Genomic DNA, 57,671 nt, shown 5'->3' with positions numbered 1-57,671 from the left:
GCGCGGTGCCGATCAGACCGATGACGTTGTCACCCAGGCCACCCATGGCCTCGGGGGATTCGGTGGCATTGACGGTGATGCCGTTGTGCTCGAAGTTCAAAACCTCAGCCATGGTTATTCAGCCTTCTTGGCAGCAGCTTTTTTCGCTGCGGTGGATGTAGAGGCCGAATCGGCAGCCTCGGCTTTTTTCAGCTCCAGACGACCAGCGCTGCGTAGCGCACTGGCCTCCACATCGAGCAGTTGCAGTTCCTGGCCGATGCTCGACCAGTGGCCACCCCCGGTAGGGAATGGAAGGAGCACGGTGTACGTTTGGCGTTCTGCCATTTCTGTTTCTCCATAAACGAAAAAGCCCCTTGGGTAAGGGGCTGTCGGGTGTTGTGTGTGTGTGTGTGTGTTTGTGTTTGTGTTTGTGTTTGTGTTGCGGATAAGAAAACGCCCCGGCGGTGCGGGGCGTTATTGAGGAGTGATGAAGGATTCCAGAGGTGGATCATCAAAGCCCTGAGACACAAGCCAGGCAGCGGCCAAGGCGTCGTTGGGGCTGCTCGGCCATTCGCTGTCCTGTGGTGCCTGCCCAACGACATCGACACGATTCAGCTCGACACCGTAGATTTTCCAGAACTTGAGATCCGCAATCTCGCGTTCGTTGGCAATCTCCAGATCCAACGCGTTCTGCAATGTGGAAATCATGTTCGCGCTGAATTGCGTCAACAGCGTTTTCTTCCTGGCGGCCTTATTCTTCAGGGCCCGTGTCGTCGCGACCTCATCGACGATCCAGTGATCATCCTGCCATTTATCGAAACGGGTCGCCGGGGCTTCCAGCGTAAAACCTTCAGGCAAGTCGCCCAGAAGTTCCCAGACTTGAGACTCTCCGGTCTCGGTGCTGAAGACCGTTAACCCGCGGTGGTCCGCAACCAGCTTCCAGCCCCCGCCTGTCACCTTGACAGCCACGTGACCAGCCTGCGGCGCGGGTGGCTCACACTGATAAGCATGCGCGGGAATCAACCAGGTGAAAGGTTCCAATGGGCTGGGATCCGCGACCCCGATGCCGATGAACTCTTCAGTAATGGGGTGCACATTGCAGATGGTCGGTGGCGTGACCTCATCAGCGAGCCACCAGGACACCTCGCCTTTCGAGGCAATGCGTTCGTCTGACATTCTCAAAAACTCCAATAGGGATCTGATCAATATTTGATACAGGCGAGAAACGCCGTGTTGAGTGGTCGTGCTTCAGTGCCACCGGAACTGGCAATGGTGATCGCGTGAGTGTGATCTCCGTTTGAGCTGGTGGTGGTTCCTGCAGACCCGTACCAAGGCTCATCACCCCACACAGCATTGCCTTCGGTACCTGGCCCCCGATCCAGATTGATCCAGATACCGTGTGTGTGGGCGCCGGCGACCGCCGCACTGGCGGTATGCACGTGGGCAGCGTTCTGACTCGCCTGGACACTACCGAAAACACGACCCGGGTCGACGTTTCGCCCGTCATCGAATCCTCGATCGAAATGAGCCCGGGAATCCGGCAGATTGAACGTGGTCGCACCATCCCCCACGCCGTAATAAGTGCCGATTCTGGCGAACAGTGCGGCATAGGTCGTGCGCGAAACTGCAGCCCCATTGCGCTTCAAAAAGCCGGCAGGCGGCGTGACCATTGCGAAGTGCGTGACCTCGCCAACCCGGTCACCTGCGACACCCAGTGCAAATGCCTCCACCTGCGCCTTGGTGTAAACATCGGTCAGCCCGTAACCCGCCGCGGTGGTCGGGTTGTCACCGGCAATGGCGCGGCCGTACTTATCAACCGTCAGACTCTTGTAAGTCCCCGCCTGAATCCCCGTTCTACCGGCCAGCATTTCAAAGCTCAGCGCCGTAGTCCCCAGCGTGATCGGCCCGTTCGTGACCAGGTGCCAAAGCGAATCACCATTCGCCGCGCCCTCCTCGACCATCACCGTGAGGCCCGGCGTCACCTTGGCGGTGGCGTTGGCATCCGTCGCCCGCACCCAGGCGCCGTTGGCCGCAACATAAATACCGTTATCCTTCGCCAGCGTTTGCGCCGTCACCAGCACGCGCTGCCCGGAAAGCACCGCAACGCCGTCGATTTGCTGCGCACCACTGAGCACGATGTTTTCCGTGGTAGCCACGCGAACCGATTGCTTGCCATCCAGCTTCGCCAGTTCGTCGGCGAGATAACCCATCACCCACGCCCGCGTCGCTTTGACCACCGTATCGTCGATCAACAGCGTCACGAGCGACGCATTGCTGGTCTCGAAAATCGAGCGAATGTAGAACTCTTTCCCCGATCCCGAGGTCGCCAGCACTGGCTTGAACGACTCCGGGTATTTGACGATGGCGTAGAGGATGCCGGTGTCGGTCCAGAGCCCGGCTTCACGCACATACCAACCGCCCTCTTCTGGCGGGATGGTCACTTCGGCGAGCAGCCAGCTCGGATTTTTCTCGTCCTGGAACAGCGCGTTCAGCGGCCCGCGCCACACTTCTCGTTTAAGCGCCGTGGCGGTTGCCGCCGGGTTGTAAACCACGCCGCCGCCGTCACCGACCGAAATCTGCGACAGTTTGATCGGCACGCCTGCCGCCTTGCAGGCAGTTTCGTAGGCGATCCCCGCATTGGTAAGCAGGGTGTAATAGTCGGCCATTTAGGACCCCTGAGGATAAATAGTGGATGTTTCAACGGCGTAGAGCCCGGCGGCCATGAAGGCCTGCCCCGAGGCTTCAAGCCCTTCGATGACAATCGGATACACCGTGGTCAGCTCGCCGCACACCGTCGCCGCGCCGATGACGTGACTGCCGAATGCGCTCAAGCCGACGGACACCGACAGAACGTCGCGTTCGCTTTTGGCGTCCGCCAGACGCCGGTCGAGACGAGCGTCGATTTCTTCGCTGTAGGGTTGCTCGGTAAACGCCCTGACGGAAAAGCTGTAAGGCGCGCCCGGCGGTGTCTGCTCGTACCAGGCACGCACCTCGGGCATTAACCGCAATCCTTTCGCGGCGTTTTCCAGGGCCTGACGTGTCCCGGCCTGTCGTGCGGTGGGCCAGGCCAGTTCAACGGTCAAACGCTTTTCCGCCTCGGCAGCTTCGGCACTCCATTCACTGACACCACGATCCGCTGCGAGATAAGGCAGAAATGCCTGAGGCGTCGAGGCCGGGTTCATCAGCTCGGGAAACGGCGGCGCGATGCGGTCAAGCAATACACCGAAGCCAATATCGAGGGCTTTTTCCAACGGTGAGCTGTTGGCTGGCAACAGGCTCGGGCGCGGCGTCTGGTCACTCATAACGTGAGTACCTCGACCTCGACCCCGGTGCAGTAAGGCGCCTCAAACGCCGTCGTCACAATCGGCTCGACCGGTTCGAGAATGTCCAGTTGAACCGCGCCGGCGTTATGCAGCGTGTAGTCGATCCAGCTCGGATCGATCCGCCCTTCCAGTCGATGACAGCTCTGGGCATACGCTTGCAGTTGCTGTTGCGCGGCCACCTTGGTCAGCCCCGAATCAGGGCCGGCGTTGATTCGGGCGACGACGCGGATTTTGTAGTTTTTGATATGGGCGCTTTGCACCGTGACCCGATCCGTTTCCGGTCGGACGTCAGGCCGGGCGAAGTGCCGGCGCACGCCGTCGAGCAGGTCATCGGACGCGGTGCCATCGCCCTCCCGAGCCAGCACCGTGACCATCACTTCACCGGGCGCGGTGCGGCGTCCATTGCCGTCCTTGACCTGCGCCGCGTAACCGTCCGGGTCGAAGGTGTACGCGACCGTCACCTCACCCGGTGCATGAGTGTCCACCTTCACCACAGGACGCTCGCCGAGGGTGAAGACCTCGCGGCGATATTGCATGCGTGAACCGGCGGCCGGTGCGTGCGGCGCCAGGTAATAACGCAACCGGGCGTCGTCGTCGCTTTCGTAAACGGGCGCAATCGGCGGGAATGCCGCCGGGTCGCCAGGGTCCAGCAACTGACGCTCAAGCCCCATGTCCGCAAGGCGGGCATCGAGGTTGCTGCCAGTCGCCCACCAGGCCAGCATCTGCTTGATGCGGGCGTTGTATTTGCGTTCGTGGATTTGCAGGCGCACACAAAAGGCCTCAAGGGCCAGGGTCAGCAACTCGCTTTCGTTTTCGAGGCTGACCTTGATCTTTGCCGCCGACTCGGGAGCGCGGGCGCCGACGTACTCGACGACAAACGTCTTGAACTCGGCGAGCAAATCCTCGAACGCTTCGACGGTGACGATCGAAGGTTCGGCCAACTGGTTCTGGCCGGGTATCAACATGCTCATGTCACCACCTCGAAGGTCTGTTTGCGGTTTTGCCAGGTGCCGGCGAATCGCAGGACCAGCCCGGCACCTTGCCGGCCGGCCACAATGACCTGCGGCTGGAAATCATCGATGCCGTTCTGCGGGTTGTAGAACGCCTGTGCCGCGTGGCTCTGGGCAAGCATCAGCAGGTCGTCGCCGAGGTTGCGGCCCAGCAGTTCCGGGATCAGCGAGCCATACAAAGGACGCTTCTGCCGGGTACCCAACGGCGTGGTCAGCGCTCGAGTTGCGCGCTGTACAAACTGCGGCCAGTCATCGACCGCCGTCCCGGTGTTTCTTTCGATTCCGATCATGGGAAACTCTTTATGCGGTACTGATGACGCGTCCCTGGTGATCCACCACCGGGCCGCTCAGGTGCACACCGGAAGCGTCGAGTCGCAAGCCGACCGCGCCCAGTTGCAGTTCGATGGCCTCAGGCGTGATCGCAAGTCTCGCCGGGCCGAGATTCAACTCGAGCGCTTCGCGAGAGCCATTGAACGCCGCCGGGCCGTTCTTCCAGTGCAAGGCATGAAGGGCGTCGTCGTAACCGCTTTCCGTACCGTCCAGATAGAGGCGACGCGTCAGCGAAGCCTGGGTCGAGGCGGGTGGAAACCGATTGCCGTTAAGCCCGAACAACGCCACGGATTGAGCGCCGCCCTCGCCGCCGCCATGGTTCAGCAACAGGCATTGCTCGCCGACCGAGGGGATCCGCGACTCACTTTGCGCCCCGGCGCTGGGGTTGAAAAAACGGATGGCCGGCGTCAGCAATCCAGAGTGACTGACCCGGCAGGTATTGCTGGCCGCATCGACTTCCTGGCACACGCCGATACGACACAGGCTGTCGCTGCGCCGGTGCACGTCTTCAAGTTCGGCCTCCATCTCGGCCAGACGCTCAATGATCGGGCCGAGCTGCTGACGTAAAAGCGCATCGAACATGGCTCAGCCCTCAAGTGCGGTGTATTGGTCCGGGTCGTCGATGTTCGAGACTTCCCAGGTTTTGGCGAATTTCGGAATGCCCAGCGGGTCCTCCAGCAGCAATGCGCCGAGGTAAATCGTCTGGGTAAAGGAAAGGGTCCAGGCGAGGTACTCCTGCGAACCGCTGATGAGCGTCGACGGCAAGGCATCGATGTTCATGGGCAGGTCGCATTGGCTACCCGGCAGGCCCCAACGGTTATCCGTGGCCAATCCCTTGAGTACGCTCGCCAGATCGCCAGCGGCCAATCCCGGATTACTCAGCGTCGGCGGCACAATGATCTGCAGCGAGAGCGTCAAGACATGAGCGATGCGCCCGTCATGGGCGCGGTTGCCGGATGCATTGCGCTCGATGGCGATCAGGACCCACGCCTGATCGAACGTGCCGTCGAAGTCCTGACGACTTCCGACCTTCAAACCCGGGCCAACTGCACGCAGCGCATCGGCAATGGCAAAAAACAGACGCGACGGCTTATCGATGTCGAGGGACATAAGTGGCTTCCATTCAAATTTCGAGGCGTCCGGCTGCGAGGGTTCATGCAGCGGACCGGGGATGCCAGAACGGCAAAGGAACCTGGCTTTATTGATCCGGGCGGGAATCACGCGGCGGCACTTCACACACGCCGATCCGCTTGGCCGCCCAGCGCTCATAAAGGCCAATGGCGACATCGGCGCCGGCCATCGCCGTAAGGCAGCCGAACGCGCCGGCCGCCCAGATCGACAGGCCGGCGGCGTACAGCAGCATGATGGCCGAGACCCCGCAAATCATGCAGGCCCCGGAACGCAGGGCCAGACGCCGCAGCAATGACCAGCCACGAGCGCCCTCCTTGTCGGCACGCCACATTTCGCCGGTTACCCCGCCCACCAGGGCGAGCACGATGACCAGCCAGATCGGCATGTCCAGCAACGCTTGTTGCTCGTTTGTCATGTCACGCCTCCTGAGGTGAATTGCGTAACGAAAAGGCCCCGCGAATACGAGGCCATAAATAGGGGGCGCGTGTCTTTCCACGCTACCTGTCGAAGACCATCGTCCTGATTTTGCTTCGGATAGCAGGCCTGCCCATCGACGAGCCTGCCCTTCAACCACGTTACCGGGCGCAGAACTCAGGCAATGCCGGTGAGTTGCCCCCATCGCATACCCGCTATCAAACGTTTTCGTTACGGCGCATAGCCTGCAGCAACGCATAACCCTTCCACGTCAGTTGATAAAGTGGCGTGCCCTTCGGGCCAACGCCTTCGTTGGAGAAATAACCTCCGTCCATCAGCAATTTGAATTGGAACATCTCCTCTGCCTGCGCTGGACGATTGAAGGTTTTCTTGACTAGATCCTCCATCTCCACACCAGCAACGGGTGCGATCGCTTCGCACGCATTCATGAACGATTGGGCTACACCTGTAAAACGTTGCATATGTTTCTCCTGAACGATTAACCCAACAGCTCTATGCCAATTGGGAAGTTGCGGCATGTGCCGCTTCTTTGTCGCTCAACGGCGATCGCTCAAGGCTCGCGGCCTTCACGTGATTCAATGTTCCGCATCGGGAGCATTTGATCTGGAGCTCGGTGTACTCACCCACTCGGGCGAGCAGTCTTTTGCATTGCCCACATCTGCAATTTTTCAACATCACGACGCCTCCTGGCTTGTGCCGAATCCTTTCTGTGGATGAGGTTGATAGACTTCGTACGAGGTGCCAAAAAAGCCCGGTGATGACCGGGCTTTTCAGTCATGCGGTCCCGTGTATTGAGGGACGGTATCAACGAACCGAAGCGCGTTTAGGCAATCTCGGGCCAAATGATGGTCAGCGGAAAACCCGGCTGTTTGTTGACTTGATGGAAGGCGACGCAAAACTGCTTGTAAGCGAGCAGGTAAGCGGCCTCGGCGGCAGTGGCAAGGCCCAGGTCGATTTTGAATTGCAGCGCAGTGGATTCAACGCTGGCCTTGACCTTGTCGAGCCGTTGAGTCTTTTCATTGCGCAGCTGCTCACCCAATGGCGAACTTGGGTAAGGGAAACCCGAGTTGAAAGTCCATACACCGTCGGTGTTGACTGCGTTGTAGGAGTAGTCGACCTGGTTGCTGGACAACCCGGTAACCTCCACCCAGAGTTGATCGGATGGAAATTCGTCGGTGATGGCGTTAACGGTTTCGAAGATGTTGTCGACTTTGCCATCAACAATACGTGCGTACTTTTTCATATTCATTTTCCTTAATGATCGCCGGCATACCGGTCTTTCGGCTTCTGCCTCAGGTAGGCATTCCAAAAAGCCCGGCGCTTGCCGGGCTTTTCAGTAATGCGATCCTTCGCGTTGACCTTTCGGCGCTACTGGCGCGGTACGGGTCCATTCAGATTGTTTTTCCGACCGCGGTCCCTGCCCGCCGGATAACTGCTTTCGGTGCTTTACGCTGCACACCCGGGTCAGTTGCCAACCCTCTGAACCGTTGAGGCCGGTTCATCGCTGCCTTTGTCGTGGAACTAAAGAACTTCGTTTCGAGCTGCTTTGTTGAGCGGCTTGAGACAAAGAATATGCACGGATGCATATACAGTCAATGCACAAATGCATTTATTTATGCATTTGAAATGCACTGGCGCATTAAAGCCCCGGAGATAAAGGCGTTGGCGGGTTTTCAGCAGGCGAAAAAAAACCCGCTCGGTGGCGGGTTTTATCTGACAGCGATGAGGTTAGCGGGCGTACATGCCCCACCAGAAGACGTGGCCGAGGATGACAATCTGCTCTTCCTGGATCTCCTGGAAGGTGTAGTCCTCGTCCGGATGTTCATCGCGATTGAAGCTGCGCAGGCGAATCCCCGTGGGCAAGCGATAAAGCTGTTTAACCCGCAGCTGACCGTTGTGGTTGATCGCATAAAGGTCGCCATCGACGATATCGCCGATCCCGCACTTGCCGGCATTGACCCCCACGGTGGCGCCGTCGCGCAGTACCGGCAGCATGCTGTTACCACGCACCGTCACGCATTTGGCCTGGTCGAACTGCACACCGTTGTGGCGCAAGCTGCGCTTGCCGAAGCGCAAGCTAGAACGCTCGCTTTCTTCGATGACGAATCTTCCTGATCCAGCAGCCAATTCAACCTCGCGAAGAAAGGGGACCGACACCTCGTCGTCATCGACAGGCGTATCGTCGTCCCACAGGCTTATGTCCTTGAGTTCGGAATGCAATTCATCGCGACCGGAATTGGCGGCAGGCGCGACATCCGCGCGGCCACGCAACTGATCGGTGCTCACGGCGAAGTACTCGGCGATCTTCGAAATGTGCTTATCCGAAGGATCGACAATCTTCCCGCCGAGGATCCGCGAGAGAGTGGATTGAGGCACGCCGGTGCGACGGTGAAGCTCCGTGGGGGAGATCCCGTGCTGATCGAGCAGCGCTCTTAAGACGGAAGAAACATTGCGTTTTTGCATAACGCGCATAGTGCTTGATCTTTTTTACGGAGGCAAATGCAGAATTGCATAATTCGTGCATAGACAGCAGAAATGTATCACACAGCTTTAGTTGCCTGCGTCGGGCGGACCGCCCATGGTAACCTTGCGCCCATCGCGGAAAAGCCGGGCCGATGTCCCTCCTTTGCCCTACACCTTTCAACGAATTTGCCTGATTATCCGATGAATAAAGCACTCACCGATCTGTCCTCTCACACGCCAATGATGCAGCAGTACTGGCGCCTGAAGAACCAGCACCCCGACCAGTTGATGTTCTATCGCATGGGTGACTTCTACGAGATCTTCTATGAAGACGCGAAGAAGGCCGCCAAGTTGCTGGACATCACCCTGACCGCCCGTGGGCAGTCGGCTGGTCAGGCGATTCCGATGTGTGGGATTCCTTACCACGCCGCGGAAGGTTACCTGGCGAAACTGGTGAAGCTCGGCGAATCGGTGGTGATCTGTGAGCAGGTCGGCGATCCGGCGACCAGCAAAGGGCCAGTGGATCGGCAAGTGGTGCGGATCATCACGCCGGGCACGGTCAGTGATGAAGCGCTGCTGGATGAGCGTCGGGACAACCTGATCGCGGCGGTGCTGGGTGACGAGCGTCTGTTCGGTCTGGCGGTGCTGGATATCACCAGCGGCAACTTCTCCGTGCTGGAGATCAAGGGCTGGGAAAACCTGCTGGCGGAACTGGAGCGGGTCAATCCGGTGGAGTTGATGATCCCGGATGACTGGCCGAAGGATTTGCCGGCAGAGAAACGCCGTGGGGTTCGTCGTCGTGCGCCGTGGGATTTCGAGCGCGACTCGGCGCTGAAAAGTCTGTGCCAGCAGTTTTCGACCCAGGACCTGAAGGGTTTTGGCTGCGAGAACCTGACCCTGGCCATCGGCGCTGCAGGCTGCCTGCTCAGCTACGCCAAGGAAACCCAGCGCACCGCCCTGCCCCATTTGCGCAGCCTGCGCCATGAGCGCCTGGACGACACCGTGGTGCTGGATGGCGCAAGCCGTCGCAACCTGGAACTGGACACCAACCTGGCCGGTGGCCGCGACAACACGCTGCAATCGGTGGTCGATCGCTGCCAGACCGCCATGGGCAGCCGCTTGCTGACCCGCTGGTTGAATCGTCCGCTGCGGGACCTGAACGTTTTGCTGGCGCGCCAGACCTCGATCACCTGCCTGCTCGACGGTTACCGTTTCGAAAAGCTGCAACCGCAGCTCAAGGAAATCGGTGACATCGAGCGGATTCTCGCGCGCATCGGTTTGCGTAATGCACGTCCTCGCGACCTGGCGCGCCTGCGCGATGCCCTTGGTGCATTGCCTGAGCTGCAAGTGGCGATGGCCGAGCTGGAAGCACCGCACATTATTCAACTGGCGAAAACCACCAGCACCTACCCGGAACTGGCGGCCCTGCTGGAAAAAGCCATCATCGACAACCCGCCTGCGGTGATCCGTGACGGCGGCGTGTTGAAAACCGGTTACGACAGCGAACTCGATGACCTGCAATCACTCAGCGAAAACGCCGGGCAGTTCCTGATCGATCTGGAAGCACGCGAGAAGGCCCGTACCGGTCTGTCGCACCTGAAAGTCGGTTACAACCGCATTCACGGCTACTTTATCGAGCTGCCGAGCAAGCAGGCTGAATCGGCACCCGCCGACTATATCCGTCGCCAGACGCTCAAAGGCGCCGAGCGCTTTATCACGCCGGAACTGAAGGCGTTCGAGGACAAGGCGCTGTCGGCCAAGAGCCGCGCCCTCGCCCGCGAGAAGATGCTCTACGAAGCGCTGCTCGAAGACCTGATCAGCCAATTGCCGCCGCTGCAAGACACCGCTGCAGCCCTGGCCGAGCTGGATGTGCTGAGCAACCTCGCCGAACGCGCGCTGAACCTCGACCTGAACTGCCCGCGCTTCGTCGACGAGCCGTGCATGCGCATCAGCCAGGGTCGTCACCCGGTGGTCGAGCAAGTGCTGACCACACCGTTCGTGGCCAACGACCTGAGCCTCGACGACAACACGCGCATGCTGGTGATCACCGGTCCGAACATGGGCGGTAAATCCACCTACATGCGCCAGACCGCGTTGATCGTACTGCTGGCGCACATCGGAAGCTTCGTGCCGGCGGCCAGTTGCGAACTGTCGCTGGTGGACCGGATCTTTACCCGGATCGGTTCCAGCGATGATCTGGCCGGTGGACGTTCGACCTTCATGGTCGAAATGAGCGAAACCGCCAACATTTTGCACAACGCCACCGAGCGCAGCCTGGTGCTGATGGACGAAGTCGGTCGCGGCACCAGCACCTTCGACGGCCTGTCCCTGGCATGGGCGGCGGCTGAACGCCTGGCGCAGCTGCGGGCTTACACGCTGTTTGCCACGCACTATTTTGAACTGACGGTGCTACCGGAAGCGCAACCGCTGGTGGCCAACGTGCACCTCAATGCCACTGAGCACAACGAGCGCATCGTGTTCCTGCACCACGTGCTGCCCGGGCCTGCCAGCCAGAGTTATGGCCTGGCCGTTGCACAACTGGCCGGCGTGCCGAGCGAAGTGATCGTGCGCGCTCGCGAGCACCTGGGTCGACTGGAAGCCACGGCGCTGCCGCATGAAGTGCCCAAGGCCGCCAAAGGCAAATCGGCCGCGCCACAGCAAAGCGACATGTTCGCCAGCCTGCCGCATCCGGTACTTGATGAGCTGGCCAAACTGGATCTGGACGACCTGACACCGCGTCGTGCACTAGAAATGCTCTATACACTAAAGACACGGATCTAACGCACTTGCCTGCAAGCTGTTAGAATCTCGCGCGGTTTGGGATGCTGCAGGCTAATAGCCTGGCCTGCAGACTATCGCTCCCAAACCTGGCGACCCCAACGTGAAGGGGCTCCGCTGCCGCCGCCTGAGGAGAAAATTAGAAATGACCTTCGTCGTCACCGACAACTGCATCAAGTGCAAGTACACCGACTGCGTAGAAGTCTGTCCGGTGGACTGCTTTTACGAAGGCCCGAATTTCCTGGTGATTCACCCGGATGAGTGCATCGACTGCGCACTGTGCGAACCAGAATGCCCTGCCGTGGCCATCTTCTCCGAAGATGAAGTCCCGGAAGAGATGCAGGAATTCATTCAGCTGAACGTTGAGTTGGCCGAAATCTGGCCGAACATCACCGAGAAGAAAGAATCGTTGCCCGATGCCGAAGAGTGGGATGGCGTCAAAGGCAAGATCAAAGACCTCGAACGCTGATCGACCCTGCGTTCCCGAAAAGGCCCCTTGCGGGCCTTTTTGCTTTTCTGCAGGCAAAAAAGTTCTTCACGCCCGAAACACAGATAACGCAAAAACCTGTAGGAGCCAGCTTGTCTGCGGGCGGCGTTCCGACGATGGCTTCAAGTACGCCGCGCCTATCCAGACAGTACGCGTTATCGTTGACGACCATCGCTGGCAAGCCAGCTCCTACAGATTCTGTGTCGTGAGACAGAACCGGGATCACGCCACTCCCCTGTAGGAGCCAGCCTGCTGGCGATGGCTTCAAGTACGCCGCGCCTATCCAGACAGCACGCGTTATCGTCAACGACCATCGCTGGCAAGCCAGCTCCCACAGATTCTGTGTCGTGAGACAGAACCGGGATCACGCCACTCCCCTGTAGGAGCCAGCTTGCTGGCGATGGATTCAAGTGCGCCGCGTCTATCCAGACAGCACGCGTTACCGTTGACCACCATCGCTGGCAAGCCAGCTCCTACAGATTCTGTGTCGTTTGAGAGAACCGGAATCACGCCCCCCTGTAGGAGCCAGCTTGCTGGCGATGGATTCAAGTGCGCCGCGTCTATCCAGACAGCACGCGTTATCGTCAACGACCATCGCTGGCAAGCCAGCTCCTACAGATTCTGTGTCGTGAGACAGAACCGGGATCACGCCACTCCTGTAGGAGCCAGCCTGCTGGCGATGGATTCAAGTGCGCCGCGTCTATCCAGGCAGCACGCGTTATCGTTAACGACCATCGCTGGCAAGCCAGCTCCTACAGATTCTGTGTCGTGAGACAGAACCGGGATCACGCCACTCCTGTAGGAGCCAGCTTGCTGGCGATGGACGTCAACGATAACGCGGGCTGTCTGAATGAACGTGTTGTCCGGTCGTTTTTCGCGGGCAAGCCTCGCTCCTACAGGGAATCGCGTGCGCTTTTGATTTTCACCACTCATCAGGCCGAGCGTTAGCTCGCCTTCAGCTTTTGATCTGAGCGCCCCCTCGAGAGGCCGAGTGGAGGTTCTGCGCAGTGGGCAACCCGGCATGGATGCCGGGTTAGCCGCCCCCGGCCATGGATGGCCGATGGCGGCGGGCCCACGGAGCAGGACCGGAGCGAGGGTATGCCGAGCCATAGCGAGGCACCGAACGAAAGGGGCAAGAGCCCTTGGTTACTTGGGGCTCTTCCAAGTGACTCGCTGTAAGAGCGAAACCAATAGAAGCCGTTACCGCAGAAACGGATATGTACACCAGGAAGAAAACAGTCGGCTATCAAGCCGCCATCGCTAGCAAGCCAGCTCCTACAGGGGAGACCACGCAAAACTCGAAAATAAAGTGGCACCCAAACCAAAAAAAAGACAAAAAAAAGGGGCGGTTTGACCCGCCCACATTTTTTCCCTATTCCCTGTGTTCCTTTTCATCGTCCTGATGAATCGCATCCTGCAATGTCCTTTCCCCTCATCCTTGAAGGGCGTGTCTGTCCGTCGACACAACCTGAATACTAGAGAATTCCCGAGCAAGAGCAATCACCCTCCCCGGCAAAAATCCGCTGTCATATGCTCCTGACTTTTAAAAATACCTATAAAAATCAAAGCATTAAAACAAGACTCGGCGAACAATAGTCGTCTTCCAGGGTGTAAAAATAGCGAACACTTACGCAAGAGTAAGCCAAGACTTACACCGCAAGACTACAAACATATCGTCATTGCAGGAGCATCAGCCAGACAACAAAAAGCCCCGAACCAGTCGGGGCTTTTTGCATGCCGCTCAAGCGATTCGCTTATTGGAACAGCGACTCACTCGACAGGCCATTTTTCTCCAGAATCTCCCGAAGACGCTTCAGGCCTTCAACCTGAATCTGTCTGACGCGTTCCCGGGTCAAGCCAATTTCCAGGCCTACATCTTCCAGCGTGCTGCTCTCGTGCCCGCGCAAGCCGAAGCGGCGTATAACCACTTCGCGCTGCTTGTCGGTCAGTTCCGAGAGCCATTGATCGATGCTCTGGGACAGGTCGTCATCCTGCAGCAGTTCGCATGGATCGGTCGGACGGTCGTCGGTAAGGGTGTCCAGCAGGGTTTTATCCGAATCCGGACCCAGTGAGACATCGACCGAAGAAACCCGCTCGTTCAGGCCCAGCATGCGCTTGACCTCGCCCACCGGTTTTTCCAGCAGGTTGGCGATTTCTTCGGGTGAGGGTTCATGATCGAGTTTTTGCGTCAGCTCCCGTGCGGCCCTCAGGTACACGTTAAGCTCTTTGACCACATGGATCGGCAACCGGATGGTCCGGGTCTGATTCATGATCGCGCGCTCGATGGTCTGACGAATCCACCAGGTTGCGTAGGTCGAAAAGCGGAAGCCACGTTCGGGGTCGAACTTTTCTACCGCCCGAATCAGTCCGAGGTTGCCCTCTTCGATCAGGTCCAGCAGCGACAAGCCACGATTGACATAGCGTCGGGCGATTTTCACCACCAGCCGCAGGTTGCTTTCAATCATGCGTTTGCGCCCGGCCGGATCGCCACTTTGCGACAAGCGTGCAAAGTGAACTTCTTCTTCGGGGGACAGCAGAGGGGAAAAGCCGATTTCATTGAGGTACAGCTGCGTCGCATCGAGTGCACGCGTGTAGTCAATGTACTTGTGTTGCTTTAACGAAGCGGAGTGTCTGGATTTGGCACGAACGGAAGGTGGAGCAGCCCCTTCATCATTCGACATCGAATCCGTACCGATGCCGGTCTCCATCAGGAGAACCTCATCGTCGATGTCAAACTCCGGCACTTCTTTACTGAGAGCCATTGTTATAGTCCTTTGGTGAGTTCGACCTCAGGCTCAAGCGGCGCCTTTATCCTTGGCAACGCTGGAGCCTGTTCCCTCTACGTGACGGAACAGGCTGGTAACAAATCAACGACGTGGCAGGAACTGCAGCGGATCTACAGGTTTACCTTGTCGGCGAATCTCAAAATGCAGTTTCACCCGGTCTGTACCCGTTGACCCCATTTCGGCAATTGTCTGTCCGACCTTGACCTGCTGCCCCTCCCGAACCAACAGCCTGCGGTTGTGACCGTAGGCACTGACGTAGGTGTCGCTGTGTTTGATGATGACCAATTCGCCGTAGCCCCTTAAGCCACTCCCGGCGTATACCACCGTCCCATCAGACGCAGCTAAAACAGGCTGTCCCAAATCCCCGGCGATATCAATTCCTTTATTCAAACTACCGTTTGAAGAGAATTTTCCAATGAGAATGCCATTAGAAGGCCACCCCCAGCCGGTCGGGGCCGGGCCTGCGGGAGGCATCGGAGCGGGTGCTGGCTTGTTGGCGACGGACGGTGCAACCACCGTTGTCGTCGTAGTTGCGCCATTTGGCTGGCGCCGGATTACTGTGGTTTTACTCGACGATGAAGGTGCCGAATCGGCCGGACTGGCCACCGCCGTCGGCGTTGAACCGGTGCGACCGTCAAAGCGAATCGTCTGACCCGGATGTATCGTGTAAGGCGTAGGAATGTTGTTGCGTGCCGCGAGGGCTTTGTAGTCCCAGCCGTAGCGAAAGGCGATGGAAAACAAGGTGTCTTTAGGTCGAACCACATACTGGCCCGTGGTCACTGCCGGACGCTGGGCCACGGCATTGTTGCGATCGACGACGCGTACGTCGCTCGACTTGTTGCTGGAACAACCGACCAGCAAGGTACTCAAGACTAGGCCAGTCACCAGGCGCTGAAAGCTCGTTATACCCATTCGCTGCGCAATGACTGTGAGACTCACCCGCCGCTCCCTTTGTGGTGGCTGAAATATTGAATTGCCGCGCTCCCGGCATGAAGTGTCACCAGTATAACGGGCTGTGCAGGCTTTACCTTTAATGAAGCGAAGCACACGTTTGCTACCTGACGATGAAACCCGTTTAACCGATCGACGCCGCTGTAAGACAGAGGCAATCGAAGAGAATTCACAGCGCCCGGACAAATGCTCAGGCCAGGGGGCCGTTGAGCAATGGAACGAAACGCACCGCCCCCAGAACACGCCTGGAAAACCCGTGTTCTTCGCGGATGATCAGCATCAACTGTTGCACTTCACCCGAACCGACCGGTATGACCAGTCGCCCTCCAGGTGCCAACTGATCGAGCAAGGCCTGAGGTACATCGGTCGCCACCGCCGTCACGATAATGCCGTTGTACGGCGCCAGCGCAGGCCAGCCTTCCCAACCATCGCCCCAGCGGAAAACCACATTGCGCAAGTTCAGATCAACCAGGCGTTCCTTGGCCCGGTCCTGCAGAACCTTGATGCGTTCGACGGAAAAAACCCGCTCGACCAGTTGCGACAGGATTGCGGTCTGATAACCCGACCCTGTGCCGATTTCCATTACCTTGTCCAGAGGCCCCGCCTCCAGCAGCAGCTCGCTCATGCGGGCTACCATGTAAGGCTGGGAGATCGTCTGGTTGTTACCGATCGGCAACGCCGTGTCTTCGTAGGCACGGTGCGCCAGTGCTTCGTCGACAAACAGGTGTCGTGGCGTAAGGCGGATCACTTCCAGCACCTTGGTGTTGGAAATGCCTTCTTCGTACAAGCGCTGAATCAGACGCTCGCGGGTGCGTTGCGAGGTCATCCCGATACCGCGATGCATCGGGTCTTGTTCACGAGCCATCAGCGCAGTCCCTCCAGCCAGCCGTCGAGACTTGCGAAAGCATCATTGAAGGTGCGATCCAGTTGCAGCGGCGTGATGGATACATAGCCTTGCATCACCGCATGGAAGTCGGTGCCCGGGCCGCCGTCTTCGGCGTCCCCTGCGGCGGCGATCCAGTAACCGGACTTGCCGCGCGGGTCGACCACTTTCATCGGTGCCGCTGCGCGGGCGCGATGGCCGAGGCGCGTCAGCTGGATTCCGCGGATGTGGTCCAGCGGCAAATTGGGAATGTTCACGTTCAGCACCGTGCGCGGTGGCAGGTCAAGGTCAGCGTGGGCTTCCACCAGTTTGCGCGCAAAGTAAGCGGCTGTGGGAAGGTTCTCGACCTGCCGTGAGACCAACGAAAAGGCAAACGATGGCCGCTTCAGGAAACGCCCCTCGAGGGCCGCTGCCACGGTACCGGAATACAACACATCGTCCCCCAGGTTGGCGCCCAGGTTAATGCCGGAAACCACCATGTCCGCTTCGCGCTCCAGCAAGCCGTTGAGGCCCAGGTGCACGCAATCGGTCGGTGTGCCATTAAGGCTGATAAAGCCGTTGGCCAGGGTTTGCGGGTGCAACGGACGGTCGAGCGTCAGCGAACTGCTGGCGCCGCTTTTGTCCTGGTCCGGGGCGATAACCACGCATTCGGTGTAATCCGCCAGCGCAGCATAAAGCGCGGCGAGACCGGGTGCGGTTACCCCATCGTCGTTAGAAATCAGAATACGCATGGGCTGTCCGTCTGCCCCACCGGCACCAGATCAACGAGCTCGCGCACCAATACAGTGGCAAAGCATCCGGCCGGCAGGACGAATTCCAGTTGCAGAATGTCAGGCTCGGGATAATGCCACGTCAACCCACCAATGGGCAGCCGCAGGATGCGACGTTCGTGGCTCATTCCGGCGTTAATCAACCAATCGCGAAGGTCTGCTTCGCGGGCAGCGATTGCCTGCTCCAGTTCATGGACAGCGCCCATCGCCGGCGAGTCACCTTCGCCCCACTGCGGGCCGGTCGGGTGCAAGTCTAGAATCGCCAGTCGCGGGTCGCTGCACTCGGCCTCACCGGCCGGAAAAAAACTGCGGCTGTCGGTAAACGCCAACAGATCGCCAACCTGCGCTTGCTGCCAGGTGCCATCAGCGACGCGCGCCGCCAACACTTGGTTAAACAGAAAACTGCGGGCGGTGGAAAGCAGACGCGAACGCACGTTGCGCTGCTCCGGCAAGGCCTTGCGCGCGGCCCAGCTACGGGCATCGACCACGTTGCCACCGTCAAAGCCGAAACGCTGGGCGCCGAAATAATTCGGAATACCTTGTTTGGCGATCAGTTGCAGACGCGCTTCGATCGCCGCTTTGTCGCCAGCGAATTGCGTGAGGCGCAAGGTAAAACCGTTGGCCGAGTGGGCACCACGCTGCAGCTTGCGTTTGTGCCGACCGGTCTTGAGGATTTTCAGCGTATCGTTTTCCGCCGCCGACAGATCGGGGTCGGCCTTGCCCGGCAGTTGTACGCTGAACCACTGACGCGTCAGCGCCTGACGATCCTTGAGACCGGCGTAACTGACGGTGCGCAATGGCACGCCCGCCGCCTTGGCGATTCGACGTGCTGCCTCTTCGGTATTCAGGCCGCGTTTTTCCACCCAGATCCACAGGTGCTCACCGTCGCCGCTAAGCGGAATATTGAGGACTTCATCGACCTGGAAATCTTCCGCCGTAGCTTTCAGTACAGCGGTGCCGAGGGCTTCACCGTAGGCACGCGGGCCAAGCAATTGCAGTTCGTTCATGCGCGCAGCAACAAGGCAACGGAGTGCACGGCAATACCTTCTTCGCGACCGACAAAGCCGAGCTTTTCGGTGGTGGTAGCTTTCACGTTCACTTGATCCAACTCAACTTGAAGATCCGCGGCAATCAGCGCACGCATCGATTCGATATGCGGAGCCATTTTCGGCGCCTGGGCGACGATGGTGTTATCGACGTTGCCGACCTTCCAGCCCTTGGCGTGGACCAGTGCGACGACATGACGCAACAGCACACGGCTGTCGGCACCCTTGAATGTCGGGTCGGTGTCCGGGAAATGCTTGCCGATATCACCCAGCGCAGCAGCGCCGAGCAAGGCATCGCTCAAGGCGTGCAGCAGGACGTCACCGTCGGAATGAGCGAGCAGCCCGAAGCCGTGTGCAATGCGCACGCCGCCCAGAGTAATGAAATCGCCTTCAGCGAAACGGTGCACATCATAGCCGTGGCCAATACGCATAAAAAAACGCCCCGATTTTTGTCAGGGCGTGATTCTACCTGCTTTGTCAGTCATTAGGCGCTTAGAGCACGCCCATGATGCTGCAAGTGTTCATCGATGAAGCTGGCGATGAAGAAATAGCTGTGGTCGTAGCCCGGTTGCAAGCGCAACGTCAGCGGATGTCCGGCCAGTTTGGCCGCCTGTTGCAGGGCTTCAGGCTTGAGCTGGGTGGCGAGAAAATCATCTCGATCACCTTGGTCTACCAATAGCGGCAGCTTCTCGTCAGCCTCGGCAATCAGCGCACAGGCATCCCACTCGCGCCACTTCGAACGGTCTTCGCCCAGGTAACGGGAAAAGGCTTTCTGACCCCACGGGCAATCCATTGGATTGTTGATCGGCGAGAACGCCGACACCGACTGATAACGCCCCGGATTGCGCAACGCACAGACCAGCGCACCGTGACCGCCCATGGAGTGGCCGCTGATACCGCGCTTGTCCGAAGCCGGGAAATGGGCTTCGACCAATGCCGGCAATTCCTGCACGACATAGTCATGCATCCGATAGTGCCGCGACCAGGGTTCCTGCGTGGCATTCAGATAAAACCCGGCGCCGAGGCCGAAGTCCCAGGCACCGTCCGGATCACCCGGCACATCGGGACCGCGCGGGCTGGTGTCCGGGGCAACGATGATCAACCCAAGCTCGGCGGCCATGCGCATGGCGCCGGCCTTTTGCATGAAGTTTTCGTCGGTGCAGGTCAGGCCGGACAACCAGTACAGCACCGGCAGTTTGCCGCCCTGCTCCGCTTGCGGCGGCAGGTACACGGCAAACACCATGTCGCAACCGAGCACGTCGGAGCGGTGCCGGTAGCGTTTGTGCCAGCCGCCGAAGCTTTTCTGGCAGGAGATATTTTCCAGGCTCATGACCGACCTCAGAAATGAATGACGGAACGGATGCTTTTTCCTTCATGCATCAGGTCGAAAGCCTTGTTGATATCTTCCAGGCCCATGGTGTGGGTGATGAACGTATCCAGCGGGATCTCGCCGGTCTCGGCCATTTCGACATAGCTCGGCAACTCGGTACGACCGCGCACACCGCCGAACGCCGAACCGCGCCAGACGCGACCGGTGACCAACTGGAATGGGCGGGTAGCGATTTCCTGACCGGCACCGGCGACGCCGATGATCACCGACTCGCCCCAGCCTTTGTGGCAGCACTCAAGTGCGGCGCGCATCAATTGGACATTGCCGATGCACTCGAAGGAAAAGTCGACGCCGCCATCGGTCATGTCGACGATGACTTCCTGGATCGGACGGTCGAAGTCTTTCGGGTTCACGCAGTCGGTTGCACCCAACTGTTTGGCGATCTCGAATTTGGCCGGGTTGATGTCGATGGCGATGATGCGCGCAGCCTTGGCTTTTACCGCGCCAATGACCGCCGACAGACCAATACCGCCAAGACCGAAAATTGCCACGGTATCACCCGGTTTCACCTTGGCTGTATTGAGTACCGCGCCAATGCCGGTAGTGACGCCGCAGCCCAGCAGACAGACTTTTTCCAGTGGCGCTTCTTTAGGAATCTTGGCGACGGAGATTTCCGGCAGCACGGTGTATTCGGAGAACGTCGAAGTGCCCATGTAGTGGAAAATCGGCTGGCCCTTGTAGGAAAAACGCGTGGTGCCATCTGGCATCAGGCCTTTGCCCTGGGTCGCACGAATCGCCTGGCACAGGTTGGTCTTGCCCGACAGGCAGAATTTGCACTGGCGGCATTCCGGGGTGTACAGCGGGATCACATGATCGCCGACAGCGACCGAGGTCACGCCCTCGCCAATCGCCTCAACAACCGCGCCACCTTCGTGGCCGAGGATCGACGGGAAGATACCTTCCGGGTCAGCGCCCGACAGGGTGTAGGCATCGGTATGACAGACACCGGAGGCAACCACACGCAACAGAACTTCACCGGCCTTGGGCAGGGCGACATCGACTTCAACGATCTCGAGGGGTTTCTTGGCCTCGAAGGCAACGGCGGCGCGCGACTTGATCATGTTGGTTCTCCAGTGAATAAAACGAGACAGTGAGTGTAATACAGCGCCTTACGGTGAATAATCCGAACAAAAGCAAAACATTATTGCCACACAGGGATAATCGTTAATGTCCGAGAACCGCTGGGAAGGTATCGACGAGTTCGTCGCCGTGGCCGAGTGCAGCCAATTTACGGCGGCGGCGGAGCGTCTAGGGGTGTCTTCCTCCCACATCAGTCGCCAAATAGTACGCCTCGAAGAACGCCTTCAGACGCGCCTGCTGTACCGCAGCACCCGGCGAGTCACGCTGACCGAAGCCGGGCAAACGTTTTTGCAGCATTGCCAACGGTTGCAGGACGGTCGTGAAGAAGCACTCAGAGCCGTCGGCGACCTGACCAGCGAGCCCAAAGGCATGTTGCGCATGACCTGCGCGGTGGCCTACGGCGAGCGCTTTATCGTCCCGCTGGTGACGCGGTTCATGGGGCTTTATCCACAACTGCGGATTGATATCGAGCTGAGCAACCGGCAACTCGATCTGGTACATGAAGGCCTGGATCTAGCGATCCGCCTCGGCCGCCTTCAGGACTCACGACTGGTCGCCACGCGACTGGCACCGCGACGCATGTATTTGTGTGCGTCGCCGTCCTACCTGGAACGGTATGGTCGCCCACATAGCTTGTCGGAATTGAGCCGCCACAACTGCCTCATCGGTAGTTCGGACCTGTGGCAACTGGAACAGAACGGGAGGGAATTTTCCCAACGTGTGCAGGGAAACTGGCGTTGCAACAGTGGGCAAGCAGTGCTGGATGCGGCGTTACAGGGCGTCGGGCTCTGTCAGTTGCCGGATTACTACGTGCTGGAGCATCTGAAAACCGGGGATTTGATTTCGCTGCTGGAGGCTCATCAGCCGCCGAATACTGCCGTTTGGGCGCTTTATCCACAGCAGCGGCATCTGTCGCCGAAGGTGCGCAAGTTGGTGGATTATTTGAAGGAAGGATTGGCTGAGCGGCCGGAGTATCGAAGCTAGACGGTTGCTGGCGTGCCAGGAAGAAATCGAGTGCCTGGACTACCGCTATCGCCGGCAAGCCGGTCTCACTCCTACAGTGGACGGGGACGAACACACATCTTGTGTACACCGTTGAACCCTGTAGGAGTGAGCCTGCTCGCGATCGGGGATAACACTGACCCCAAGTCAATCAGCGGCGGTTAGCCCAGCGCTGTCTCAGCCATTCAAGATCTTCGGGACGTGTGACCTTGAGATTGTCGGAACGCCCTTCGATAAGGCGTGGCGATAAACCAGCCCACTCCATCGCCGACGCTTCATCAGTGATAACAGCATCCGCCACCAGACTGTCCGCCAACGCCCGATGCAACGCGCCAAGTCGAAACATCTGCGGCGTATACGCCTGCCAGATCACGCTGCGGTCCACGGTTTCAACGACACGACCGTGCTTGTCGACCCGCTTCAGGGTATCGCGTGCCGGAACCGCCAGTAGCCCGCCGACCGGATCGTCAGCCAGCTCAACCAGCAACTTGTCCAGATCATCGCGGCTCAGATTCGGCCGCGCAGCATCGTGGACCAACACCCAATCCTCATCGTCCGCACCCAACGCATGCAAGTGCAGCAAGGCATTGAGCACCGACCCGGAACGCTCGGCGCCACCGTCAACGCGTTGAATACGCGAATCGCCGGCGCATGCCAGATTGGGCCAATAAGGATCATCAACAGCCAGACTGACCACCAGTCCCTTCAGGGAAGGATGATCAAGGAAACAGCCAAGGCTGTGTTCAAGAATAGTGCGCCCGCCCAGGTGCAAGTATTGCTTGGGACGGTCTGCGGCCATACGGGCACCGACGCCCGCGGCAGGGATAACGGCCCAGAAGGCCGGTAACGAGGAATTCATTGAGCCAACTGGTAAAGGGTTTCACCGTCCTTGACCATGCCCAACTCATGGCGAGCCCGCTCTTCAACGGTCTCCATGCCTTTTTTCAATTCACTGACTTCGGCGTCCATGACCCGATTGCGCTCCAGCAGGCCTTCGTTCTCTGCGTGTTGATCCGCGATCTGCTGAGTCAGCTCGGCCACTTGCGCCAGACTGCCATTACCCACCCACAGGCGGTATTGCAGGCCAGCCAGCAACAAGAGCAAGACGAGGAACAACCAATTGGGACTGCGCATCGAATATCAGGTATCCAGTGAAAAAAGACAGCCATGCCAAAACTTTGAAGCTTCTGATAGCACGAAGCCTGGAAAATCCAGGCTTGTGCTCTTAAGGCATCAGATTAGTGGCAAAAACGTCGCTGTCGCGATTTTTCCGACACAATCCGGTGTCTTTTTTACCTTATAGCAATCAGCCGCGGAACTCGCTGCGACCGTTGTACTTGGCTTTGCCGTTCAACTGCTCTTCGATGCGCAGCAGTTGGTTGTACTTGGAAACGCGGTCGGAACGGCACAGGGAGCCGGTCTTGATCTGGCCAGCCGAAGTGCCCACAGCCAGGTCGGCAATGGTCGAATCTTCGGTTTCGCCGGAGCGGTGCGAGATCACGGCGGTGTAACCAGCGGCCTTGGCCATCTGGATGGCTTCCAGGGTTTCGGTCAGGGTGCCGATCTGGTTGAACTTGATCAGGATCGAGTTGGCGATCTTTTTATCGATGCCTTCTTTCAGGATCTTGGTGTTGGTTACGAACAGGTCGTCGCCTACCAGCTGGGTTTTCTCACCGATCTTGTCGGTGAGGATTTTCCAGCCAGCCCAGTCGGACTCGTCCAGGCCATCTTCGATGGAGATGATCGGGTAACGCTCGGTCAGGCCTTTCAGGTAATCGGCGAAACCTTCAGCGGTGAATACCTGGCCTTCGCCGGACAGGTTGTACTTGCCGTCTTCGTAGAACTCGCTGGCCGCGCAGTCCAGTGCCAGGGTCACGTCGGTGCCCAGCTTGTAACCGGCGTTGGCCACGGCTTCGGAGATCACTTTCAAAGCGTCTTCGTTGGAAGCCAGGTTCGGTGCGAAACCACCTTCGTCACCGACGGCAGTGCTCAGGCCACGGGCCTTCAACACAGCTTTGAGGTGATGGAAAATCTCGGTGCCCATGCGCAGACCTTCCGAGAAAGACTTGGCGCCAACCGGCTGAACCATGAATTCCTGGATGTCGACGTTGTTATCGGCGTGCTCGCCGCCGTTGATGATGTTCATCATCGGAACCGGCATCGAGTAAACACCCGGGGTACCGTTCAGGTTGGCGATGTGTGCGTACAGCGGCAGGTCCTGGTCCTGAGCTGCTGCCTTGGCCGCGGCCAGGGAAACGGCGAGGATCGCGTTGGCGCCCAGGGAGCCTTTGTTTTCAGTACCGTCCAGCTTGATCATCGCGTGATCCAGCGCTTTCTGGTCGCTCGGATCTGTACCTTTCAACAGGTCGCGGATCGGACCGTTGATGTTGGCGACGGCTTTCAGAACGCCTTTGCCCAGGTAACGGCTCTTGTCGCCATCACGCAGCTCGAGCGCTTCACGCGAGCCAGTGGAAGCACCGGACGGCGCGCAAGCGCTGCCGATGATGCCGTTATCGAGAAGCACGTCCGCTTCCACGGTGGGGTTGCCACGGGAGTCGAGAACTTCACGACCTTTGATGTCGACGATTTTTGCCATTGTTGTAAACACTCCAAAGTTGACGAAAACGACGCAGCTGAAGGAAATCTTTTATCGCCGGCAAGTGATGTGCAACGGGCAGACTTGCGGACGATAAGGCTCAGGCCCGAGGGCCTGAGCAACAAATCGTGCGGTACTTTACCGGAGAAATGAGGATTACGCGGTTTCTACCGTCGGAAAACTCTTCACCAGTTCGTCCAAAGCTTTGAGCTGGGCCAGGAATGGCTCCAGTTTGTCCAGACGCAAGGCGCAAGGGCCGTCGCATTTGGCGTTGTCCGGGTCCGGGTGTGCTTCGAGGAACAGACCGGCCAGTGACTGGCTGATCCCGGCTTTCGCCAGATCGAGGACCTGGGCGCGACGACCGCCGGCGGAATCGGCACGACCGCCAGGCATTTGCAGCGCGTGGGTCACGTCGAAGAACACCGGGTACTCGAACTGCTTCATGATGCCGAAGCCAAGCATGTCGACCACCAGGTTGTTGTAGCCGAAGCTAGAACCACGCTCGCAGAGGATCAACTGATCGTTACCCGCTTCCACGCACTTGTTCAGGATGTGTTTCATTTCCTGAGGTGCGAGGAACTGGGCTTTCTTGATGTTGATCACCGCACCAGTCTTGGCCATCGCGACCACGAGGTCGGTCTGGCGCGACAGGAAGGCCGGCAGCTGGATGATGTCGCAGACTTCAGCGACGACCGCAGCCTGTTCAGGCTCGTGGACGTCGGTGATGATCGGCACGCCGAAGGCTTGCTTGATGTCCTGGAAAATCCGCATGCCCTCTTCCAGGCCGGGGCCACGGTAAGAGGTCACGGAGGAACGGTTGGCCTTGTCGAAGCTGGCCTTGAACACGTAAGGGATACCGAGTTTCTCGGTGACCTTCACGTATTCTTCGCAGACCTGCATCGCCATGTCGCGGCTTTCCAGCACGTTCATGCCACCGAAAAGCACCATTGGCTTGTCGTTGGCAATCTCGATATCGCCTACGCGGATGATCTTCTGCGCCATAAGGTTCAAGCCTTCTTCTGGTGTTGAGCCAAAGCTGCTTTGACGAAGCCGCTGAACAACGGGTGACCGTCGCGTGGCGTCGAGGTGAACTCAGGGTGGAACTGGCAAGCGACGAACCATGGATGATCCGGGGCTTCGACCACTTCAACCAGCGCGCCATCACCGGAGCGACCGGAGATTTTCAGGCCGGCTTCCATGATTTGCGGCAGCAGGTTGTTGTTCACTTCGTAGCGGTGACGGTGACGCTCGACGATCACGTCCTTGCCGTAGCAGCCGTGAACCAGGGAACCCGGCTCCAGCAGGCAATCCTGCGCGCCGAGACGCATGGTGCCGCCCAGATCGGACGTTTCGGTACGGGTTTCGACGGCGCCGGTGGCGTCTTCCCACTCGGTGATCAGACCCACGACCGGGTGACCGCTTGCACGATCGAACTCGGTGGAGTTGGCATCTTTCCAGCCCATGACGTTACGAGCGAACTCGATGACCGCCACTTGCATGCCCAGGCAAATGCCGAGGTACGGAACCTTGTTTTCGCGAGCGTACTGGACGGCGGTGATCTTGCCTTCCACGCCGCGCAGACCGAAGCCGCCCGGAACCAGAATCGCGTCGACGCCTTCCAGCAGCGCAGTGCCCTGGTTTTCGATGTCTTCGGAATCGATGTAGCGCAGGTTGACCTTGGTGCGGTTGCTGATGCCGGCGTGACTCATCGCTTCGATCAGCGACTTGTAGGCGTCCAGCAATTCCATGTACTTGCCGACCATGGCGATGGTGACTTCGTGCTCAGGATTGAGCTTGGCGTCAACCACGGCTTCCCACTCGGACAGATCAGCGCCGCCGCATTGCAGACCGAAACGCTCGACCACAAAATCATCCAGGCCTTGCGAATGCAGGATGCCCGGGATCTTGTAGATGGTGTCGGCGTCTTCCAGCGCGATCACCGCACGTTCTTCAACGTTGGTGAACTGAGCGATCTTGCGACGCGAGGAGATGTCGATCGGGTGATCGGAGCGGCACACCAGCACGTCAGGTTGCAGGCCGATGGAGCGCAGCTCCTTGACCGAGTGCTGGGTTGGCTTGGTTTTGGTTTCGCCGGCAGTGGCGATGTACGGCACCAGTGTCAGGTGCATCAGCATCGCGCGCTTGGCGCCGACTTCGAAACGCAGCTGGCGGATGGCTTCGAGGAACGGTTGGGATTCGATGTCACCCACGGTGCCACCGATCTCGACCATGGCCACGTCGGCATCGCCGGCGCCCTTGATGATCCGGCGCTTGATTTCGTCGGTGATGTGCGGGATCACCTGGATGGTCGCGCCCAGGTAATCACCACGGCGCTCTTTGCGCAGGACGTGTTCGTAGACACGGCCGGTGGTGAAGTTGTTGTTCTGGGTCATGGTCGTGCGGATGAACCGCTCATAGTGACCCAGGTCCAGGTCGGTCTCGGCGCCGTCGTGGGTGACGAACACTTCACCGTGCTGGAACGGGCTCATGGTGCCCGGATCGACGTTGATGTACGGATCCAGCTTCAGCATGGTGACCTTAAGTCCCCGCGCCTCCAGGATGGCCGCCAATGAAGCCGATGCAATGCCTTTCCCCAATGAAGAAACAACACCGCCCGTGACGAATATGTAGCGCGTCATGAAAAACCCTAGAAGTCTGCGTTAAAGCGGTCCGAGCCGCCGGGGAAAGCGAAGGAAGGCCGAAGCCCCCGATCACCTGCATTAATCACAGTGCACCTTTCAAAAAAACCGCCGCGTTGGGACAGACCGGAAGATGAAACACCGGTACGTTGCTCGCTACACATTTTTTGGAATCGCCCAGCAAAGACTGCTTGGTAATCGGCAACTCCTGCAATTCAGGCGAATCCACAGAAGTTGTATCAAGAAGGGAGCGTAGTCTACCGGAAAGCCCCTTTCAGCTCAAACCTTGATCTTCGTTCGGTGGTTGCCAATGCAAATTCCAGCCGTCCTGCTCACTGCCATTCAAGCCTCGCAGCCTCGCCACCGCCAGCAATTGCTCGCCCTGATAGAGCAGCGGCAATCTGCCACGGACGAAGCCCGGGACGCCACGTTCGTTGAGCAAACGCTTCAGATCACGATGGCCGCGCTCGGGCAGACTCATGACCTCGCCCCCTTCACGATAGCGGATATGCAGCGGGCCATCGGGGGTTTGACCGGTGAGCGAGAGCACGCCGTTATCCGGCAACACCAGCGATAGCGAGGGATCAGGCCAATCAGGCGCGGGCGGCGGCGTTCGCAGCCAGCAGCCCGACAGCCACCAGATCCGCCCGTTCGCCCGATGCAATTCGCCATCGGCCAAGCGCCAGACCGGAGAGGCATCCGCGGCAGCATCACGAAAATCTTCCCAACCCGACCAATGGTCGCTATCCGGTAAACGGGTCAGTGCCGAGAGCCAGTGACTCACTGCATTTCGCTGGCGAGCGGCGGACAGGCTGGCAAGCGTAGAAAGCTCAAGTGACGGCACACCCAGCCAATCGAATTCACTGATGGAGCTGGCCTGGGCCAGATCGATTTGCGCCAACTCATCGAGCAGTTCCTGCGCTTCGCCAAGGTGCGCGGCGCTGCGAGCCATCGTCGCCATCGCTTGAGGCCAACGTTCGGTCAGCACCGGGAACACCTGATTGCGCAAGTAATTACGCGAGAAACGTCGATCCTGATTGGAAGGATCCTCGATCCAGCTCAATGAGTACTGGTTCGCGTAACCCTCCAACTCTGCTCGCGTGACATCGAGCAAGGGTCGCAGCAGATGCCCTTTGCCCAACACACGTTGACGTGGCATCCCTGACAACCCTCTCACCCCTGCCCCACGCAGCAATCGGAACAACAGGGTTTCCGCCTGATCATCACGATGCTGGGCGGTCAGCAGCACTTCATTGGCTTGAGTAGCCTCGATGAACGCGCCATAACGCGCGTCACGGGCTGCCCGTTCAAGGCTGGCGCCGGGCTGAACCTGGACGTGAACGACCTGTAGCGGTATTCCCAGCGCATCACAGACTGACTGGCAATGTTCCGGCCACGCGTCCGCCGCAGACTGAAGTCCGTGATGAATGTGAATAGCTTTCAGCTCAGGGAGGTGTTCGGTTTTGGCGAGATGGGCGAGAAGGTGCAAAAGGACAGTGGAGTCGAGTCCACCGGAAAAGGCGACGTGCCATTTCGCAGCATTGCGCCACGGGTTCAGGGCTTGCAGAAGATTGGCGGGGAGGTCCGGTCTGGGTCTCATCTCAAATACCACCGCAATCCGGAACAGAACTACAGATTCAATACCTGTGAAGATCAAATGTAGGAGCCGGCTTGCTGGCGATGGGATCGGTCAGACACCGCCGGCCTTCCGGCCGCCATCGCCAGCAAGCCGGCTCCTACATTAGTACTGCGTCAATCTCAGAGACCGTAGCTCATCAGTCGCTCGTAACGGCGCTTGAGCAGCGCTTCGTTATCGAACTTCTTCAGCATCGCGAGTTGCGAGGTCAACTCGGCACGGATCGATGCAGCGGCCGCCACCGGGTCGCGATGAGCGCCGCCCAGAGGTTCGCCGATCACTTTGTCAACGATGCCCAGGCCTTTCAGGCGCTCAGCGGTGATGCCCATGGCTTCTGCGGCATCCGGCGCTTTTTCGGCGGTTTTCCACAGAATCGACGCACAACCTTCCGGCGAGATCACCGCGTAGGTCGAGTACTGCAGCATGTTCAACTGATCGCACACGCCGATTGCCAGTGCACCACCGGAACCACCTTCACCGATGACGGTGGCAATGATCGGGGTTTTCAGGCGAGCCATGACACGCAGGTTCCAGGCAATCGCTTCGCTCTGGTTGCGCTCTTCAGCGTCGATGCCCGGGTAAGCACCCGGCGTGTCGATGAAGGTCAGGATCGGCATTTTGAAGCGCTCGGCCATTTCCATCAGGCGGCACGCCTTGCGATAGCCTTCCGGACGCGGCATGCCGAAGTTGCGGCGAACCTTCTCGCGCACTTCGCGGCCTTTCTGGTGACCGATGATCATCACCGGCTGGTCATCCAGACGGGCCACGCCGCCAACGATGGCAGCGTCGTCAGAGAAGTGACGGTCGCCGTGCAGCTCGTCGAACTCGGTGAAGATGTGTTCGATGTAGTCCAGGGTGTATGGACGTTTCGGGTGACGCGCCAGACGCGCGATCTGCCAGCTGGTCAGCTTGCCGAAGATGTCTTCGGTCAGCGTGCTGCTTTTGTCTTGCAGGCGGGAGATCTCATCGCCGATATTCAGCGAATTGTCGTTACCGACCAAGCGCAACTCTTCGATCTTGGCTTGCAGGTCGGCGATCGGCTGTTCGAAATCTAGAAAATTCGGGTTCATAGGCGTCCGTCTTGGGTCGACGTCCAAGAGAGCTTGGGCCGGCCGGTTGTCTATTCGCGCCCTACCTTAAGGGAGAGGCGCGTTCAGGTCGAGATTAAAAATTCAGGTCGAGATCAGGGCGTTCAGTTGCTACCTGACCGTCAACGGTATTGGAGGAAGACGTTGTCTCGCCCGAACTGGTCACGCAAGGCTTGAATCAACGCATCCGCCGGGTCGATTCGCCAGGTCTCGCCGAACTGCAGCAAGGCCTTCGCATCGGGGCTCGTGTACTCCATGGTGATCGGGCACGCACCTCGGTGACGTTTGAACAGCTCACCCAGCCAGCGTAGCTGATCGCCTTTCAAATCCTTGGTCTGCAGCTTCAAGCGCAGACTTTCGGCCAGGTTGGTGCGCGCATCTTCCATGCTCATCACCCGCTTGACCCGCAGGCGCAAACCGCCGGAGAAATCGTCGTTGCTGACTTCGCCCTCGACAACAACCATCGCATCAGTCTGCAACAGCGACTGCGCCGAATGGAACGCATCGGCAAACAACGAAGCTTCGATCCGCCCAGAACGATCGTCAAGGGTGATGAACCCCATCTTGTCGCCCTTTTTGTTCTTCATCACACGCAGGGCGATGATCATGCCCGCGACGGTCTGTGTATCGCGAGCCGGCTTCAGGTCGATGATGCGCTGACGGGCAAAACGGCGGATTTCACCTTCGTATTCGTCGATCGGGTGACCGGTCAGGTACAGGCCCAGGGTGTCTTTCTCCCCTTTCAGGCGCTCCTTCAGGGTCAGCTCTTTCGCCTTGCGGTGATTGGCGTAGACGTCGGCGTCCGCCTCGACGAACAGCCCGCCAAACAGATCGGCGTGACCACTGTCGTGGGTGCGAGCGGTTTGTTCAGCGGCCTTGATCGCCCCTTCCATCGCATTCAGCAGCACTGCGCGGTTCTGGTCGATGCTCGCTTGATACGCTTTCGGTTCGTCATGGAAATACGGGCCCAGACGATCCAGCGCACCGCTGCGGATCAAACCGTCGAGGGTGCGCTTGTTGATGCGCTTGAGGTCGACACGGGCACAGAAATCGAACAGATCCTTGAACGGACCGTCCTGACGCGCCTCAGTAATCGCCTCCACCGGGCCTTCGCCCACACCCTTGATCGCGCCGAGGCCGTAAATGATGCGGCCTTCGTCGTTCACCGTGAACTTGAACTCCGAAGTATTCACATCCGGCGCGTCGAGACGCAGCTTCATGGTGCGAATTTCTTCGATCAAGGTCACGACCTTGTCGGTGTTGTGCATATCCGCCGACAGTACCGCGGCCATGAACGGCGCCGGGTAGTGCGTTTTCAGCCACGCGGTCTGGTACGACACCAGCCCGTAGGCGGCGGAGTGGGATTTGTTGAAGCCGTAACCGGCGAATTTCTCTACCAGGTCGAAAATGTTACCGGCCAGGTCGGCTTCGATATTGTTGGTCTTGCAACCTTCAATGAAACCGCCGCGCTGCTTGGCCATTTCTTCGGGCTTTTTCTTACCCATGGCCCGCCGCAGCATGTCCGCACCGCCGAGGGTGTAACCGGCCATGACCTGGGCGATCTGCATCACCTGTTCCTGATACAGGATGATGCCGTAAGTCGGTGCCAGTACCGGTTTCAGGCCTTCGTACTGGTAATCCGAGTGCGGGTACGCGAGTTCGGCGCGGCCGTGCTTACGGTTGATAAAGTCGTCAACCATGCCGGATTGCAAAGGGCCCGGACGGAACAGGGCCACCAGTGCGATCAAGTCTTCCAAGCAGTCGGGCTTGAGCTTTTTGATCAGCTCCTTCATGCCCCGCGACTCGAGCTGGAACACCGCGGTGGTTTCCGCTTTTTGCAGCAGCGTGTAGGTCGGCTTGTCGTCCAGCGGAATGAACGCGATGTCCAGCGGTGGCTCGTTGACCTTGGCGCGGTCGCGGTTGATGGTTTTCAGCGCCCAGTCGATAACTGTCAGGGTCCGCAGACCGAGGAAGTCGAACTTCACCAGACCGGCGGCTTCAACGTCGTCCTTGTCGAACTGGGTTACCAGGCCGTCACCGGCCTCGTCGCAATAGATCGGCGAGAAGTCGGTCAGCTTGGTCGGCGCGATAACCACACCACCGGCGTGTTTACCGACGTTACGCACGACGCCTTCAAGCTTGCGCGCCATTTCCCAGATTTCCGCGGCTTCTTCATCGACCTTGATGAAGTCGCGGAGGATTTCTTCCTGTTCGTAGGCTTTTTCCAGGGTCATGCCGACTTCGAACGGAATCATCTTCGACAGACGATCCGCCAGCCCGTAGGACTTGCCCTGTACCCGCGCCACGTCACGGACCACAGCCTTGGCGGCCATGGAACCGAAAGTGATGATCTGGCTTACCGCGTTGCGCCCGTATTTCTCGGCCACGTAGTCGATCACGCGGTCGCGACCGTCCATGCAGAAGTCGACGTCGAAGTCGGGCATGGAAACCCGTTCCGGGTTGAGGAACCGTTCGAACAGCAGGTCATATTCCAGCGGGTCGAGGTCGGTGATTTTCTGCACATAGGCCACCAGCGACCCGGCACCCGACCCACGGCCAGGACCTACCGGCACGCCGTTGCTCTTGGCCCACTGGATAAAGTCCATCACGATCAGGAAGTAACCGGGGAAGCCCATCTGGATGATGATATCCAGCTCGAAATTCAACCGGTCGACGTAGACCTGGCGCTTGGCTTCATAGTCTTCGGTGGTGTCCTTGGGCAGCAGAACGCTGAGGCGCTCTTCCAGACCATCGAAGGACACTTTGCGGAAATATTCGTCGATGGTCATGCCATCGGGAATCGGGAAGTTGGGCAGGAAGTGCGTGCCCAGCTTCACTTCGATGTTGCAACGCTTGGCGATCTCGACGGTGTTTTCCAGCGCCTCGGGAATGTCGCTGAACAGCTCGGCCATTTCCTCGGCGCTTTTGAGGTATTGCTGATCGCTGTAATTCTTCGAACGCCGCGGATCGTCGAGGGCGCGGCCCTCACCGATGCAGACGCGGGTTTCGTGAGCGGCGAAGTCTTCCTGCTTGATGAAGCGCACGTCGTTGGTCGCCACCAATGGCGCGCCGATTTTCTCGGCCAGGGCCACGGCGCCGTGCAACTGCTCTTCGTCGTTGGGGCGGTTGGTGCGCTGGATTTCCAGGTAGAAACGATCCGGGAACACCGCCATCCATTCGCGTGCCAGTTTTTCCGCTTCCGCCGGATTGCCGCTGAGCATGGCCAGGCCGATTTCGCCTTCCTTCGCCGCCGACAGCATGATCAAGCCTTCGCTGGCCTCGGCCACCCACTCACGCTCGATGATGATCGAGCCATTACGCTGGCCGTCGATGAAACCGCGGGAGATCAGCTCGGTCAGGTTGCGATAGCCGACAGCGTTCATTGCCAGCAGGCTGATACGGCTCAGGGCGTTGTCCGGGTCCTTGTTCGACAGCCACAAGTCGGCACCGCAGATCGGCTTGATGCCTGCGCCCATCGAGGCTTTATAGAATTTGACCAGGGAACACATGTTGTTCTGATCGGTGACCGCTACGGCAGGCATGTTCATGCCGACCAGGGTCTTGACCAGCGGTTTGATCCGCACCAGACCGTCGACCAGGGAGTATTCAGTGTGCAGGCGTAGGTGAACGAATGAAGCCGGCATAGTGATCCTGTCTAGAAACGTGAAGACAACAAGGCCCGGATTGTACCGGGCCTTGGCGAAAACATCAGCCTCGCGACTAACTCTCCATGAGGCTTTCGCGCGCCTCATAAGCCAACCGCACCGGCGCGAACGAGCGGCGGTGAATCGGCGTCGGCCCCAAGCGTGCCAGCGCTTCCAGATGAACGGGCGTCGGGTAGCCTTTATGGCCGCCGATGCCGTAACCCGGGTAAATCAGTTCGAATGCCGCCATTTCACGGTCGCGGCTGACCTTGGCCAGAATCGAGGCAGCAGCGATGGCCGGGACCTTGCTGTCGCCCTTGACCACGGCTTCAGCGCGCATGGCCAGCTTCGGGCAGCGGTTACCGTCGATCATCGCCAGTTTTGGCTGAATGTGCAGGCCTTCGATCGCACGCTGCATAGCCAGCATGGTGGCATGCAGGATGTTCAGCTCGTCGATTTCTTCGACTTCCGCGCGAGCGATGCACCAGCTCAGGGCTTTTTCGCAGATTTCGTCGTAGAGCTTTTCGCGGCGGGCTTCAGTTAGCTTCTTCGAATCGTTGAGGCCAAGGATCGGACGATTCGGATCGAGGATCACCGCTGCCGTCACCACAGCGCCGCAGAGCGGGCCGCGACCGACTTCATCAACACCGGCAACCAGCTCTTCGACTTCGGCGACCAGGGTGAAATCAAGGCCCATCTGTTGTGCTTTTGTCATTGTGTTTTGCCGATCAGATTCAGTACCGCGTCCGCTGCCTGATTGGAGGCATCCAGGCGCAAGGTCCGGTGAATTTCGTCGAAGCCGCGGGTCTGCTCTTCGCCACCTTCGATCAGGGGCGACAGCGTCTGGGCCAAGGCTTCAACCGTTGCATCGTCCTGTAACAATTCAGGCACCAAGAGGCGCTGGGCGAGCAGGTTCGGCAACGAGACGTAAGGGCTTTTCACCATGCGCTTGAGGATCCAGAACGTCAGCGGTGCCAGGCGATAAGCCACCACCATCGGACGCTTGTACAGCAAGGCTTCGAGGGTCGCCGTTCCGGAGGCAATCAACACTGCGTCGCAGGCGGCCAGCGCCAGATGGGACTTGCCGTCGAGCAGGGTCAGCGGCAGATCGCGACCGGCCAGCAGTTCTTCAAGCTGCGCGCGGCGCTGAGGGCTGGCGCAAGGAATAATGAACCGCACGCCAGGGCGCATCGCGCGCAAACGCTCGGCGGCATCGAGGAACAAAGCGCCCAGACGCCCGACTTCGCCACCGCGACTGCCCGGCATCAACGCGACCAATGGGCCATCAGGCAAACCGAGCTCGGCGCGTGCGGCGCGACGATCAGCCTCAAGGGGTATCGCATCGGCCAAGGTGTGACCGACAAACCGCACCGGCACGCCCTTCTCTTCATAGAATTTCGCTTCGAACGGGAACAGCGTCAGCATCAGGTCGCAACCTTCGCGAATCTTCAGCACCCGCTTCTGCCGCCATGCCCACACCGACGGGCTGACGTAATGCACGGTCTTGATCCCGGCCTGACGCAGCTTCAGTTCGATGTTGAGGTTGAAATCCGGCGCATCGATACCGATGAACACGTCCGGTTTCTCGGCGATCAGGTCTGCGATCAGCTTCTTGCGGCGTTTCAACAACTCGCGCAGCCGACCGAGCACTTCCACCAGCCCCATGACCGAGAGACGTTCCATCGGAAAATACGAGGTCAGGCCTTCAGCCTGCATCAGCGGACCACCGACACCGATGAACTCGACCGCCGGATGCTGAGCCTTGAGCGCACGCATGAGACCGGCGCCCAGAATGTCACCGGAAGCCTCACCCGCCACCAGCGCAATACGCAGATTAGCCATGATTAACGTGTGATGCCGCGGGTCGAAGACTGGATGGAGTCACGGAACACCGCAACTTCCGGAAACTGCTCCGAAGGCTCGGCCAGCTCCGCGAGTGCCTGCTCAACCGTGAGGCCCTGGCGATAAACCACCTTGTAGGCACGGCGCAGGGCGTGGATCGCGTCTTCGCTGAAACCACGACGGCGCATGCCTTCGAAGTTCATGCTGCGAGCTTCGGCCGGGTTGCCGAACACCGTGACGTACGCTGGAACGTCCTTGCCAATGGCGGTACCCATACCGGAAAAGCTGTGGGCGCCGATGTGGCAATACTGGTGAACCAGGGTAAAACCGGACAGGATCGCCCAGTCTTCAACATGCACATGGCCCGCCAACGCGGTGTTGTTGACCAGGATGCAATGGTTGCCGATGACGCTGTCGTGGCCGATGTGAGCGTAGGCCATGATCAGATTGTGATCGCCCAGGGTCGTTTCGGAACGGTCCTGAATGGTCCCGCGGTGAATGGTCACGCCTTCACGGATGACGTTGTGGTCACCGATGACCAGACGGGTTTCTTCACCCTTGTATTTCAGATCGGGCGTGTCTTCGCCTACCGAAGAAAACTGGTAGATGCGGTTGTGCTTACCGATTCGGGTCGGGCCTTTGAGAATCACATGCGGCCCGATCACTGTCCCCTCGCCGATTTCCACACCAGCGCCGACGATCGACCAAGGGCCGACCTCGACGTCGTCGGCCAGAATGGCCGTCGGATCGATGATTGCGCGAGGGTCAATCAAACTCATACTTTTTGTTCCGCACAGATGATCTCGGCCGAGCAGACCGGCTTGCCATCTACCGATGCCTGGCATTCGAACTTCCAGATCTTGCGCTTGCAGCTGATGAACGTGGCTTCAAGGATCAACTGGTCGCCAGGCTTGACCGGCTGACGGAAACGCAGTTTGTCGGAGCCTACGAAGTAGTACAGGGTGCCATCAGCCGGCTTCACGTCCAGCATCTTGAAACCAAGGATCCCGGCAGCCTGAGCCATCGCTTCGATGATCAGTACGCCCGGCATGATTGGATGCGCAGGGAAGTGACCATTGAAGAACGGTTCGTTGATGCTGACATTCTTGTAGGCGCGAATGCGCTTGCCTTCCACATCCAGATCCACGACCCGGTCCACCAGCAGGAACGGGTAACGGTGAGGCAGGTATTCGCGAATCTCGTTGATGTCCATCATTTCGGGGGGAAGCCTATGTAAAGATTGGGAACGCGCGACTGACGCGCGCTCCTCTAGCAAATCAAGGAGGCAGTCTAGCGGCTGTGCACACTTGATATGGAAATGGTATCAGCCATCTGATGAAGCAATACCGTCAGGGGTCACTTCCCCTACTCGCTTTTCCAGCTGTCGCAGCCGCCGCGCGATGTCATCGAGCTGACGGATACGTGCCGCGCTTTTGCGCCATTCGGCAGCCGGTTGCATGGCCGTACCGGAAGAATAGGAGCCCGGCTCGGTAATCGAGTGGGTCACCATGGTCATTCCGGTGATGAAAACCTTGTCGCAAATTTCGATATGTCCCACCAGCCCTACGCCACCGGCGAGCATGCAATGCTTGCCGATTTTGGTGCTGCCGGAAATCCCCACGCACGCCGCCATGGCAGTGTGATCACCGACCTGAACGTTGTGGGCGATCTGAATCTGATTGTCGAGCTTGACGCCATTACCAAGAATGGTATCGGCCAGTGCACCGCGGTCGATGGCAGTATTCACGCCGATCTCCACATCGTCACCGACCAGAACGCCACCGATCTGGGCGATTTTCTGCCAGATGCCTTTCTCGTTGGCAAAGCCGAAGCCTTCGCCACCCAATACTGCACCGGACTGAATTACCACCCGCTTGCCGATACGCACGTCGTGATACAGCGTGACGCGCGGTGCGAGCCAGCCACCTTCGCCGATAACGCTACGAGCGCCGATGAAGCAATGCGCGCCGATGGTCGTACCTGCATCAATTCGCGCCCCGCTCTCGATGACCACAAAGGCACCGATGCTCGCCGCTGGATCAACCACCGCGTCCGCCGCAATCACTGCGGTCGGATGAATGCCGGCAGCCGCCTTGGGCTTGGGATCGAACAGGTGGGAAACACGAGCGTAGGCGGCGTACGGATCAGGTACGACCAATGCATTCCCGGCAAAACCTTCAGCGTCAGCGGCTTTCAGCAACAGTGCTGCAGCCCGGCTGTCAGCCAGGTATTTGCGGTATTGAGGATTTGCCAGAAAGCTCAACTGAGCTGGGCCAGCCTCTTGCAAAGTGGCTAGCCCAGTAATTTCCTTCTCTGGGTCGCCACGTAGGGTGGCGCCGAGGAACTCGGCCAACTGGCCGAGTTTTATGGTCGCTGTCATGGATTACTTCAGCTGATTCATGCGCTCGATAACCTGGCGAGTGATGTCGTACTGAGGTTTGACATCAATCACTGCGCCACGCTCGAAGACCAGGTCAAAAGCACCTTTCTTGATGACTTCTTCCACAGCGCTGTCCAGTTTCGGCTTGAGCTGCTTCAGCATTTCACGGTCGGCAACGGCTTTGGCTTCGTTCAATTCCTTGGACTGGAACTGGAAGTCACGGGCCTTTTGCTTGAATTCAAGTTCCAGACGCTCACGCTCGCCTTGCTGCATCTTGTCGCCGCCAGCCATCAGACGATCCTGAATACCCTTGGCGCTGCTTTCCAGCGTCTTGAGCTTGGTCAGTTGCGGGCCGAACTTCTTCTCGGCATCCACGGCGTACTTCTTGGCCGCATCGGATTCCAGCAAAGCCATTTGATAGTTCAGAACGGCAATTTTCATGTCGGCAAAAGCCGGGCCTGCTACCAGTACGGTCGCCAGGAGAACCAATTGAGTCAACTTACGCACGATGCACTCCTACAAAATCCATTGTCGTTATCTTGGGTCAGACGCTTAGAACGTCTGGCCGAGGGAGAATTGGAACACTTGAGTTTCAGCCTCATCCGGTTTCTTGATCGGCATGGCCAACGCGAAACTCAGAGGACCCAGTGCGGTAACCCATGTCACGCCTACACCGACAGAGCTGGCCATGTTGCTCAGGCTGATGTCGTTGCACTGTGTATTGGACTTGGAACCATCGGCATTGGTGGTCGACTTGCACTGCGAGTCGAACACGTTACCCACGTCCCAGAATACCGAGGTGCGCAGGGAACGCTGATCCTTGACGAACGGCAGAGGGAAAAGAACCTCCACACCGCCCTGGATCAGGACGTTACCACCGAACGGCAGCGGATCCTGGTCCGGATCGAGCGCAGTGCCAGGGTTCTTGCCGGTACTTGGAGTACTGCGAGGACCCAGGGTGCTGTCCTTGAAGCCACGAACCGAGTTGAAACCACCAGCATAGTAGTTTTCATAGAACGGCAAGCCATCGGTCGAACCGTAGCCATCGCCATAACCCAGTTCGGTATGCAGGCGCATGGTGTAGTTTTCGGTCAACGGCTGGAACAACTGGCCACGGTAGTCGAGTTTGAAGAACGACAGGTCGCTGCCTGGGGTCGTGGTTTCCAGCACAAGGCTTTGCGAATGACCACGGGTCGCCAGCACACCTTTGTTCAGGGTCGACTCGGACCAACCGGCCGAAGCCTTGAAGTTCAGGTAGCTGTCGCCTTCCTTGTTAACGAAGTCGAAGATTTCGTCAACGGTGTACAGGCCAGTCTTGATCTTGTCCTGTTGCGCAGTCAGACCGAAGGTCAGACGCGAAGTCTCGCTGATCGGATAACCGACGCTCGCGCCGGCACCGTAGCTGTCTACCGCATAGCTGGCGACGTCGACGTCGAGGTCTTTGTAGTCAGTGGTGCGATAGAACGCGTTGTAACCCAGGCTCACACCGTCAGCAGTCCAGTACGGGTCGACATAACCGAAGTTATAGCGGCTCTGGTATTCACTGCGGGTCAAGCCAACGCTGACCTTGTTACCGGTACCGAGGAAGTTGTTCTGGGTGATCGAACCACCGAGGATCAGACCAGCACTCTGTGCAAAGCCGACGCTGGCGGTAATCGAACCGGACGCTTGTTCTTCAACGCTGTAGTTCACGTCAACCTGGTCATCGACACCCGGTACAGCCGGGGTTTCGACGTTGACTTCCTTGAAGAAGCCCAGACGCTCAAGACGGGTCTTGGATTGGTCGATCAGGTAAGTCGAAGCCCAGCCACCTTCCATCTGACGCATTTCACGACGCAGCACTTCGTCTTCGGACTTGGTGTTGCCACGGAAGTTGATGCGGTTAACGTAAGCACGCTTGCCCGGATCGACCGCGAAAGTGATATCGACGGTGTGGTCTTCATCATGCGGCTGAGGTACGCCGTTGACGTTGGCGAAGGTGTAACCCTCGTTACCCAGGCGGCGGGTAATCAGTTCGGACGTGGTGGTCATCAGCTTGCGCGAGAACACCTGGCCTTTCTGCACCAGCAACAGGGACTTGACCTGGTCTTCAGGAACTTTCAGGTCGCCGCTCAGCTTGACGTCACGAACGGTGTACTTCTCGCCTTCGTTGACGTTGACGGTGATGTAGACGTGTTTCTTGTCCGGGGTGATGGACACCTGGGTCGAAGCGATATCCATGTTGATATAGCCACGGTCCAGGTAGTAGGAACGCAGACGCTCCAGGTCACCGGACAGTTTTTCACGAGCGTACTTGTCGTCGTTCTTGAAGAACGACAACCAGTTGGTGGTCTTGAGTTCGAACAGGTCGATCAGGTCCTCATCAGGGAAGACCGTGTTACCCACCACGTTGATGTGTTGGATAGCTGCAACGGTGCCTTCGTTGATATTGACCTTGAGGCCGACGCGGTTACGCGGCTGCGGCACCACTTCGGTGTCAACGGTAGCCGAGTAGCGGCCCTGAGCGACGTACTGGCGCTGCAGCTCGTTACGAACACCTTCAAGGGTGGCGCGCTGGAAGATCTCGCCTTCGGCCAGACCGGATTGTTTGAGGCCCTTCATCAGGTCTTCAGTGGAGATCGCCTTGTTACCCTCGATCTCGATACTGGCGACGGACGGACGCTCGACTACCGTAATGACCAGGACGTTGCCATCACGGCCCAGCTGGATATCTTGAAAGAACCCGGTTTTGAACAGCGCACGAGTGGATTCCACCAGGCGACGATCATCCGCCTGTTCACCGACGTTCAACGGCAAGGCACCAAAGACGCTCCCCGCGGAGACCCGCTGGAGGCCATTGACGCGAATATCAGAGATAGTGAAGGACTCGGCGTGAACTTCGGCGATCATCAATACGGTGAGAACCGCAGTTAGCAGCAGACGTTTCATGAAGTCCTTTCTTATTCCAACTGGCAATAAACAAACTGCCGCAAAATGCGGCAGATTCGCAATTCAGCGAAGTGTTACAGACGACCCAAATCATTGACCAGAGCGAGCAACATCACCCCGACCACCAAACTGATGCCGATCTGTATCCCCCAACCCTGCACCCGATCCGACAAGGGGCGACCACGCGCCCACTCAATCAGATAAAACAACAAATGCCCCCCATCCAGTACCGGAATGGGCAACAAATTCAGAACACCCAGGCTAATACTCAGATAAGCAAGGAAATTCAGGAAATCAGCGACGCCCGACTGGGCAGAAGCGCCCGCCACTTTAGCAATGGTTATCGGTCCACTCAAGTTTTTTACCGAGAGCTCACCGAACAACATTTTCTTGAGCGAATCGAGGGTCAGTATGCTCATGGTCCAGGTGCGTCGAGCCCCCTCGCCAATCGCGGCCAAAGGACCGTAACTGACCTCGCGAATCATCTCCGGCGGCCAATCGATCGCCTTCACCCCGGCGCCGAGATAACCACTGGGCGACTTTTTCTCGCCGCGAGCAGCGAGCGTCACAGGGACGTCGATTTGAGCACCATCGCGCTCGACGCGCAGCATGATTTTGGTATCAGGATGAATACGGACGATATCGACCACTTGTTGCCAGTCATCGAGCGCCTTGCCATCCAGGGCCAACAACCGGTCACCGGTTTTCAGGCCGGCAGCCTGCGCCGGGCCTTTCGGATCGAGCTCCGCCAGCACCGGCGGCAACGCCGGACGCCATGGGCGAATACCCAGCGAGCGAATCGGATCCGGCTCGTCAGCGCCCTTGAGCCATTTATCCAGCACCAGCTCACGCGGCGAATCCGCTGTGGAACCCTGTTCACGGACCAGCAACTGAAGGGAGCCGCTCTCACCAAGACGGCGAACCAGTTGCAGATTTACGGCGCCCCAGCCCGAAGTCGGCTCACCATCAATGGCAACAATTTCCTGACCTGCACTCAGCCCCGCCCTGGCGGCGATACTGCCGGATTCAACGGCGCCGATGACTGGCCGCACCTGCTCGCTGCCAAGCATGGCGAGCACCCAGAAAAAAATCATCGCCAGCAAGAAGTTGGCAATCGGCCCCGCCGACACGATAGCAATGCGCTGACGGACGGATTTGCGATTGAAGGATTGATCGAGCTGATCGGCCGGCACTTCACCTTCGCGCTCGTCGAGCATTTTCACGTAGCCACCCAGCGGGATGGCGGCAATCACGAATTCAGTGCCTTTCTTGTCGTGCCAGCGCAGCAACGGCATACCGAAGCCCACGGAGAAACGCAGCACTTTGACTCCACAGCGACGTGCGACCCAGAAATGGCCGAATTCGTGGAAAGTGACCAGCACGCCCAGGGCTACCAGGGTGCCGACAATCATATAGAGCGCGCTCATCTACTTTCTCCGCAACTTATCCGGTGCTGCATGGGCCAACGTATTGCAGCACTTACCGCCCGTGACGACTCAACCACTGCCCGGCCAGTACTCGCGCTTTCGCGTCAGCCGTGAACACCGCCTCGAGATCATCCACCGCAACCACGGGCTCGAGATTTAACACTTCTTCGATGATACTCGCGATTTCCAGATAGCGAACCCGCCCGTCGAGAAAGGCCGCGACAGCCACTTCATTTGCCGCATTAAGCATGGCTGGCGCGCTATTGCCAGCCTCTGCGGCCTGACGCGCCAGGCGCAGGCATGGGAAACGCTCTTCATCGGGAGCCTGGAAATCCAGGCGCGCAATGGCAAACAGATCCAGCGGTGCGACACCCGAATCGATACGTTCCGGCCAGGCCAGCGCATTGGCAATAGGCGTACGCATGTCAGGATTACCCAACTGCGCCAGGACCGAACCATCGATGTAATCGACAAGCGAATGAATCACGCTCTGCGGGTGAATCACCACTTCGACTTGCGATGGCTTGGCATCAAACAGCCAGCAGGCTTCGATCAGTTCGAGGCCTTTGTTCATCATGCTGGCCGAATCTACCGAAATCTTGCGCCCCATGGACCAGTTCGGATGGGCACACGCCTGATCAGGGGTTACATGCACCAGCTCAGCCATAGGCGTCTGCCGGAAAGGACCGCCTGAAGCTGTCAGCAAGATCCGACGGACACCGACCGCACCCAGCCCACGAGCGAAATCCTGCGGCATGCACTGGAAAATCGCGTTGTGCTCGCTGTCGATCGGCAGCAGCACCGAACCGCTTTTACGCACGGCCTGCATGAACAACGCACCGGACATCACCAGTGCTTCTTTGTTGGCCAGGAGTATTTTCTTGCCGGCCTCGACCGCCGCCAGCGTCGGGCGCAAGCCCGCCGCGCCGACAATAGCGGCCATGACAGCGTCGACTTCAGGATCGGCGGCGACCTGACACAGCCCCTCCTCCCCCACCAGAACGCGGGTCGACAACCCGGCCGCACGCAAGTCGTCCTGCAAGCCTCGGGCAGCGCCCTGCTCTGGCACAACGGCGAACCGTGGCGTATGACGGACGCACAACGCGAACAACTCACTCAGACGAGTGAAACCGCTCAAGGCGAACACCTGATAACGCTCGGGATGACGGGCAATAACGTCGAGCGTGCTCAGGCCGATCGAGCCGGTAGCCCCCAGAACGGTAATCTGTTGAGGGCGGCTCACGGTGCCGCCATCCACAACAACACCGCGAACACCGGGATCGCTGCCGTCAGGCTGTCGATGCGATCGAGTACACCACCGTGGCCGGGAAGCAGATTGCTACTGTCCTTGATCCCGGACTGGCGCTTGAACATGCTTTCGGTGAGGTCACCCACTACCGAGATGAACACGATAATTGCGGCACCGATCAACCCTTTGAAAAGCTCGGCAACCGTCCAGTCGCGAACCAGGCCGACAATGACGGTGATGACCAGGCTCAGCGCCAGACCGCCATACACGCCTTCCCAGCTCTTGCCGGGACTGACCTGCGGTGCCAGCTTGCGCTTGCCGAAGGCCCGACCGGAAAAGTAAGCACCGATGTCGGCACCCCAGACCAGCACCATGACGGCCATGATCAACCAGTTGCCCAATGGGTATTGTTTGATCTGCACCAGACCTTGCCAGGCCGGCAGGAGAATCAACAAGCCAATCACCAATTTGGTCGCCGCACTGGACCAACGCTCGCTCGAACGCGGATACGTCAACACCAGGTACGTCGCCACGCCCCACCACAGCACCGAAGCGCCCAGCACCCAAGGTGCCAGGCCCGGCAGGATATGCATGACAAACAGCATCAACGCGACGACTGCAGCATAGGCAACGCGGATCGGCTGCTCAGTGAAGCCCGCCAGACGCGCCCATTCCCAGGCACCGAGGGTCACGACCAGCCCGATGAACAGCGCGAAACCGGAGCCTTCGAGCAGGAAAAACCCGCACAAGGCGATCGGCAACAGGATCAGCGCGGTGATGATTCGTTGTTTGAGCATTAAACCCGGGCCCCAGCCTCGACCTGCTCGCTCGTTTTACCGAAGCGGCGCTGGCGAGAAGCGAAATCGGCCAGCGCGGTGCGCATGGCGTCGTGTTTGAAGTCCGGCCAGAACAGGTCGGAGAAGTACAACTCGGCGTAGGCCAGTTGCCACAGCAGGAAGTTGCTGATGCGGTGCTCGCCACCGGTACGGATGCACAAGTCCGGCAACGGCAGATCGCCAGTGGCCAGGCAGGTTTGCAACAGTTCCGGGGTGATGTCTTCCGGACGCAGATGCCCGGCCTGAACTTCCCGCGCCAGACGCTGTGCGGCTTGCGCGATGTCCCATTGACCGCCGTAGTTGGCGGCGATCTGCAGAACGAAGCGATTGGTGCCCGCGGTCATCGCTTCCGCTTCACGCATCGCAGCCTGGAGCTCCGGATGGAAACGCGAACGGTCGCCAATGATGCGCAGACTGATGTTGTTGTCGTTGAGGCGCTTGGCCTCACGACGTAACGCCTTGAAGAACAGATCCATCAAGGCACTGACTTCATCGGCCGGCCGCTGCCAGTTCTCGCTGGAGAAGGCGAACAGGGTCAATACCTCGACCTTGGCCTCGGCACACACCTCGATCACTGCACGAACTGCGTCCACACCCGCTTTATGCCCGGCGACACCTGGCATAAAGCGTTTTTTCGCCCAGCGATTATTGCCATCCATGATGATCGCGACATGACGCGGCACCGCGGACGGCACTGACTGCTTGGTCTTTTCCATGAAAACGCGACCCTTATACGGCCATCAGGTCTTTTTCTTTCTGCGCCAAATTCGCGTCGATTTCAGCCACGTACTTTTTGGTCAGATCATCAATTTCACCAGTGGCGCGACGCTCTTCGTCTTCACTGATTTCCTTTTCCTTGACCAGATCCTTGAGCTGGCTGTTCGCATCACGACGGATGTTGCGCACGGCAACACGGGCATCTTCAGCGACATCACGAGCCTGCTTGGTGAAGCCCTTGCGGGTTTCTTCGGTCAGGGCCGGCATGGAGATCAGCAGCAACTCACCCAGGTTGGTCGGGTTGAGGTTCAGACCAGCACTGCCGATGGCCTTGTCGACGGCGCCCAGCATGTTGCGCTCGAAAGCGACCACTTGCAGGGTACGGGCGTCTTTGACGGTGATGTTGGCGACTTGCTTGATCGGGGTGTCGGAACCGTAGTACGGCACCATCACGCCTTCGAGAATGCTTGGGTGCGCCTGGCCAGTACGAATACGGCCGAAGTTGTGCATCAGCGACTCGACGGATTTTTGCATACGCTCTTTAGCGTCTTTCTTGATTTCGTTGATCATTGTTGGCCTTCCTCGATCAGGGTCCCTTCAGCGCCGCCATGCACGATGTTCAGCAGGGCGCCGGGTTTGTTCATGTTAAATACGCGCAACGGCATCTTGTGGTCGCGGCACAGGCAAATGGCGGTCAGATCCATAACACCCAGCTTGCGATCCAGCACTTCATCGTAGGTCAGATGATCGAACTTCTCGGCATGCGGGTCTTTGAATGGATCGGCGGTGTAGACGCCATCGACCTTGGTCGCTTTCAGCACGACATCGGCATCGATTTCGATTGCTCGCAGGCAGGCTGCCGAATCCGTGGTGAAGAACGGATTGCCGGTACCGGCCGCGAAGATCACGACTTCCTTGGCGTTCAGGTGGCGCATGGCTTTGCGACGATCGTAGTGATCAGTCACGCCAACCATGGAAATCGCCGACATCACGATGGCCGAGATATTGGCACGTTCCAGCGCGTCGCGCATGGCCAAGGCATTCATCACGGTGGCCAGCATACCCATGTGGTCGCCGGTGACCCGATCCATGCCGGCCGCGCTCAGCGCTGCACCACGGAACAGGTTGCCGCCGCCGATCACCAGGCCGACCTGGACGCCGATGCCGACCAGTTGGCCGACTTCCAGCGCCATGCGGTCCAGAACTTTCGGATCGATCCCGAACTCTTCCGAGCCCATCAGGGCCTCGCCGCTAAGCTTGAGTAGAATGCGTTTATAGCGAGCCTGATAACCACTGCCCTGCTGAGCCATTGCGAATCTCTCCTGCGGCGTATTTTAAAAATTCTTTGCGAGCTGTTTACAGCTGGCGTTCACTCTAGCTTGGCGCTGCTTCAGCGCCATCGGAACATGGCTTTGTAAGCCAGTTCCAAAAGGAAACCAATTAAAAATTGGTGCCCCATCTGAAAAGAGGCTGCGCGCGTAAGCGGGCAGCCTCTTCAGGGCGACAGTTAAAAAACCGTCTTATTGCTTGGCGGCAGCCAGCTGGGCAGCAACTTCTTCAGCGAAGTTGTCGACCGGCTTCTCGATGCCTTCGCCTACTTTGAAGTAGGTGAAAGAAACGATTTCTGCACCGGCTTTCTTGGCCAGTTCGCCAACCTTGATTTCAGGGTTCTTGACGAACGCCTGCTCAACCAGGCTTGCTTCAGCCAGGAACTTGCTGATACGGCCTTTGACCATGTTCTCAACAATGTTTTCTGGCTTGCCTTTGATTTTTTCTTCGTTCAGCTGCAGGAACACGGCTTTTTCGCGCTCGATAGCTTCAGCAGAAACTTCCGATGGCAGCAGGAACTCAGGGTTGCTGGCCGCTACGTGCATAGCGATGTCTTTGGCCAGCTCAACGTCGCCGCCCTTCAGAACAACCGCAACACCGATTTTGTTGCCGTGCAGGTAACCACCAACAACATCACCTTCAACGCGAACCAGGCGACGGATGTTGACGTTTTCGCCAACCTTGCCGACCAGTACCAGGCGAGCAGCTTCTTGAGCTTCGATCAGCGGAGCGACGTCAGTCAGCTTGTCGGCGAACGCTTTTTCAATGCTGGCAGCAACAAATGCCTTGAAGTCGTCCTGCAGAGCCAGGAAGTCGGTCTGCGAGTTCACTTCCAGCAGAACAGCGGATTTACCGTCTTCTTTCAGAGCGATAGCGCCTTCAGCAGCCACGTTGCCTGCTTTCTTGGCAGCCTTGATGGCGCCCGAAGCACGCATGTCATCAATGGCTTTTTCGATGTCGCCGCCAGCCTTGGTCAAGGCCTTTTTGCAGTCCATCATGCCTTCGCCAGTACGCTCGCGCAGTTCTTTGACCAACGCTGCAGTAATCTCTGCCATTTCAAAATTCCTCTTGGATAGGTTTTCAACCATTCCACCCGATCGAACGGGCGTTCAATTCTTCCCGAACCACCCTTGTTAGCAGCTGCAAGTTACAAATGATGTAAATGCGCCACCGGACAAATGGTTTTCGAGGTGGCAAAAAGGGGGCCAAGCCCCCTTTTTGCTTACTGAGTCAACGCCAAGGCGTCAGTTACTCAGCTGCAGCTGCCGGAGCTTCTTCAACGAACTGCTCGGTGCCGCCAGCAACGTGGTTGCGACCGCGGATTACTGCGTCAGCCATCGAACCCATGTACAGCTGGATAGCGCGGATTGCGTCATCGTTGCCTGGGATGATGTAGTCAACGCCTTCCGGGCTGCTGTTGGTATCGACTACGCCGATAACCGGGATGCCCAGCTTGTTGGCTTCGGTGATCGCGATGCGCTCGTGATCAACGTCGATAACGAACAGAGCGTCTGGCAGACCGCCCATGTCCTTGATACCACCGAGGGAACGATCCAGCTTTTCCAGGTCACGGGAGCGCATCAGCGCTTCTTTCTTGGTCAGCTTGGCGAAAGTACCGTCTTCGGCTTGTACTTCAAGGTCACGCAGACGCTTGATGGAAGCACGGATGGTTTTGAAGTTGGTCAGCATGCCGCCCAACCAGCGGTGATCGACGTACGGCGAACCGCAACGTGCTGCTTCTTCAGCAACGATCTTGCCAGCGGAACGCTTGGTGCCGACGAACAGAATCTTGTTTTTGCCCTGGGCCAGACGCTCTACGAAAGTCAGAGCTTCGTTGAACATTGGCAGGGTTTTTTCAAGGTTGATGATGTGGATCTTGTTACGCGCGCCGAAAATGTATTTACCCATTTTCGGGTTCCAGTAACGGGTCTGGTGACCGAAGTGCACACCGGCCTTCAGCATATCGCGCATGTTGACTTGGGACATGATAGTTCCTTAATAAGTCGGGTTTGGCCTCCACGTATCCCAATGACCAACCAGCAGCATCAGCTGAAGGCACCCAGGTCATCGTGTCGACACGTGTGTGGATTTAAGCCTTTCGGGGTATCCCCGGAAAGCGGCGCATTTTATATCACAAGGCTCGCAAAAACGGAACCCGGATTCTCAATTCCTGACGCGCGCCTTTATCCGCGCCCTTGGAATCGCTCAAGAATGCGCCTATCTATAGAGAGAAGCGATGTACAGAGGCTCAGATTTGCGCTGTTCGTCTGTTAGAATCGCGTTTTTCAGGGCGGCAAAGATTGATCGCACACTGCCCATTCCGTTTTGACAAGCGCCATCGAGCGTAGAGAGAGCCTGTATGACCGTCACCCTCAAAACCCCGGAGGACATCGCAAAAATGCGTGTCGCCGGCAAACTGGCCGCCGATGTGCTGGAAATGATTGCTGAACATGTCAAGCCAGGCGTCACCACTGAAGAGCTGGACCGCATCTGCCACGACTACATCGTCAATGTGCAGCAGGCCATCCCTGCCCCGCTCAACTACAAAGGCTATCCGAAGTCGATCTGCACCTCGATCAACCACGTGGTCTGCCACGGCATCCCGAACGAGAAGCCATTGAAGGACGGCGACACGCTGAACATCGACGTCACCGTCATCAAAGACGGCTACCACGGCGACACCAGCCGCATGTTCCACGTCGGCACCGTGCCGGTCTGGGCCGAGCGCCTGTCGCAAGTGACCCAGGAATGCATGTACAAGGCCATCGAAATCGTCAAACCCGGCTGCCGCCTGGGCGACATCGGTGAAGTGATCCAGAAGCACGCTGAAAAGAACGGCTTCTCGGTGGTTCGCGAGTTCTGCGGCCACGGCATTGGCAAGGTGTTCCACGAAGAGCCGCAGATCCTGCACTACGGCCGCGCCGGCACCGGCATGGAACTGAAAGCGGGCATGACCTTCACCATCGAGCCGATGATCAACCAGGGCAAGGCCGACACCAAGGTGTTGGGCGATGGCTGGACCGCGATCACCAAGGACCGCAAGCTCTCGGCCCAGTGGGAACACACCCTGGCAGTGACCGAAACCGGTTACGAGATCTTCACCCTGCGCAGCGACGACACCATCCCGCGCGTTTCGGCCTGATCCGGTCCGCACAGCTCTCAGCCTTATAGATAGGAAAGCCAATCGATGCCGCAGGTGGATCCCGAACTCTTCGACCGTGGCCAGTTCCAGGCTGAACTGGCCCTGAAGGCCAGCCCGATCGCGGCCTTCAAGAAGGCCATCCGCCAGGCGCGCGAGGTGCTCGACGAGCGCTTTCGCAGCGGCCGGGAGATTCGCCGGCTGATCGAGGATCGTGCGTGGTTCGTCGACAATATCCTGCAAAAGGCCTGGGAGCAGTTCAACTGGAGTGAAGATGCCGACATCGCGCTGGTCGCGGTCGGCGGCTACGGTCGCGGGGAATTGCACCCTTATTCCGATATTGATTTGCTGATCCTGCTGGACAGCGCCGACCACGAAGTTTTCCGCGATTCCATCGAGCGTTTTCTGACGTTGTTGTGGGACATCGGCCTGGAAGTCGGTCAGAGCGTTCGCTCGGTTGAAGAATGCGCCGTTGAAGCCCGCGCCGACCTGACGGTTGTCACCAACCTGATGGAAAGCCGCACCATCTGCGGCCCCGAGAGTTTGCGCCAGCGCATGCTCGACGTCACCAGCACTGCGCACATGTGGCCGAGCAAGGAGTTCTTCCTGGCCAAGCGCGCCGAGCAAAAGGCCCGTCATCACAAGTACAACGACACCGAATACAACCTGGAACCCAACGTCAAAGGCTCGCCCGGCGGACTACGGGATATTCAGACGATTCTGTGGGTCGCCCGTCGCGAATACGGCACCCTGAACCTGCGGGCATTGGCCGGCGAAGGGTTTCTGGTCGAGAGCGAAAACGCCTTGCTGGCTTCATCCCAGGAATTCCTGTGGAAAGTCCGCTACGCGCTGCACATGCTCGCCGGCCGCTCGGAAGACCGCTTGCTGTTCGACCACCAGCGTTCGATTGCCGGCCTGCTAGGGTTCAAGGGCGATGACGCCAAGCAAGCCATCGAAAACTTCATGCAGCAGTATTACCGGGTGGTCATGAGCATCGCCCAGCTCAGCGACCTGATCATCCAGCACTTCGAGGAAGTCATTCTCGCGCCCGAAGACGAAGCGCCGCCGCAGCCGATCAACTCGCGTTTCCAGTTGCACGATGGCTACATCGAGGCGCGCAACGACAACGTGTTCCGCCGCACGCCGTTCGCCATGCTCGAAATCTTCGTGCTGATGGCCCAGCAGCCGGAAATCAAGGGCGTACGCGCCGACACCATTCGTCTGCTGCGGGAAAACCGGCACCTGATCGACGACGATTTCCGCAACGACATTCGCAATACCAGCCTGTTCATCGAACTGTTCAAGTGCAAGATCGGCATTCACCGTAACCTGCGGCGGATGAACCGTTACGGCATCCTCGGGCGCTATTTGCCGGAGTTCGGCTTCATTGTCGGACAGATGCAGCACGACCTGTTTCACATCTATACGGTCGACGCGCACACCCTGAACCTGATCAAGCACCTGCGTAAGTTGCAGTACACGCAAGTGTCGGAAAAATTCCCGCTGGCCAGCAAGCTCATGGGCAAGCTGCCCAAGCCCGAGCTGATCTATCTCGCCGGCCTGTACCACGACATCGGCAAGGGCCGGCATGGCGATCACTCGGAAATTGGCGCAGTGGACGCCGAAGCCTTTTGCCAGCGCCATCAATTGCCAATCTGGGACAGCCGCCTGATCGTGTGGCTGGTGCAGAACCACCTGGTGATGTCGACCACCGCCCAGCGCAAGGACTTGTCCGACCCGCAGGTGATCCATGATTTCGCGCAGATCGTCGGTGACGAAACCCGCCTGGATTACCTGTACGTGCTGACGGTCGCCGACATCAACGCCACCAACCCGACGCTGTGGAACTCCTGGCGCGCCAGCCTGCTGCGCCAGCTCTACACCGAGACCAAGCGTGCGTTGCGTCGCGGCCTGGAAAACCCGGTGGATCGCGAAATGCAGATCCGCCAGACCCAGAGCGCCGCCCTGGACATTCTGGTACGCGGCGGCAACGACCCCGACGACGTCGAGCAGTTGTGGTCGCAACTGGGCGATGACTATTTCCTGCGTCACACCGCCGGCGATGTGGCCTGGCACACCGATGCGATCCTCCAGCAGCCGGCCGATGGCGGCCCGCTGGTGCTGATCAAGGAAACCACCCAGCGCGAGTTCGAGGGCGGTACGCAAATCTTCATCTACGCGCCGGACCAGCACGACTTCTTCGCCGTGACCGTGGCTGCGATGGACCAGCTCAACCTGAACATTCACGACGCCCGGGTCATCACCTCCAGCAGCCAGTTCACCCTCGACACCTACATCGTGCTCGACACCGACGGCGACTCGATCGGCGATAACCCGGCGCGGGTCAAACAGATCCGCGAAGGCCTGACCGAAGCCCTGCGCAACCCGGACAATTACCCGACGATCATCCAGCGTCGCGTACCGCGCCAGCTCAAGCATTTCGCGTTTGCACCTCAGGTGACGATCCACAACGACGCCCAGCGCCCGGTGACGGTGCTGGAGCTCAGCGCACCGGATCGCCCAGGCTTGCTGGCGCGGATCGGCACGATTTTTCTGGAATTCGACCTGTCGCTGCAGAACGCCAAGATCGCCACGCTCGGCGAGCGCGTGGAAGACGTGTTCTTCATTACCGACGCCAACAACCAACCGTTGTCTGACCCACTGTTGTGCAGCCGTTTGCAGGATGCGATCGTCGAACAGCTCAGTGTCAGCCAGGAACCCGATATCAAACTGTCGCGAATCAGTATCTGAATTAACAAATTTCCCCCTGTGGAGACCTGTCCTTTGTAGGAGCCGGCTTGCTGGCGATGGCATCGCCTCGGTGTGTCAGTCACACCGGAGTGATGCAATCGCCAGCAAGCCGGCTCCTACAGAATGCAGGTGTTCACATTGAACGAGATCTACCGATGAACAACGCTCTGTCCCAGTTGCAGCCTTACCCGTTCGAGAAGCTCCGCGCCCTGCTCGGCAGCGTCACGCCAAACCCGGACAAGCGCCCTATCGCGCTGTCCATCGGCGAGCCGAAGCACCGTTCGCCAAGCTTTGTCGCCGAAGCCCTGGCAAGCAATCTGGACCAGATGGCCGTCTATCCGACCACCCTCGGCATTGCGGCCCTGCGTGAAGCCATCGCCGCGTGGTGCGAACGCCGCTTCAACGTACCGAACGGCTGGCTCGACCCGGCGCGCAACGTACTGCCGGTCAACGGCACCCGCGAAGCGCTGTTCGCGTTCACCCAGACCGTGGTCAACCGTGGCGACGACGCCCTGGTGGTCAGCCCGAACCCGTTCTATCAGATCTATGAAGGTGCCGCGTTCCTCGCCGGCGCCAAGCCGCATTACCTGCCGTGCCTGGACGAGAATGGCTTCAATCCGGATTTCGATGCCGTTTCCCCGGACATCTGGAAGCGTTGCCAGATCCTGTTCCTGTGCTCGCCGGGCAACCCGACCGGCGCGTTGATCCCGGTCGAAACCCTGAAAAAGCTGATCGCCCTGGCCGACGAGCACGACTTCGTGATCGCTGCGGACGAGTGCTACAGCGAACTGTATTTCAACGAACAAACCCCGCCCGCCGGCCTGCTCAGTGCCTGCGCGGAACTGGGCCGCAAAGACTTCAAACGCTGCGTGGTGTTCCACAGCCTGTCCAAGCGCTCCAACCTGCCAGGCCTGCGTTCGGGTTTCGTGGCGGGTGATGCCGAGATTCTCAAAGGCTTCCTGCTGTACCGCACCTACCACGGCTGCGCGATGCCGGTTCAGACTCAACTGGCCAGCGTTGCTGCCTGGAATGACGAAGTGCATGTGCGCGCCAACCGTGCGCTGTATCGCGAGAAGTATGACGCGGTGCTGGAAATCCTCGGCCCGGTGATGGACGTGCAGCGCCCGGATGGCGGTTTTTACCTGTGGCCGAATGTTGAAGGTGATGACGAGGCGTTCTGCCGCGATCTGTTCGTCGAAGAACATGTGACCGTGGTGCCTGGCTCTTATCTGTCCCGTGACGTTGACGGCGCGAATCCGGGTGCCGGTCGGGTGCGCATGGCGCTGGTTGCGCCACTGGCTGAGTGTGTGGAAGCCGCTGAACGCATCCGCGCCTTTATAACTCGCCACAAATAAAATGAAACTTGCCTGCACTGTGCAACGCAGTGCAGGCTTCAATGATCTGTGCAACAGCAATTAATAAATACCAACTTTACGCCAAACCAAACTTCAAACTAACCTCCGCTAGAACCTCAATCCATCAACAACTTTAGAGTTCTACCAAGGAGAACAACAATGCCTGACACACACCCATGTAAAATTATCAGCAGCTTTGACGAACAAGCGTCTTATGACGCGGCCATTAATGAAAACTCCGACAACAGAAACACTTCTTCCAGTGGAGGCAGACAAAAACGTGGCGTCGCCACTCATAGTAAGTTCTGGGCCAGTCACAGGACGCTTAAAATCGCCTTTATCAACCCTCCCTCCGATGCACACCGCCAAGCCGCGATAGCAGCCATCAAGCAGTGGCAGCCCTCCATCAACCTGAAACTGGAGTTCGCAAGCGATGCTGAAGGCGATATTAGAATCACCATGGAGCCGCCTGCGAACTATTCAGCCATTGGCACCGATGCCACGCTACGCGGGCCTGGCGAGAATACGATGAACATCGGTACCGAGCTGACACATCCGGGGTTTGAAAGTACCGTCTTGCATGAGTTCGGCCATGCACTCGGGATGGAGCATGAACACCAACATCCCAAAGCCGATATCCCATGGAACAAACCATTCATGTACCACTATTACCTGACCAGACATAACTGGTCCAAAGAGGAAGTCGATCACAACTTTTTCAGAACACTGGATACAGCAACCACACAACTCCCCCCTTACGACCCGAAATCAATCATGCACTATGAGATTCACAACGATATGACTTCAGGTGATTGGTCTATCGAAAAAAACACTACTATCAGCCAAAACGATCGTCGACTAATGCGCAAAATATACCCAAAACAGGACGATAGTGTTTACCTCAACAAGTAACACTTCAGTCATTAACACCCTGACCACTTGAAGATTTAATGAGTCGGTCACCTAAGTTACGCGCCCAAGATTGGCTTCACTCAAATCAAGCTCTCCGAGCACCTCGCGCAACACGTCATCACCAATCTGGTGGTGACGGCTGAGCTTATACAACTCCAGGCGTTGCGCTCGCAGCGCCTTCAAGCGCAGGCGCCGTTCCAACAGGTCCATCTGAAACGCCAGCGCCTGGGCTTCCGCCGAATCGTTGAACACCTCCAGTTGATGCCGATACTCGGACATGATCCGCGCCTTGAGTTCGACAGCGAGCGCTGCCTGGGCGGCGTCCTGCGGATTGGCCTCTTCGGTTTCGAGCGCATGAATGGCAGCTTCGGCGGTCTTGCGCCAGGCGTCGCGCACTTCACTGCGACGTTTGTCATCAGGACTCTTCTCGATGCCGCGAAGCAACATTGGCAATGCAATACACGCCGCAATCAGCGACAGCAGAATGACCCCGGCCGCGATGAAAATCAGCAGATCGCGCTCAGGAAACGCCTTATTCCCCATCAGTATCGGCACTGACAACACACCTGCCAGCGTCACCGCACCGCGCACCCCGCCGACGGTCAACAACCAACAGGAGCGCGCCGTCGGCACTTGCGTCATTTCGCCCTTGCCGCGCCAGCGACGCAGCAGCCCCGACAATCGCCAGATGCTCTGCACCCAGACAAATCGCAACACCACCAACACCAGGAAAATCGCCACCACGTCGAGGCAACGATAGAGCAGCGTTGGCCACAACGAAGTTTCGTGGCTGGCCACGGCTTTGATGATGTCCGGCAACTGCAATCCCAGCAGCAGGAAGATCAGCCCGTTAAACGCGAACTCCAGCAGTGACCAGACGCTGCGGTTGAGCAGTCGGGTGCTGGTCTGGCGCGGCAGCAGATCGAGCCAGCTCTGCATCATCCCGGCCGCCACGGCAGACAGAATCCCCGAGCCCCCCAGGCGTTCGGCCAGCACGTAAGCCGCAAACGGCAGCAACAACATGAAGACGACGTGAGTCGCCGGATCATCCCAACCGCGAGCAATCATCCACGAGCGCAAACGCCCGACCAGCCAACTCAACGCAACACCGACCGCCAGGCCACCGACTGCCACCAACACGAACGTCAGGCTGGCGTTGGCCAGCGAGAACACCCCCGTCACCGCGGCGACCAGAGCGAACTTGAAGGTCACCAGGCCCGACGCGTCATTCATCAGCGCCTCGCCCTGCAGCATGTGCATCAGCGGCGTCGGCAGACGGTTTTGAGAGATCGCCGAGACGGCCACGGCATCCGTTGGCGACAACACCGCCGCCAGGGCAAAAGCCACCGGTAGCGGAATGCTCGGCAACAACCAGTGGATGAAGTAACCCGCACCGACGACGGTAAACAGCACCAGGCCGACCGCCAAGGTCAGGATCGGCCCCCGCAGTCGCCAAAGCTCGCGCTTGGGCATGCGCCAGCCGTCGGAGAACAACAGCGGCGGCAGAAACAAAAACAGAAACAATTCCGGGTCCAGGGCGACGTGCAAACCGAGCGTCGGCCAGGCCAGCAAGGCGCCGGCACCGATTTGCACCAGCGGCAATGGCAACGGGATCACGCGTCCGACCAGGCGCGAAACACTGACCAGCATCAACAGGATCAGGACGGTGTAGGCGGTTTGCATAAAGCGCGGTTCCCGGACAATCGACAGCATTGAAGTGCCATATTAGCCGCTTAGACTGCGGGTTGACCGTTGTACCAATGTCGCAGGCTGTCGCCAGCCTCGAAAAAACCCAAACCCTGTAGGAGCCGAGCTTGCTCGCGAAAGCGGCAGGTCAGCCACTATCAATGTTGAATGTCAGGCCGCTTTCGCGAGCAAGCTCGGCTCCTACAGGGTTTTGCGTTTTAACCGGACGGTCATGGCATAATCCGTCACCTTTTTTTTCCAGCACCTGTAAAGGGGGCAATTCCTTGACCGATTCAAGCAAAACGTTGCACCTTTTCGGCATCAAAGCCTGCGACACCATGAAAAAGGCGCGCACCTGGCTCGATGAACACGCTGTCAGCTATGACTTTCATGATTACAAAGCGGTCGGAATCGACCGTGAACACCTGAGCCAATGGTGCGACGAGCACGGCTGGCAAGTGGTGTTGAACCGTGCAGGCACGACCTTTCGCAAGCTCGACGACGAACGCAAAGCCGATCTCGACCAGCCGAAAGCCATCGAACTGATGCTCGCACAACCCTCGATGATCAAGCGCCCGGTGCTCGATCTCGGTGACCGAACCCTGATTGGCTTCAAGCCAGATATCTACGCGGCAGCGCTCAAGTAAGCCAGCCCGTTCAATTTTGTTAGAGGTATTTACATGTCCACTTCCGTATTCAGCCTGGCCTTTGGTGTCGGCACTCAAAATCGTCAGGGCGCATGGCTCGAAGTGTTTTACGCTCAGCCGCTGCTCAACCCGTCGGCCGATCTGGTCGCGGCCATCGCGCCGGTTCTGGGTTACACCGAAGGCAATCAGGCCATCGCGTTCAGCACCGCCCAGGCTTCGCAACTGGCTGAAGCACTGAAAGGTGTCGACGCAGCCCAGGCCGCCCTGCTGACCCGTCTGGCCGAAAGCCACAAGCCGCTGGTCGCCACCATTCTGGCCGAAGATGCACCGCTGACTTCCACGCCTGAGGCTTACCTCAAGCTGCACCTGCTGTCCCATCGCCTGGTCAAGCCGCACGGCCTGAACCTGGCCGGCGTGTTCCCGCTGCTGCCGAACGTCGCCTGGACCAGCCAGGGCGCGATCGATCTCGCCGAACTGGCCGAACATCAACTGGAAGCCCGTCTGCGCGGCGAGCTGCTGGAAGTGTTCTCGGTCGACAAATTCCCGAAAATGACCGACTACGTCGTGCCGGCCGGCGTGCGTATCGCTGATGCCGCCCGTATCCGTCTGGGCGCTTACGTCGGCGAAGGCACCACCGTGATGCACGAAGGTTTCGTCAACTTCAACGCCGGAACCGAAGGCCCGGGCATGATCGAAGGCCGCGTTTCCGCTGGCGTGTTCGTCGGCAAGGGTTCGGACCTGGGCGGCGGTTGCTCGACCATGGGCACCCTGTCGGGCGGCGGCAACATCGTGATCAAGGTCGGCGAAGGCTGCCTGATCGGCGCCAACGCCGGTATCGGTATCCCGTTGGGCGACCGCAACACCGTTGAATCGGGCCTGTACGTGACCGCTGGCACCAAAGTGGCGCTGCTGGACGAAAACAACAAACTGGTCAAAGTCGTGAAGGCTCGTGAACTGGCCGGTCAGCCAGACCTGCTGTTCCGTCGCAATTCGGAAACCGGTGCAGTGGAATGCAAAACCCACAAA

54 protein-coding genes and 1 pseudogene (2 of these 55 cut by a window edge) are annotated in these 57,671 nt (G+C 58.7%); 9 read left to right on the top strand and 46 right to left on the bottom strand.

Features of this window, described 5'->3' with window-relative positions:
* The 14 genes and pseudogenes from IB254_RS15165 to IB254_RS15100 form a co-directional block, all read right to left on the bottom strand.
* Positions 1 to 112, bottom strand: the 5' end (the start) of a protein-coding gene (locus IB254_RS15165) for a phage tail protein (RefSeq protein WP_192228508.1). It extends 1,055 nt beyond the left edge of the window; 112 of the gene's 1,167 nt are visible here — the first part of the coding sequence; the start codon lies at positions 110 to 112; its stop codon lies off the left edge, out of view.
* A 2-nt stretch (positions 113 to 114) separates the two neighbouring features.
* Entirely contained in the window at positions 115 to 324 is a 210-nt protein-coding gene (locus tag IB254_RS15160) for a hypothetical protein (RefSeq protein ID WP_008039310.1), read from the bottom strand.
* 129 nt (positions 325 to 453) lie between these two features.
* Positions 454 to 1,155 carry a tail fiber assembly protein gene (locus tag IB254_RS15155; RefSeq protein ID WP_192417923.1) on the bottom strand — a complete coding sequence of 234 codons (702 nt, stop codon included), beginning with the start codon at positions 1,153 to 1,155 and terminating at the stop codon, positions 454 to 456.
* 239 nt (positions 1,156 to 1,394) lie between these two features.
* Positions 1,395 to 2,645: pseudogene (locus IB254_RS15150) on the bottom strand (phage tail protein); the annotation flags it as partial.
* Positions 2,646 to 3,281 (bottom strand): phage tail protein I, encoded by a 636-nt coding sequence (locus IB254_RS15145; RefSeq protein WP_192417921.1) that lies wholly within the window; start codon positions 3,279 to 3,281, stop codon positions 2,646 to 2,648. It abuts the pseudogene before it with no gap.
* On the bottom strand, positions 3,278 to 4,273 hold the full coding sequence (locus IB254_RS15140) for a baseplate J/gp47 family protein (RefSeq protein ID WP_192417920.1): 996 nt from the start codon (positions 4,271 to 4,273) through the stop codon (positions 3,278 to 3,280). The genes IB254_RS15145 and IB254_RS15140 overlap by 4 nt, the downstream gene beginning before the upstream one ends.
* Positions 4,270 to 4,602, bottom strand: a complete 333-nt coding sequence (locus tag IB254_RS15135; protein WP_192417919.1) for a phage baseplate protein — start codon at positions 4,600 to 4,602, stop codon at positions 4,270 to 4,272. Before IB254_RS15135 ends, IB254_RS15140 begins: the two co-directional genes overlap by 4 nt.
* A 10-nt stretch (positions 4,603 to 4,612) precedes the next feature.
* Positions 4,613 to 5,224, bottom strand: a complete 612-nt coding sequence (locus tag IB254_RS15130; protein ID WP_008039320.1) for a phage baseplate assembly protein V — start codon at positions 5,222 to 5,224, stop codon at positions 4,613 to 4,615.
* 3 nt (positions 5,225 to 5,227) lie between these two features.
* Positions 5,228 to 5,752, bottom strand: a complete 525-nt coding sequence (locus tag IB254_RS15125; RefSeq protein ID WP_192417918.1) for a hypothetical protein — start codon at positions 5,750 to 5,752, stop codon at positions 5,228 to 5,230.
* Positions 5,753 to 5,840: 88 nt separating this feature from the next.
* A complete protein-coding gene (locus IB254_RS15120; RefSeq protein WP_008039324.1) occupies positions 5,841 to 6,188 on the bottom strand; it encodes a phage holin family protein in 348 nt (115 codons plus the stop codon).
* A gap of 217 nt (positions 6,189 to 6,405) precedes the next feature.
* Positions 6,406 to 6,669, bottom strand: coding sequence for a hypothetical protein (locus IB254_RS15115; RefSeq protein WP_008039325.1), 264 nt, complete (start codon positions 6,667 to 6,669; stop codon positions 6,406 to 6,408).
* Positions 6,670 to 6,700: 31 nt separating this feature from the next.
* The gene (locus tag IB254_RS15110) at positions 6,701 to 6,883 is read right to left on the bottom strand and encodes a Com family DNA-binding transcriptional regulator (RefSeq protein WP_192417974.1); all 183 of its coding nucleotides are present in this window, start codon (positions 6,881 to 6,883) and stop codon (positions 6,701 to 6,703) included.
* Positions 6,884 to 7,031: 148 nt separating this feature from the next.
* A complete protein-coding gene (locus IB254_RS15105) occupies positions 7,032 to 7,451 on the bottom strand; it encodes a tail fiber assembly protein (protein ID WP_192417917.1) in 420 nt (139 codons plus the stop codon).
* Between the two features lie 485 nt (positions 7,452 to 7,936).
* Entirely contained in the window at positions 7,937 to 8,671 is a 735-nt protein-coding gene (locus IB254_RS15100; RefSeq protein ID WP_008039327.1) for an XRE family transcriptional regulator, read from the bottom strand.
* Between the two features lie 201 nt (positions 8,672 to 8,872).
* On the opposite strand from IB254_RS15100, the gene mutS reads away from it, so the two are divergent.
* Positions 8,873 to 11,452 carry a DNA mismatch repair protein MutS gene (gene mutS / locus IB254_RS15095; protein ID WP_192417916.1) on the top strand — a complete coding sequence of 860 codons (2,580 nt, stop codon included), beginning with the start codon at positions 8,873 to 8,875 and terminating at the stop codon, positions 11,450 to 11,452.
* Between the two features lie 142 nt (positions 11,453 to 11,594).
* Entirely contained in the window at positions 11,595 to 11,918 is a 324-nt protein-coding gene (gene fdxA, locus IB254_RS15090) for a ferredoxin FdxA (RefSeq protein ID WP_007908827.1), read from the top strand.
* A 1,772-nt stretch (positions 11,919 to 13,690) separates the two neighbouring features.
* Here the strand turns inward: fdxA and rpoS are convergent.
* From rpoS to IB254_RS15050, 8 genes are all read right to left on the bottom strand, one after another.
* A complete protein-coding gene (rpoS, locus tag IB254_RS15085; protein WP_008029016.1) occupies positions 13,691 to 14,698 on the bottom strand; it encodes an RNA polymerase sigma factor RpoS in 1,008 nt (335 codons plus the stop codon).
* 105 nt (positions 14,699 to 14,803) lie between these two features.
* Positions 14,804 to 15,661, bottom strand: a complete 858-nt coding sequence (locus IB254_RS15080) for a peptidoglycan DD-metalloendopeptidase family protein (protein WP_008029014.1) — start codon at positions 15,659 to 15,661, stop codon at positions 14,804 to 14,806.
* Positions 15,662 to 15,863: 202 nt separating this feature from the next.
* Entirely contained in the window at positions 15,864 to 16,499 is a 636-nt protein-coding gene (locus tag IB254_RS15075; protein WP_177318174.1) for a protein-L-isoaspartate(D-aspartate) O-methyltransferase, read from the bottom strand.
* Between the two features lie 38 nt (positions 16,500 to 16,537).
* Positions 16,538 to 17,287, bottom strand: a complete 750-nt coding sequence (gene surE, locus IB254_RS15070) for a 5'/3'-nucleotidase SurE (RefSeq protein WP_008029009.1) — start codon at positions 17,285 to 17,287, stop codon at positions 16,538 to 16,540.
* Entirely contained in the window at positions 17,275 to 18,333 is a 1,059-nt protein-coding gene (gene truD / locus IB254_RS15065; RefSeq protein ID WP_192417915.1) for a tRNA pseudouridine(13) synthase TruD, read from the bottom strand. Before truD ends, surE begins: the two co-directional genes overlap by 13 nt.
* Positions 18,330 to 18,803, bottom strand: coding sequence for a 2-C-methyl-D-erythritol 2,4-cyclodiphosphate synthase (gene ispF, locus IB254_RS15060; RefSeq protein ID WP_008029005.1), 474 nt, complete (start codon positions 18,801 to 18,803; stop codon positions 18,330 to 18,332). Before ispF ends, truD begins: the two co-directional genes overlap by 4 nt.
* A gap of 53 nt (positions 18,804 to 18,856) precedes the next feature.
* A complete protein-coding gene (fghA, locus tag IB254_RS15055) occupies positions 18,857 to 19,702 on the bottom strand; it encodes an S-formylglutathione hydrolase (protein WP_008029003.1) in 846 nt (281 codons plus the stop codon).
* A gap of 8 nt (positions 19,703 to 19,710) precedes the next feature.
* Entirely contained in the window at positions 19,711 to 20,823 is a 1,113-nt protein-coding gene (locus IB254_RS15050; protein WP_008029001.1) for an S-(hydroxymethyl)glutathione dehydrogenase/class III alcohol dehydrogenase, read from the bottom strand.
* A 106-nt stretch (positions 20,824 to 20,929) separates the two neighbouring features.
* Between IB254_RS15050 and IB254_RS15045 the strand changes: the two genes are divergently transcribed.
* A complete protein-coding gene (locus IB254_RS15045; RefSeq protein ID WP_008028998.1) occupies positions 20,930 to 21,826 on the top strand; it encodes a LysR substrate-binding domain-containing protein in 897 nt (298 codons plus the stop codon).
* Between the two features lie 169 nt (positions 21,827 to 21,995).
* Here the strand turns inward: IB254_RS15045 and ispD are convergent, their stop codons facing one another.
* The 23 genes from ispD to rpsB all read right to left on the bottom strand — a co-directional run bounded on the left by ispD (position 21,996) and on the right by rpsB (position 48,141).
* The gene (gene ispD / locus IB254_RS15040) at positions 21,996 to 22,703 is read right to left on the bottom strand and encodes a 2-C-methyl-D-erythritol 4-phosphate cytidylyltransferase (protein WP_192417914.1); all 708 of its coding nucleotides are present in this window, start codon (positions 22,701 to 22,703) and stop codon (positions 21,996 to 21,998) included.
* Positions 22,700 to 22,978 carry a cell division protein FtsB gene (gene ftsB / locus IB254_RS15035; protein WP_008028992.1) on the bottom strand — a complete coding sequence of 93 codons (279 nt, stop codon included), beginning with the start codon at positions 22,976 to 22,978 and terminating at the stop codon, positions 22,700 to 22,702. The genes ispD and ftsB overlap by 4 nt, the downstream gene beginning before the upstream one ends.
* Before the next feature lie 172 nt (positions 22,979 to 23,150).
* Positions 23,151 to 24,440 (bottom strand): phosphopyruvate hydratase, encoded by a 1,290-nt coding sequence (gene eno, locus IB254_RS15030; RefSeq protein ID WP_008039408.1) that lies wholly within the window; start codon positions 24,438 to 24,440, stop codon positions 23,151 to 23,153.
* Between the two features lie 156 nt (positions 24,441 to 24,596).
* A complete protein-coding gene (gene kdsA, locus IB254_RS15025; protein ID WP_008028990.1) occupies positions 24,597 to 25,442 on the bottom strand; it encodes a 3-deoxy-8-phosphooctulonate synthase in 846 nt (281 codons plus the stop codon).
* 5 nt (positions 25,443 to 25,447) lie between these two features.
* The gene (locus tag IB254_RS15020; RefSeq protein WP_056720956.1) at positions 25,448 to 27,079 is read right to left on the bottom strand and encodes a CTP synthase; all 1,632 of its coding nucleotides are present in this window, start codon (positions 27,077 to 27,079) and stop codon (positions 25,448 to 25,450) included.
* 274 nt (positions 27,080 to 27,353) lie between these two features.
* Complete coding sequence (gene tilS / locus IB254_RS15015) at positions 27,354 to 28,679, bottom strand: tRNA lysidine(34) synthetase TilS (RefSeq protein ID WP_192417913.1); 1,326 nt, start codon at positions 28,677 to 28,679, stop codon at positions 27,354 to 27,356.
* A gap of 158 nt (positions 28,680 to 28,837) precedes the next feature.
* On the bottom strand, positions 28,838 to 29,785 hold the full coding sequence (locus IB254_RS15010; protein ID WP_008028987.1) for an acetyl-CoA carboxylase carboxyltransferase subunit alpha: 948 nt from the start codon (positions 29,783 to 29,785) through the stop codon (positions 28,838 to 28,840).
* 140 nt (positions 29,786 to 29,925) lie between these two features.
* Positions 29,926 to 33,447: a DNA polymerase III subunit alpha gene (gene dnaE / locus IB254_RS15005; protein WP_192417912.1), complete on the bottom strand. Its 3,522-nt coding sequence runs from the start codon at positions 33,445 to 33,447 to the stop codon at positions 29,926 to 29,928.
* A 76-nt stretch (positions 33,448 to 33,523) separates the two neighbouring features.
* Positions 33,524 to 34,162, bottom strand: coding sequence for a ribonuclease HII (rnhB, locus tag IB254_RS15000; protein ID WP_150630806.1), 639 nt, complete (start codon positions 34,160 to 34,162; stop codon positions 33,524 to 33,526).
* The gene (gene lpxB / locus IB254_RS14995) at positions 34,159 to 35,289 is read right to left on the bottom strand and encodes a lipid-A-disaccharide synthase (protein ID WP_008028984.1); all 1,131 of its coding nucleotides are present in this window, start codon (positions 35,287 to 35,289) and stop codon (positions 34,159 to 34,161) included. Before lpxB ends, rnhB begins: the two co-directional genes overlap by 4 nt.
* Positions 35,290 to 35,291: 2 nt before the next feature.
* Positions 35,292 to 36,068 (bottom strand): acyl-ACP--UDP-N-acetylglucosamine O-acyltransferase, encoded by a 777-nt coding sequence (gene lpxA / locus IB254_RS14990; protein WP_008039405.1) that lies wholly within the window; start codon positions 36,066 to 36,068, stop codon positions 35,292 to 35,294.
* Positions 36,065 to 36,505: a 3-hydroxyacyl-ACP dehydratase FabZ gene (gene fabZ, locus IB254_RS14985; RefSeq protein ID WP_008028982.1), complete on the bottom strand. Its 441-nt coding sequence runs from the start codon at positions 36,503 to 36,505 to the stop codon at positions 36,065 to 36,067. The genes lpxA and fabZ overlap by 4 nt, the downstream gene beginning before the upstream one ends.
* Positions 36,506 to 36,613: 108 nt before the next feature.
* Positions 36,614 to 37,669, bottom strand: coding sequence for a UDP-3-O-(3-hydroxymyristoyl)glucosamine N-acyltransferase (gene lpxD / locus IB254_RS14980; RefSeq protein WP_192417911.1), 1,056 nt, complete (start codon positions 37,667 to 37,669; stop codon positions 36,614 to 36,616).
* Positions 37,670 to 37,672: 3 nt separating this feature from the next.
* Complete coding sequence (locus IB254_RS14975; protein ID WP_008028980.1) at positions 37,673 to 38,176, bottom strand: OmpH family outer membrane protein; 504 nt, start codon at positions 38,174 to 38,176, stop codon at positions 37,673 to 37,675.
* 45 nt (positions 38,177 to 38,221) lie between these two features.
* Entirely contained in the window at positions 38,222 to 40,597 is a 2,376-nt protein-coding gene (bamA, locus tag IB254_RS14970) for an outer membrane protein assembly factor BamA (RefSeq protein WP_008039402.1), read from the bottom strand.
* 74 nt (positions 40,598 to 40,671) lie between these two features.
* Positions 40,672 to 42,024: a sigma E protease regulator RseP gene (gene rseP, locus IB254_RS14965; protein WP_008039401.1), complete on the bottom strand. Its 1,353-nt coding sequence runs from the start codon at positions 42,022 to 42,024 to the stop codon at positions 40,672 to 40,674.
* 52 nt (positions 42,025 to 42,076) lie between these two features.
* Positions 42,077 to 43,267 (bottom strand): 1-deoxy-D-xylulose-5-phosphate reductoisomerase, encoded by a 1,191-nt coding sequence (ispC, locus tag IB254_RS14960; protein WP_008028975.1) that lies wholly within the window; start codon positions 43,265 to 43,267, stop codon positions 42,077 to 42,079.
* The gene (locus IB254_RS14955; RefSeq protein ID WP_008028973.1) at positions 43,264 to 44,070 is read right to left on the bottom strand and encodes a phosphatidate cytidylyltransferase; all 807 of its coding nucleotides are present in this window, start codon (positions 44,068 to 44,070) and stop codon (positions 43,264 to 43,266) included. The genes ispC and IB254_RS14955 overlap by 4 nt, the downstream gene beginning before the upstream one ends.
* Positions 44,070 to 44,825: a polyprenyl diphosphate synthase gene (gene uppS, locus IB254_RS14950; RefSeq protein ID WP_008039394.1), complete on the bottom strand. Its 756-nt coding sequence runs from the start codon at positions 44,823 to 44,825 to the stop codon at positions 44,070 to 44,072. The genes IB254_RS14955 and uppS overlap by 1 nt, the downstream gene beginning before the upstream one ends.
* A 13-nt stretch (positions 44,826 to 44,838) precedes the next feature.
* The gene (gene frr / locus IB254_RS14945) at positions 44,839 to 45,396 is read right to left on the bottom strand and encodes a ribosome recycling factor (protein ID WP_008028968.1); all 558 of its coding nucleotides are present in this window, start codon (positions 45,394 to 45,396) and stop codon (positions 44,839 to 44,841) included.
* On the bottom strand, positions 45,393 to 46,136 hold the full coding sequence (pyrH, locus tag IB254_RS14940) for a UMP kinase (protein WP_003172271.1): 744 nt from the start codon (positions 46,134 to 46,136) through the stop codon (positions 45,393 to 45,395). Before pyrH ends, frr begins: the two co-directional genes overlap by 4 nt.
* Before the next feature lie 210 nt (positions 46,137 to 46,346).
* Complete coding sequence (gene tsf, locus IB254_RS14935) at positions 46,347 to 47,210, bottom strand: translation elongation factor Ts (protein ID WP_192417910.1); 864 nt, start codon at positions 47,208 to 47,210, stop codon at positions 46,347 to 46,349.
* A gap of 193 nt (positions 47,211 to 47,403) precedes the next feature.
* A complete protein-coding gene (gene rpsB / locus IB254_RS14930; RefSeq protein ID WP_008028964.1) occupies positions 47,404 to 48,141 on the bottom strand; it encodes a 30S ribosomal protein S2 in 738 nt (245 codons plus the stop codon).
* A 373-nt stretch (positions 48,142 to 48,514) separates the two neighbouring features.
* Here rpsB and map point away from each other — a divergent pair, with 373 nt between their 5' ends.
* From map to IB254_RS14910, 4 genes are all read left to right on the top strand, one after another.
* Positions 48,515 to 49,297, top strand: coding sequence for a type I methionyl aminopeptidase (gene map / locus IB254_RS14925; RefSeq protein ID WP_008028962.1), 783 nt, complete (start codon positions 48,515 to 48,517; stop codon positions 49,295 to 49,297).
* A 45-nt stretch (positions 49,298 to 49,342) separates the two neighbouring features.
* Positions 49,343 to 52,045, top strand: a complete 2,703-nt coding sequence (locus IB254_RS14920; protein ID WP_192417909.1) for a [protein-PII] uridylyltransferase — start codon at positions 49,343 to 49,345, stop codon at positions 52,043 to 52,045.
* Positions 52,046 to 52,200: 155 nt separating this feature from the next.
* Positions 52,201 to 53,400, top strand: a complete 1,200-nt coding sequence (dapC, locus tag IB254_RS14915; protein ID WP_192417908.1) for a succinyldiaminopimelate transaminase — start codon at positions 52,201 to 52,203, stop codon at positions 53,398 to 53,400.
* Positions 53,401 to 53,559: 159 nt separating this feature from the next.
* A complete protein-coding gene (locus IB254_RS14910) occupies positions 53,560 to 54,312 on the top strand; it encodes a M12 family metallopeptidase (protein WP_192417907.1) in 753 nt (250 codons plus the stop codon).
* A gap of 51 nt (positions 54,313 to 54,363) precedes the next feature.
* Here IB254_RS14910 and IB254_RS14905 read toward each other — a convergent pair whose 3' ends face one another.
* Positions 54,364 to 55,995 (bottom strand): Na+/H+ antiporter, encoded by a 1,632-nt coding sequence (locus tag IB254_RS14905; RefSeq protein WP_192417906.1) that lies wholly within the window; start codon positions 55,993 to 55,995, stop codon positions 54,364 to 54,366.
* A 287-nt stretch (positions 55,996 to 56,282) separates the two neighbouring features.
* Between IB254_RS14905 and IB254_RS14900 the strand changes: the two genes are divergently transcribed.
* Together IB254_RS14900 and dapD are read left to right on the top strand one after the other, a co-directional pair.
* Positions 56,283 to 56,645 (top strand): ArsC family reductase, encoded by a 363-nt coding sequence (locus IB254_RS14900; protein ID WP_008039388.1) that lies wholly within the window; start codon positions 56,283 to 56,285, stop codon positions 56,643 to 56,645.
* Positions 56,646 to 56,678: 33 nt separating this feature from the next.
* Positions 56,679 to 57,671: the 5' portion of a 2,3,4,5-tetrahydropyridine-2,6-dicarboxylate N-succinyltransferase gene (gene dapD / locus IB254_RS14895; RefSeq protein ID WP_008039387.1), read on the top strand. Its footprint extends 42 nt past the window's final position; 993 of the gene's 1,035 nt are visible here — the first part of the coding sequence; its start codon is at positions 56,679 to 56,681; its stop codon lies off the right edge, out of view.

Origin of the sequence: Pseudomonas sp. PDM03 (genome assembly GCF_014852385.1) — a bacterium.
In the GTDB taxonomy this organism is placed as follows: Bacteria; Pseudomonadota; Gammaproteobacteria; order Pseudomonadales; family Pseudomonadaceae; genus Aquipseudomonas; species Aquipseudomonas migulae.
This window is presented reverse-complemented; position numbering and strand designations above follow the sequence as displayed.

Coding starts and splice junctions, on each gene's coding strand:
- IB254_RS15160 (WP_008039310.1), bottom strand. CDS start 324: ATGGCAGAACGCCAAACGTACACCGTGCTCCTTCCATTCCCTACCGGG.
- IB254_RS15155 (WP_192417923.1), bottom strand. CDS start 1,155: ATGTCAGACGAACGCATTGCCTCGAAAGGCGAGGTGTCCTGGTGGCTC.
- IB254_RS15145 (WP_192417921.1), bottom strand. CDS start 3,281: ATGAGTGACCAGACGCCGCGCCCGAGCCTGTTGCCAGCCAACAGCTCA.
- IB254_RS15140 (WP_192417920.1), bottom strand. CDS start 4,273: ATGAGCATGTTGATACCCGGCCAGAACCAGTTGGCCGAACCTTCGATC.
- IB254_RS15135 (WP_192417919.1), bottom strand. CDS start 4,602: ATGATCGGAATCGAAAGAAACACCGGGACGGCGGTCGATGACTGGCCG.
- IB254_RS15130 (WP_008039320.1), bottom strand. CDS start 5,224: ATGTTCGATGCGCTTTTACGTCAGCAGCTCGGCCCGATCATTGAGCGT.
- IB254_RS15125 (WP_192417918.1), bottom strand. CDS start 5,752: ATGTCCCTCGACATCGATAAGCCGTCGCGTCTGTTTTTTGCCATTGCC.
- IB254_RS15120 (WP_008039324.1), bottom strand. CDS start 6,188: ATGACAAACGAGCAACAAGCGTTGCTGGACATGCCGATCTGGCTGGTC.
- IB254_RS15115 (WP_008039325.1), bottom strand. CDS start 6,669: ATGCAACGTTTTACAGGTGTAGCCCAATCGTTCATGAATGCGTGCGAA.
- IB254_RS15110 (WP_192417974.1), bottom strand. CDS start 6,883: ATGTTGAAAAATTGCAGATGTGGGCAATGCAAAAGACTGCTCGCCCGA.
- IB254_RS15105 (WP_192417917.1), bottom strand. CDS start 7,451: ATGAAAAAGTACGCACGTATTGTTGATGGCAAAGTCGACAACATCTTC.
- IB254_RS15100 (WP_008039327.1), bottom strand. CDS start 8,671: ATGCAAAAACGCAATGTTTCTTCCGTCTTAAGAGCGCTGCTCGATCAG.
- mutS (WP_192417916.1), top strand. CDS start 8,873: ATGAATAAAGCACTCACCGATCTGTCCTCTCACACGCCAATGATGCAG.
- fdxA (WP_007908827.1), top strand. CDS start 11,595: ATGACCTTCGTCGTCACCGACAACTGCATCAAGTGCAAGTACACCGAC.
- rpoS (WP_008029016.1), bottom strand. CDS start 14,698: ATGGCTCTCAGTAAAGAAGTGCCGGAGTTTGACATCGACGATGAGGTT.
- IB254_RS15075 (WP_177318174.1), bottom strand. CDS start 16,499: ATGACCTCGCAACGCACCCGCGAGCGTCTGATTCAGCGCTTGTACGAA.
- surE (WP_008029009.1), bottom strand. CDS start 17,287: ATGCGTATTCTGATTTCTAACGACGATGGGGTAACCGCACCCGGTCTC.
- truD (WP_192417915.1), bottom strand. CDS start 18,333: ATGAACGAACTGCAATTGCTTGGCCCGCGTGCCTACGGTGAAGCCCTC.
- ispF (WP_008029005.1), bottom strand. CDS start 18,803: ATGCGTATTGGCCACGGCTATGATGTGCACCGTTTCGCTGAAGGCGAT.
- fghA (WP_008029003.1), bottom strand. CDS start 19,702: ATGAGCCTGGAAAATATCTCCTGCCAGAAAAGCTTCGGCGGCTGGCAC.
- IB254_RS15050 (WP_008029001.1), bottom strand. CDS start 20,823: ATGATCAAGTCGCGCGCCGCCGTTGCCTTCGAGGCCAAGAAACCCCTC.
- IB254_RS15045 (WP_008028998.1), top strand. CDS start 20,930: ATGTCCGAGAACCGCTGGGAAGGTATCGACGAGTTCGTCGCCGTGGCC.
- ispD (WP_192417914.1), bottom strand. CDS start 22,703: ATGAATTCCTCGTTACCGGCCTTCTGGGCCGTTATCCCTGCCGCGGGC.
- ftsB (WP_008028992.1), bottom strand. CDS start 22,978: ATGCGCAGTCCCAATTGGTTGTTCCTCGTCTTGCTCTTGTTGCTGGCT.
- eno (WP_008039408.1), bottom strand. CDS start 24,440: ATGGCAAAAATCGTCGACATCAAAGGTCGTGAAGTTCTCGACTCCCGT.
- kdsA (WP_008028990.1), bottom strand. CDS start 25,442: ATGGCGCAGAAGATCATCCGCGTAGGCGATATCGAGATTGCCAACGAC.
- IB254_RS15020 (WP_056720956.1), bottom strand. CDS start 27,079: ATGACGCGCTACATATTCGTCACGGGCGGTGTTGTTTCTTCATTGGGG.
- tilS (WP_192417913.1), bottom strand. CDS start 28,679: ATGAGACCCAGACCGGACCTCCCCGCCAATCTTCTGCAAGCCCTGAAC.
- IB254_RS15010 (WP_008028987.1), bottom strand. CDS start 29,785: ATGAACCCGAATTTTCTAGATTTCGAACAGCCGATCGCCGACCTGCAA.
- dnaE (WP_192417912.1), bottom strand. CDS start 33,447: ATGCCGGCTTCATTCGTTCACCTACGCCTGCACACTGAATACTCCCTG.
- rnhB (WP_150630806.1), bottom strand. CDS start 34,162: ATGACAAAAGCACAACAGATGGGCCTTGATTTCACCCTGGTCGCCGAA.
- lpxB (WP_008028984.1), bottom strand. CDS start 35,289: ATGGCTAATCTGCGTATTGCGCTGGTGGCGGGTGAGGCTTCCGGTGAC.
- lpxA (WP_008039405.1), bottom strand. CDS start 36,068: ATGAGTTTGATTGACCCTCGCGCAATCATCGATCCGACGGCCATTCTG.
- fabZ (WP_008028982.1), bottom strand. CDS start 36,505: ATGATGGACATCAACGAGATTCGCGAATACCTGCCTCACCGTTACCCG.
- lpxD (WP_192417911.1), bottom strand. CDS start 37,669: ATGACAGCGACCATAAAACTCGGCCAGTTGGCCGAGTTCCTCGGCGCC.
- bamA (WP_008039402.1), bottom strand. CDS start 40,597: ATGAAACGTCTGCTGCTAACTGCGGTTCTCACCGTATTGATGATCGCC.
- rseP (WP_008039401.1), bottom strand. CDS start 42,024: ATGAGCGCGCTCTATATGATTGTCGGCACCCTGGTAGCCCTGGGCGTG.
- IB254_RS14955 (WP_008028973.1), bottom strand. CDS start 44,070: ATGCTCAAACAACGAATCATCACCGCGCTGATCCTGTTGCCGATCGCC.
- uppS (WP_008039394.1), bottom strand. CDS start 44,825: ATGGAAAAGACCAAGCAGTCAGTGCCGTCCGCGGTGCCGCGTCATGTC.
- frr (WP_008028968.1), bottom strand. CDS start 45,396: ATGATCAACGAAATCAAGAAAGACGCTAAAGAGCGTATGCAAAAATCC.
- pyrH (WP_003172271.1), bottom strand. CDS start 46,136: ATGGCTCAGCAGGGCAGTGGTTATCAGGCTCGCTATAAACGCATTCTA.
- tsf (WP_192417910.1), bottom strand. CDS start 47,210: ATGGCAGAGATTACTGCAGCGTTGGTCAAAGAACTGCGCGAGCGTACT.
- rpsB (WP_008028964.1), bottom strand. CDS start 48,141: ATGTCCCAAGTCAACATGCGCGATATGCTGAAGGCCGGTGTGCACTTC.
- map (WP_008028962.1), top strand. CDS start 48,515: ATGACCGTCACCCTCAAAACCCCGGAGGACATCGCAAAAATGCGTGTC.
- IB254_RS14920 (WP_192417909.1), top strand. CDS start 49,343: ATGCCGCAGGTGGATCCCGAACTCTTCGACCGTGGCCAGTTCCAGGCT.
- dapC (WP_192417908.1), top strand. CDS start 52,201: ATGAACAACGCTCTGTCCCAGTTGCAGCCTTACCCGTTCGAGAAGCTC.
- IB254_RS14910 (WP_192417907.1), top strand. CDS start 53,560: ATGCCTGACACACACCCATGTAAAATTATCAGCAGCTTTGACGAACAA.
- IB254_RS14905 (WP_192417906.1), bottom strand. CDS start 55,995: ATGCAAACCGCCTACACCGTCCTGATCCTGTTGATGCTGGTCAGTGTT.